Annotated in this window: 61 protein-coding genes and 1 tRNA gene (2 of these 62 cut by a window edge); 25 read left to right on the top strand and 37 right to left on the bottom strand. The window is 57.6% G+C overall.

Features of this window, described 5'->3' with window-relative positions:
• The 5 genes from MLD04_RS10710 to MLD04_RS10690 form a co-directional block, all read left to right on the top strand.
• Positions 1-777: the 3' portion of a class I SAM-dependent methyltransferase gene (locus tag MLD04_RS10710; RefSeq protein WP_248158031.1), read on the top strand. 27 nt of this gene lie to the left of the window's left edge; only the last 777 of its 804 coding nucleotides appear in the window; the start codon falls outside the window, past its left edge; its stop codon occupies positions 775-777.
• A gap of 2 nt (positions 778-779) precedes the next feature.
• Complete coding sequence (gene rnhA / locus MLD04_RS10705; protein ID WP_248158029.1) at positions 780-1,223, top strand: ribonuclease HI; 444 nt, start codon at positions 780-782, stop codon at positions 1,221-1,223.
• Between the two features lie 25 nt (positions 1,224-1,248).
• Positions 1,249-1,959 (top strand): DNA polymerase III subunit epsilon, encoded by a 711-nt coding sequence (gene dnaQ, locus MLD04_RS10700; RefSeq protein WP_248158025.1) that lies wholly within the window; start codon positions 1,249-1,251, stop codon positions 1,957-1,959.
• A gap of 213 nt (positions 1,960-2,172) precedes the next feature.
• Entirely contained in the window at positions 2,173-3,879 is a 1,707-nt protein-coding gene (locus MLD04_RS10695) for a FimL-related protein (protein ID WP_248158024.1), read from the top strand.
• Positions 3,880-3,883: 4 nt separating this feature from the next.
• Complete coding sequence (locus MLD04_RS10690; RefSeq protein ID WP_248158019.1) at positions 3,884-4,534, top strand: multidrug transporter; 651 nt, start codon at positions 3,884-3,886, stop codon at positions 4,532-4,534.
• Positions 4,535-4,600: 66 nt separating this feature from the next.
• Here MLD04_RS10690 and MLD04_RS10685 read toward each other — a convergent pair whose 3' ends face one another.
• Positions 4,601-4,915: an SCP2 sterol-binding domain-containing protein gene (locus MLD04_RS10685; protein WP_248158017.1), complete on the bottom strand. Its 315-nt coding sequence runs from the start codon at positions 4,913-4,915 to the stop codon at positions 4,601-4,603.
• Between the two features lie 233 nt (positions 4,916-5,148).
• On the opposite strand from MLD04_RS10685, the gene sohB reads away from it, so the two are divergent.
• Together sohB and MLD04_RS10675 are read left to right on the top strand one after the other, a co-directional pair.
• Positions 5,149-6,213, top strand: a complete 1,065-nt coding sequence (gene sohB, locus MLD04_RS10680; RefSeq protein ID WP_248158015.1) for a protease SohB — start codon at positions 5,149-5,151, stop codon at positions 6,211-6,213.
• 22 nt (positions 6,214-6,235) lie between these two features.
• Entirely contained in the window at positions 6,236-7,234 is a 999-nt protein-coding gene (locus MLD04_RS10675; RefSeq protein ID WP_248158277.1) for a YhdH/YhfP family quinone oxidoreductase, read from the top strand.
• Between the two features lie 67 nt (positions 7,235-7,301).
• On the opposite strand, the gene MLD04_RS10670 is transcribed toward MLD04_RS10675, so the two are convergent.
• The 4 genes from MLD04_RS10670 to metH form a co-directional block, all read right to left on the bottom strand.
• Positions 7,302-7,805: a DUF934 domain-containing protein gene (locus MLD04_RS10670; protein ID WP_248158013.1), complete on the bottom strand. Its 504-nt coding sequence runs from the start codon at positions 7,803-7,805 to the stop codon at positions 7,302-7,304.
• Positions 7,798-9,450, bottom strand: coding sequence for a nitrite/sulfite reductase (locus tag MLD04_RS10665; RefSeq protein WP_248158011.1), 1,653 nt, complete (start codon positions 9,448-9,450; stop codon positions 7,798-7,800). The genes MLD04_RS10670 and MLD04_RS10665 overlap by 8 nt, the downstream gene beginning before the upstream one ends.
• A 379-nt stretch (positions 9,451-9,829) precedes the next feature.
• Entirely contained in the window at positions 9,830-10,069 is a 240-nt protein-coding gene (locus MLD04_RS10660; RefSeq protein ID WP_248158009.1) for a DUF2970 domain-containing protein, read from the bottom strand.
• A gap of 17 nt (positions 10,070-10,086) precedes the next feature.
• On the bottom strand, positions 10,087-13,785 hold the full coding sequence (gene metH, locus MLD04_RS10655; RefSeq protein ID WP_248158007.1) for a methionine synthase: 3,699 nt from the start codon (positions 13,783-13,785) through the stop codon (positions 10,087-10,089).
• 243 nt (positions 13,786-14,028) lie between these two features.
• Here metH and nfuA point away from each other — a divergent pair, with 243 nt between their 5' ends.
• Both nfuA and MLD04_RS10645 read left to right on the top strand, forming a co-directional pair.
• Positions 14,029-14,616 (top strand): Fe-S biogenesis protein NfuA, encoded by a 588-nt coding sequence (gene nfuA / locus MLD04_RS10650; RefSeq protein ID WP_248158005.1) that lies wholly within the window; start codon positions 14,029-14,031, stop codon positions 14,614-14,616.
• A 252-nt stretch (positions 14,617-14,868) separates the two neighbouring features.
• Positions 14,869-16,068, top strand: coding sequence for a DUF445 domain-containing protein (locus MLD04_RS10645; RefSeq protein WP_248158003.1), 1,200 nt, complete (start codon positions 14,869-14,871; stop codon positions 16,066-16,068).
• 7 nt (positions 16,069-16,075) lie between these two features.
• On the opposite strand, the gene MLD04_RS10640 is transcribed toward MLD04_RS10645, so the two are convergent.
• The 5 genes from MLD04_RS10640 to MLD04_RS10620 all read right to left on the bottom strand — a co-directional run bounded on the left by MLD04_RS10640 (position 16,076) and on the right by MLD04_RS10620 (position 18,270).
• Positions 16,076-16,402 carry a TusE/DsrC/DsvC family sulfur relay protein gene (locus MLD04_RS10640; RefSeq protein ID WP_248158001.1) on the bottom strand — a complete coding sequence of 109 codons (327 nt, stop codon included), beginning with the start codon at positions 16,400-16,402 and terminating at the stop codon, positions 16,076-16,078.
• A 3-nt stretch (positions 16,403-16,405) separates the two neighbouring features.
• On the bottom strand, positions 16,406-16,690 hold the full coding sequence (gene tusB / locus MLD04_RS10635; protein WP_248157999.1) for a sulfurtransferase complex subunit TusB: 285 nt from the start codon (positions 16,688-16,690) through the stop codon (positions 16,406-16,408).
• 11 nt (positions 16,691-16,701) lie between these two features.
• A complete protein-coding gene (locus tag MLD04_RS10630; protein ID WP_248157990.1) occupies positions 16,702-17,052 on the bottom strand; it encodes a DsrE family protein in 351 nt (116 codons plus the stop codon).
• Positions 17,049-17,471, bottom strand: a complete 423-nt coding sequence (tusD, locus tag MLD04_RS10625) for a sulfurtransferase complex subunit TusD (RefSeq protein WP_248157988.1) — start codon at positions 17,469-17,471, stop codon at positions 17,049-17,051. Before tusD ends, MLD04_RS10630 begins: the two co-directional genes overlap by 4 nt.
• Before the next feature lie 100 nt (positions 17,472-17,571).
• On the bottom strand, positions 17,572-18,270 hold the full coding sequence (locus MLD04_RS10620; RefSeq protein WP_248157983.1) for a Bax inhibitor-1/YccA family protein: 699 nt from the start codon (positions 18,268-18,270) through the stop codon (positions 17,572-17,574).
• A 210-nt stretch (positions 18,271-18,480) separates the two neighbouring features.
• On the opposite strand from MLD04_RS10620, the gene MLD04_RS10615 reads away from it, so the two are divergent.
• Positions 18,481-18,571: transfer RNA gene (locus MLD04_RS10615), tRNA-Ser, on the top strand.
• Positions 18,572-18,837: 266 nt separating this feature from the next.
• Positions 18,838-19,878 (top strand): hypothetical protein, encoded by a 1,041-nt coding sequence (locus tag MLD04_RS10610; RefSeq protein ID WP_248157982.1) that lies wholly within the window; start codon positions 18,838-18,840, stop codon positions 19,876-19,878.
• A gap of 85 nt (positions 19,879-19,963) precedes the next feature.
• On the opposite strand, the gene MLD04_RS10605 is transcribed toward MLD04_RS10610, so the two are convergent.
• The 9 genes from MLD04_RS10605 to MLD04_RS10565 form a co-directional block, all read right to left on the bottom strand.
• On the bottom strand, positions 19,964-20,179 hold the full coding sequence (locus MLD04_RS10605) for a hypothetical protein (protein WP_248157979.1): 216 nt from the start codon (positions 20,177-20,179) through the stop codon (positions 19,964-19,966).
• Positions 20,176-20,925, bottom strand: a complete 750-nt coding sequence (locus MLD04_RS10600) for a hypothetical protein (protein ID WP_248157977.1) — start codon at positions 20,923-20,925, stop codon at positions 20,176-20,178. The genes MLD04_RS10605 and MLD04_RS10600 overlap by 4 nt, the downstream gene beginning before the upstream one ends.
• Before the next feature lie 32 nt (positions 20,926-20,957).
• Positions 20,958-22,349: a hypothetical protein gene (locus tag MLD04_RS10595; RefSeq protein ID WP_248157976.1), complete on the bottom strand. Its 1,392-nt coding sequence runs from the start codon at positions 22,347-22,349 to the stop codon at positions 20,958-20,960.
• Positions 22,346-22,705, bottom strand: a complete 360-nt coding sequence (locus MLD04_RS10590) for a hypothetical protein (RefSeq protein ID WP_248157975.1) — start codon at positions 22,703-22,705, stop codon at positions 22,346-22,348. The genes MLD04_RS10595 and MLD04_RS10590 overlap by 4 nt, the downstream gene beginning before the upstream one ends.
• A gap of 515 nt (positions 22,706-23,220) precedes the next feature.
• Positions 23,221-25,527, bottom strand: a complete 2,307-nt coding sequence (locus MLD04_RS10585) for a YfjI family protein (protein WP_248157974.1) — start codon at positions 25,525-25,527, stop codon at positions 23,221-23,223.
• A gap of 367 nt (positions 25,528-25,894) precedes the next feature.
• On the bottom strand, positions 25,895-26,104 hold the full coding sequence (locus MLD04_RS10580; protein WP_248157973.1) for a hypothetical protein: 210 nt from the start codon (positions 26,102-26,104) through the stop codon (positions 25,895-25,897).
• Complete coding sequence (locus MLD04_RS10575) at positions 26,101-26,304, bottom strand: helix-turn-helix transcriptional regulator (RefSeq protein WP_248157971.1); 204 nt, start codon at positions 26,302-26,304, stop codon at positions 26,101-26,103. The genes MLD04_RS10580 and MLD04_RS10575 overlap by 4 nt, the downstream gene beginning before the upstream one ends.
• A 77-nt stretch (positions 26,305-26,381) precedes the next feature.
• Complete coding sequence (locus MLD04_RS10570; protein ID WP_248157969.1) at positions 26,382-26,879, bottom strand: hypothetical protein; 498 nt, start codon at positions 26,877-26,879, stop codon at positions 26,382-26,384.
• Positions 26,876-28,177, bottom strand: a complete 1,302-nt coding sequence (locus tag MLD04_RS10565) for a tyrosine-type recombinase/integrase (RefSeq protein WP_248157967.1) — start codon at positions 28,175-28,177, stop codon at positions 26,876-26,878. Before MLD04_RS10565 ends, MLD04_RS10570 begins: the two co-directional genes overlap by 4 nt.
• A 273-nt stretch (positions 28,178-28,450) precedes the next feature.
• On the opposite strand from MLD04_RS10565, the gene MLD04_RS10560 reads away from it, so the two are divergent.
• A complete protein-coding gene (locus tag MLD04_RS10560; RefSeq protein ID WP_248157965.1) occupies positions 28,451-28,690 on the top strand; it encodes a hypothetical protein in 240 nt (79 codons plus the stop codon).
• Between the two features lie 14 nt (positions 28,691-28,704).
• On the opposite strand, the gene hemH is transcribed toward MLD04_RS10560, so the two are convergent.
• Genes hemH through MLD04_RS10540 form a run of 4 tightly spaced genes read right to left on the bottom strand, consistent with a single transcriptional unit; the run spans position 28,705 to position 31,194 of the window.
• The gene (gene hemH / locus MLD04_RS10555) at positions 28,705-29,814 is read right to left on the bottom strand and encodes a ferrochelatase (protein WP_248157961.1); all 1,110 of its coding nucleotides are present in this window, start codon (positions 29,812-29,814) and stop codon (positions 28,705-28,707) included.
• Positions 29,815-29,849: 35 nt separating this feature from the next.
• Entirely contained in the window at positions 29,850-30,281 is a 432-nt protein-coding gene (locus MLD04_RS10550; protein ID WP_248157952.1) for a protein tyrosine phosphatase family protein, read from the bottom strand.
• 44 nt (positions 30,282-30,325) lie between these two features.
• Positions 30,326-30,751, bottom strand: a complete 426-nt coding sequence (locus tag MLD04_RS10545; protein WP_248157945.1) for a DUF6691 family protein — start codon at positions 30,749-30,751, stop codon at positions 30,326-30,328.
• 5 nt (positions 30,752-30,756) lie between these two features.
• Positions 30,757-31,194, bottom strand: a complete 438-nt coding sequence (locus tag MLD04_RS10540; RefSeq protein WP_248157943.1) for a YeeE/YedE family protein — start codon at positions 31,192-31,194, stop codon at positions 30,757-30,759.
• A gap of 345 nt (positions 31,195-31,539) precedes the next feature.
• Between MLD04_RS10540 and MLD04_RS10535 the strand changes: the two genes are divergently transcribed.
• A complete protein-coding gene (locus MLD04_RS10535) occupies positions 31,540-31,956 on the top strand; it encodes a phasin family protein (RefSeq protein ID WP_248157941.1) in 417 nt (138 codons plus the stop codon).
• Between the two features lies 1 nt (position 31,957).
• Here MLD04_RS10535 and MLD04_RS10530 read toward each other — a convergent pair whose 3' ends face one another.
• The 10 genes from MLD04_RS10530 to MLD04_RS10485 all read right to left on the bottom strand — a co-directional run bounded on the left by MLD04_RS10530 (position 31,958) and on the right by MLD04_RS10485 (position 40,381).
• Complete coding sequence (locus MLD04_RS10530; protein ID WP_248157939.1) at positions 31,958-32,587, bottom strand: TetR/AcrR family transcriptional regulator; 630 nt, start codon at positions 32,585-32,587, stop codon at positions 31,958-31,960.
• 18 nt (positions 32,588-32,605) lie between these two features.
• A complete protein-coding gene (gene xthA / locus MLD04_RS10525) occupies positions 32,606-33,418 on the bottom strand; it encodes an exodeoxyribonuclease III (RefSeq protein WP_248157937.1) in 813 nt (270 codons plus the stop codon).
• An 80-nt stretch (positions 33,419-33,498) separates the two neighbouring features.
• On the bottom strand, positions 33,499-34,236 hold the full coding sequence (locus MLD04_RS10520; RefSeq protein WP_248157932.1) for a hypothetical protein: 738 nt from the start codon (positions 34,234-34,236) through the stop codon (positions 33,499-33,501).
• Positions 34,229-34,753 (bottom strand): DUF2878 domain-containing protein, encoded by a 525-nt coding sequence (locus tag MLD04_RS10515; protein ID WP_248157931.1) that lies wholly within the window; start codon positions 34,751-34,753, stop codon positions 34,229-34,231. Before MLD04_RS10515 ends, MLD04_RS10520 begins: the two co-directional genes overlap by 8 nt.
• Positions 34,750-36,027 carry an SAM-dependent methyltransferase gene (locus tag MLD04_RS10510; protein WP_248157930.1) on the bottom strand — a complete coding sequence of 426 codons (1,278 nt, stop codon included), beginning with the start codon at positions 36,025-36,027 and terminating at the stop codon, positions 34,750-34,752. The genes MLD04_RS10515 and MLD04_RS10510 overlap by 4 nt, the downstream gene beginning before the upstream one ends.
• The gene (locus tag MLD04_RS10505) at positions 36,015-36,899 is read right to left on the bottom strand and encodes a DUF1365 domain-containing protein (RefSeq protein ID WP_248157929.1); all 885 of its coding nucleotides are present in this window, start codon (positions 36,897-36,899) and stop codon (positions 36,015-36,017) included. Before MLD04_RS10505 ends, MLD04_RS10510 begins: the two co-directional genes overlap by 13 nt.
• A gap of 2 nt (positions 36,900-36,901) precedes the next feature.
• Positions 36,902-38,167 (bottom strand): NAD(P)/FAD-dependent oxidoreductase, encoded by a 1,266-nt coding sequence (locus tag MLD04_RS10500; protein ID WP_248157928.1) that lies wholly within the window; start codon positions 38,165-38,167, stop codon positions 36,902-36,904.
• Positions 38,164-38,964: an SDR family NAD(P)-dependent oxidoreductase gene (locus MLD04_RS10495; protein WP_248157927.1), complete on the bottom strand. Its 801-nt coding sequence runs from the start codon at positions 38,962-38,964 to the stop codon at positions 38,164-38,166. Before MLD04_RS10495 ends, MLD04_RS10500 begins: the two co-directional genes overlap by 4 nt.
• Positions 38,961-39,428, bottom strand: coding sequence for a nuclear transport factor 2 family protein (locus MLD04_RS10490; RefSeq protein WP_248157920.1), 468 nt, complete (start codon positions 39,426-39,428; stop codon positions 38,961-38,963). The genes MLD04_RS10495 and MLD04_RS10490 overlap by 4 nt, the downstream gene beginning before the upstream one ends.
• Complete coding sequence (locus tag MLD04_RS10485; RefSeq protein ID WP_248157918.1) at positions 39,425-40,381, bottom strand: acyl-CoA desaturase; 957 nt, start codon at positions 40,379-40,381, stop codon at positions 39,425-39,427. Before MLD04_RS10485 ends, MLD04_RS10490 begins: the two co-directional genes overlap by 4 nt.
• 104 nt (positions 40,382-40,485) lie before the next feature.
• Here MLD04_RS10485 and MLD04_RS10480 point away from each other — a divergent pair, with 104 nt between their 5' ends.
• Positions 40,486-41,514, top strand: coding sequence for an NAD(P)/FAD-dependent oxidoreductase (locus MLD04_RS10480; RefSeq protein ID WP_345799616.1), 1,029 nt, complete (start codon positions 40,486-40,488; stop codon positions 41,512-41,514).
• Between the two features lie 11 nt (positions 41,515-41,525).
• Here MLD04_RS10480 and MLD04_RS10475 read toward each other — a convergent pair whose 3' ends face one another.
• On the bottom strand, positions 41,526-43,010 hold the full coding sequence (locus MLD04_RS10475) for an HD domain-containing protein (protein ID WP_248157906.1): 1,485 nt from the start codon (positions 43,008-43,010) through the stop codon (positions 41,526-41,528).
• A gap of 114 nt (positions 43,011-43,124) precedes the next feature.
• On the opposite strand from MLD04_RS10475, the gene MLD04_RS10470 reads away from it, so the two are divergent.
• From MLD04_RS10470 to MLD04_RS10440, 7 genes are all read left to right on the top strand, one after another.
• Entirely contained in the window at positions 43,125-44,333 is a 1,209-nt protein-coding gene (locus MLD04_RS10470) for a PP2C family protein-serine/threonine phosphatase (RefSeq protein WP_248157904.1), read from the top strand.
• A 14-nt stretch (positions 44,334-44,347) separates the two neighbouring features.
• On the top strand, positions 44,348-44,839 hold the full coding sequence (locus MLD04_RS10465; protein WP_248157900.1) for an STAS domain-containing protein: 492 nt from the start codon (positions 44,348-44,350) through the stop codon (positions 44,837-44,839).
• 23 nt (positions 44,840-44,862) lie between these two features.
• Positions 44,863-45,930 carry an NAD(P)H-dependent glycerol-3-phosphate dehydrogenase gene (locus MLD04_RS10460; protein ID WP_248157897.1) on the top strand — a complete coding sequence of 356 codons (1,068 nt, stop codon included), beginning with the start codon at positions 44,863-44,865 and terminating at the stop codon, positions 45,928-45,930.
• A 20-nt stretch (positions 45,931-45,950) separates the two neighbouring features.
• Entirely contained in the window at positions 45,951-46,400 is a 450-nt protein-coding gene (locus MLD04_RS10455) for a SixA phosphatase family protein (RefSeq protein WP_248157890.1), read from the top strand.
• A gap of 41 nt (positions 46,401-46,441) precedes the next feature.
• Positions 46,442-47,338, top strand: coding sequence for a radical SAM protein (locus MLD04_RS10450; RefSeq protein WP_248157888.1), 897 nt, complete (start codon positions 46,442-46,444; stop codon positions 47,336-47,338).
• Between the two features lie 18 nt (positions 47,339-47,356).
• Positions 47,357-47,926: a DUF1285 domain-containing protein gene (locus MLD04_RS10445; RefSeq protein WP_248157886.1), complete on the top strand. Its 570-nt coding sequence runs from the start codon at positions 47,357-47,359 to the stop codon at positions 47,924-47,926.
• A 201-nt stretch (positions 47,927-48,127) separates the two neighbouring features.
• On the top strand, positions 48,128-48,589 hold the full coding sequence (locus MLD04_RS10440; protein WP_008938382.1) for an FKBP-type peptidyl-prolyl cis-trans isomerase: 462 nt from the start codon (positions 48,128-48,130) through the stop codon (positions 48,587-48,589).
• 126 nt (positions 48,590-48,715) lie between these two features.
• Here the strand turns inward: MLD04_RS10440 and MLD04_RS10435 are convergent, their stop codons facing one another.
• Positions 48,716-50,368, bottom strand: coding sequence for an electron transfer flavoprotein-ubiquinone oxidoreductase (locus MLD04_RS10435; RefSeq protein WP_248157879.1), 1,653 nt, complete (start codon positions 50,366-50,368; stop codon positions 48,716-48,718).
• A 416-nt stretch (positions 50,369-50,784) separates the two neighbouring features.
• On the opposite strand from MLD04_RS10435, the gene MLD04_RS10430 reads away from it, so the two are divergent.
• Entirely contained in the window at positions 50,785-51,534 is a 750-nt protein-coding gene (locus MLD04_RS10430; protein WP_008938380.1) for an electron transfer flavoprotein subunit beta/FixA family protein, read from the top strand.
• Positions 51,535-52,476 (top strand): electron transfer flavoprotein subunit alpha/FixB family protein, encoded by a 942-nt coding sequence (locus MLD04_RS10425; protein ID WP_248157877.1) that lies wholly within the window; start codon positions 51,535-51,537, stop codon positions 52,474-52,476.
• A gap of 44 nt (positions 52,477-52,520) precedes the next feature.
• On the opposite strand, the gene MLD04_RS10420 is transcribed toward MLD04_RS10425, so the two are convergent.
• Together MLD04_RS10420 and MLD04_RS10415 are read right to left on the bottom strand one after the other, a co-directional pair.
• Entirely contained in the window at positions 52,521-52,985 is a 465-nt protein-coding gene (locus MLD04_RS10420) for a hypothetical protein (protein ID WP_248157875.1), read from the bottom strand.
• Positions 52,986-53,002: 17 nt separating this feature from the next.
• Positions 53,003-53,332 carry a hypothetical protein gene (locus MLD04_RS10415; protein WP_248157873.1) on the bottom strand — a complete coding sequence of 110 codons (330 nt, stop codon included), beginning with the start codon at positions 53,330-53,332 and terminating at the stop codon, positions 53,003-53,005.
• A 192-nt stretch (positions 53,333-53,524) separates the two neighbouring features.
• Between MLD04_RS10415 and MLD04_RS10410 the strand changes: the two genes are divergently transcribed.
• Both MLD04_RS10410 and MLD04_RS10405 read left to right on the top strand, forming a co-directional pair.
• Positions 53,525-53,935, top strand: coding sequence for a hypothetical protein (locus MLD04_RS10410; protein WP_248157871.1), 411 nt, complete (start codon positions 53,525-53,527; stop codon positions 53,933-53,935).
• A 40-nt stretch (positions 53,936-53,975) separates the two neighbouring features.
• Positions 53,976-54,469 carry the 5' portion of a saccharopine dehydrogenase family protein gene (locus MLD04_RS10405; protein ID WP_248157869.1) on the top strand. The gene runs 748 nt beyond the window's last position, so the window shows 494 of its 1,242 coding nt (coding positions 1-494); it begins with the start codon at positions 53,976-53,978; its stop codon lies beyond the right edge, outside the window.

The raw sequence follows: 54,469 nt of genomic DNA, 5'->3' as shown, positions 1-54,469 counted from the left end.
CGGGAACGTCACGAGAACTTCGAGCGGTGGTTCCAGACCCCGCTGGGGAGAGCATTGCTGGCGGATCAGCGGCGCTTCTGTGACTATGAACTCGGCGGTTCTTCCGGTGCCCGCCAACTGCACCTTGCCGTAAGTCACCGTTTGCCGCTGGCGACTGGTACCGATTTCGTGCAGAAGATCGTGACTACTCCGCGCTGGTCGCCCCAGACCCCCGATGGGGTGGTCGTGTGTGATGCTGACGAGTTGCCGTTTCCATCGGATTCCATGGATCTGGTCATCCTTCACCACGCGGCGGATTTTTCCCCGTACCCGCACCAGGTCCTGCGCGAGGCAGCCCGGGTCCTCCGGGGCGAGGGAACCATGCTGCTGATTGGCTTCAACCCCGTCAGCCTGTGGGGCGTTCGCAAGCTGGTATCCCGACAGCATCTGGGCCCCTGGGGCGGTCGGTTTCTGTTGCGGGGACGCATGGAGGACTGGCTGCACCTTCTCGGTTTTGCCGTTCAGGGTTCTGTTACCCGTTTCCTGCGCCTGCCGATCCAGCGAAGCGGGCGCCGGCCCTTCCGGAAGATGGACGCCCGGCTTTCGGGAAATCGGTTCCTGCCAGTCGGAGCCTATTACTGTATCCTTGCGAAAAAGCGGGTCTACGGGCGGCTTCCCCGCAAGCCGGTATGGCGGAAGAGTTCGGTCATTTCGCTGCCAGGCACGGGAACCGTGGGTGCCTCCCGCGGCTATCAACAGGAGGGGATGCCGCTCGGTATCCCCAAAGATCAGGAGTAGGAATGTCTGGAAAGGTAATTCTGTATACCGACGGTGCCTGCAAGGGCAACCCGGGGCCGGGGGGCTGGGGCGTCGTTTTGCGTTACGGTGATGCGGTCAAGACCCTGTACGGTGGGGAATTGCAGACCACCAATAACCGTATGGAGTTGATGGCGGCGATACGTGGGCTGAAAGCGCTCAAACGGTCCTGTACGGTCGACCTCTATACAGATTCCCAGTATGTTCGCAAGGGTATCACGGAGTGGTTGTCGGGCTGGAAACGCAACGGCTGGAAAACGGCCGCCAAAAAGCCGGTCAAGAACGACGACCTCTGGCGCGAGCTGGATTCGGAAACCGCCCGGCATACCGTAAAATGGCACTGGGTGAAGGGGCACGCGGGCATTCCCGATAACGAACTGGCGGATGAGCTTGCCAATCGTGGCGTTGACGAGCTTTCCGAAGCCTGACTGATTACCCTCCGGAAGGAAGAGCATGAGACAGATTGTACTGGATACGGAAACCACGGGCATTGATCCCAACGATGGTCACCGGATTATTGAAATCGGCTGTGTCGAGGTGGTTGAGCGGGAGCTGACAGGGCGTAACTACCACGTTTACATCAATCCCGAGCGGGAAGTTGAAGCAGAAGCCATCACGGTTCACGGCATCACCAACGAGTTTCTGGCCGACAAACCCGTGTTTGCCGACATCGCCGATGAGTTTTTCGAGTTCATCAAGGGCGCCGAGCTGGTGATTCACAACGCCGCGTTCGATATCGGCTTCATGGACGCGGAGTTCGCCCGCCTCAAGCCGGTTCGCAAGACCGCGGATCATTGCGGAGTGGTCGATTCCCTCGCCATCGCCCGGGCCAAGCATCCCGGACAGAAGAACAGCCTGGATGCGCTTTGCAAACGCTACGGTGTTGATAACAGCAATCGTGAGCTTCACGGCGCACTGCTGGATGCCGAGATCCTGGCGGATGTGTATCTGCTGATGACCGGCGGTCAGACCGCGCTTTCGCTCGACTCCGGCTCGTCCGACGGTGGCACCGCCGGCGGCATTCGCCGGCTGCCAGCGGAGCGGCCCCGACTCTCCGTGGTGGCGGCTTCCGAAGACGAGGCCGCGGCCCATGACGAGTTCCTGTCGATGCTCGATAAGCAGTCCGGGCAAAGCCTGTGGCGCAAACTGCAGAGCCCGGAATGAGAACTGGGTCAGCCTGTACCAAATGTTACATTCTGCCTTTCTTGAGCAACTTGAGTTTTGTGTTATAAGTAATGATAAGTTCGCGCTTTTTTTGTGAACTTGATACAGGCAGGCGAGGACGCCAGCCGATAACAAAAAGTCCGGTGCCGACGCGCCCGGTCAAGTCTCAGGCTAGGAATGCGGTAGTCTCCGCGAATTAAACAGGAAGCGTTTATGGTGCAATCGTCTCTGGCGACGAAATCGCAGTCGTTTGATCTGGTCAAGGGTGAAATTGAACAGACCATCAAACAGGCAGAATCCAGCCTTGAGCGCTTTCAGGAAAATCGCGAGAGTGGCGAAGACCTTCAGAACTGTGTTGATTATCTGAACCAGTTGCGGGGCATCTTCATTCTGGTCGAGCTTCGTGGCGGCATCCTGCTTTGCCAGGAAGCCGTCGCCATGGCCAACGACGTTCCGGTCGGTGCCAACGACGACAAGAATGTTCTGCTGACGACCCTTAACAGCGCTCTGTTTATCCTGCGCCGTTACGTCGAGTACTACCATCGGGAACGGGAAGATCACCCGGAACTCCTGCTGCCGGTGATCAATGATCTCCGCGAGGCCCGACGAGAAAAACCCTATCCCGAATCCTGCTTCTTCGAAATTGATGTCAAGGAACGGCCGGATTTCTGTTCCGGCATTCGCCTGCCCGAGTTCGAAGGCACTGACGAAGATTACGAGATCCTGGCCCGGAGGATGCGGCTGACCTTCCAGGTTGCTTTGTTGGGGGTTCTCAAGGACCGTAACGATGTCGTGAACAAGCGATTGCTCGGGCGTTCGGCCCGCGGGCTCGCGCGGCTCTGCCAGGGCGCACCGATGGGGCAGATGTGGTGCCTGCTGGCGACAGTGGCGGATACCATGCTGGATCGCGCCATGGTGTTCAACAAGGCCCGCAAGCGGATGCTGATGCGTATTGAACGGTACGCCCGCGAAGTGGTGTATGTCGGCAAGGTCGCCACCGCCAAAGACGCCCCGGATTCTCTGATACGGGATCTCGTTTACCTGCTGTATCGCAGCGGTTCGGGTAACCCGGAGGTGACCAACGTACTATCCGCATTCAAGTTAACGCCGGCCGAGTTTCCGGACTCGATGCTTGAAGCGCACGCCCGCCGACTCTATGGTCCCGGAAGTGACGTTCTCAAATCCCTCTCGGACGCCTTGCAGGATGAACTCAACCAGCTGAAGGACAAGCTCGACATCATTGAGCGCGGCATTGAGCCGGACCTGGCGGAATTGTCGTCGATTGCCGATGCACTTGAACGCCTGGCCAGTATCCTGGTCATGCTGGATCTCCAGAAGCTGGCGTCCATCTCCCGCGAGGAGGCCGGCAGACTGCGTGACTGGGAAAAGGACAACCGCCTCCCTGAGGATGAAGAGCTGTATCGCCTGGCCGATTCCGTGCTCGGTGTCGAAGACGCGGTCATGCAGATCGTGACCCGGGGTATCACCTCCGAGACCGACGCGCTGGCAGGAAGCCAGCGTCGCCGAGAAGAATCAGTGTATCTCCGCGAAGCATTGTTCGTGGTGGCGGATGAAGCCCGCAGTGCCCTGACGCTCGCGAAGCGGGCAATTACCGCGTTTATCGAATCCGATTACGACAAGCTGCACCTGGCCAACCTCCCGGTCACGCTCCACAGCATCTGGGGTGGGTTGCAGATGGTGGACGATCCGGGTGCGGCAGACGTGTTGGCGCGTGTGGCAGCCTCCATCCAGGAACGGCTGCTGGATGCCCGGGAGGCACCCTCGAATCAGGTGCTTGAGGCCCTGGCGGATGCGCTGACGTCACTTGAGTATTACATCGAGAGCATCGGCAACCGCGAAGACCGGAATCCGGATCTGCTGAAGCTGGCCGAGTCCTCGCTGGACGACGTCGGGTTGTAACGTCATGTCTTATGATCTCGCCGCCATCGTACTGATCGTCATTGGTGCGGTCCTGGTGATTGCGAGCCTGATCTTCTTTCTGCGTCCGCGCTGGCTGCTTGGCTGGCTCAAGGGAATGGCCGTCTTTGGCGCCCTGGTTCTGGGCATCTACACACTGTCTATTGCGGTGAGTCTCACCGGTTACCAGTCGCTTGAGGGGATGCAGACGGTGGCGTCCATCTCCACCACCCGGCAGGGCGAACAACTCTGGCGGGTGACCGTCGAGCGGAAAAACGAGGCGCCGATCACCGAGGCGGTCCATGGTGACCAGTGGCAGATGGATGCTCGTATCCTTCGATTCTCCGGCCCCATTCGATGGCTAGGTATTGCGCCCGGATATCGCCTGGAAAGACTGAGCGGCCGTTACACGTCTCTGGAGCAGGAGCGAACCGAGCCCCGAACCGTCATCGGGTTGAGTGGGGGGCGATGGCCGGACCTCTGGGCACTGGATCGCCAGTTCAACCTGCCTTTTATCGAGGGGGTTTACGGTAATGCGACGTTCATGCCGATGCGCGACGGCGCGATCTTTGACGTCAGGCTGTCTTCATCGGGACTTGTTGCCGTGCCGGTGAATGAGCAAGCCAGGGAAGCCGTCGAACAGTGGGGTGGGCAATAGGCCGGGTCACAGACACAAAAAAACCTGCGCGAACGCAGGTTTTTTTCGGAACGCCGTTTACCGGGCTCAGCCCATGTTGAACAGCTCGCCCAGCTTGGTTGCGAGCATCATGTCGCCTTCCGCGCGGAGCTGACCGGCCATAAAGGCCTGCATGCCATCGGTCTCACCGGAAACGATGCCCTGAAGGGTATCGGAGTTCATGATCAGAGTGACGGACGGATCGTCGTTGGCACCTTCGTGCAGCTTGCAGGAACCGTCGTTGATCACCAGGTGATAGGTGTTATCGTCTTCGATGTCGAACTGGAACACCAGGTCAAGGCCTTGAGCCGCGTCTGCGTTGAAATTCTGTTCGAGTTTTTCAAATACCTGAGCTACAGACATTGGTTTACCCTTTTCGATGGTTGTCTTGTCATGGCGACGGCTTGAGTTCCCTGGCTTGGTAGTGAGCCTGTACGAACGCCTGGGCAGAGCCGACCTCGCTATCCGACTTTATGGTTAGTACCTGTAGCTGTCAAGCTCGATCGAACGCTTGTTTAAATTTTTTTGCTCTGCTTATCAGTGCGAATTCGGTAAGTTACACTCTCGACTTCGCATCAACACCTGGAGAAACAATTTTGGAATTCCTGACTGAGTATGGGCTTTTCCTGGCCAAGGTGGTCACCTTTGTCGTAGCCGCCATCGTGATTATCAGTATCATTGTCTCGTCAGCCCAGAAGGATAAGGACGATCACGAGGGAGAGGGCGAACTCAGGATCCGGAAGCTGAACGAGAAATACCGCAGGCTCAAGGAATCCATTCAGGCCCGGTTGATGAGCGAGCAGGAACGTAAGGCATTCCTCAAATCGCAAAAGAAACAGAAAAAGTCCGAGAAAAAGGCGGAAAAGGCCAGGCAAAAAGATCAGTCAGAGGCAGAGCCAACCACAGCAAGAGTGTACGTGCTCGATTTTGACGGCGATATCAAGGCGAGCGATACCGACCAGCTCCGGCGGTCGATTACGGCAGTGCTGAGTGTGGCCGACCCGGAGCGGGATGAAGTGGTCATCCGACTGGAAAGTGGCGGTGGACTGGTTCATTCCTATGGTCTGGCCGCTGCCCAACTGGACCGAATCCGGAGCAAGGGAATTCGCTTGACCGCCTGTGTTGACAAGGTGGCCGCCAGTGGCGGGTATATGATGGCGTGTGTCGCTGACCGGATTGTGGCCTCACCGTTCGCCATTCTTGGTTCGATCGGTGTCGTGGCCCAGCTTCCGAACTTCCACCGGTTCCTGAAAAAGAACGATGTGGATTTTGAGGTGCTCACAGCCGGAGAACACAAGCGTACCCTGACCGTGTTCGGCGAAAACACAGAGAAGGGCCGGCAGAAATTCCTCGAAGATCTGGAGGACACCCACGGCCTGTTCAAGGAATACGTCAGTGAGCGTCGTCCGAGCGTCGATATGGGCGAAGTAGCGAACGGCGATATCTGGTTCGGCCGCCGTGCGCTCGACGTAAATCTGATCGACGAAATCAAGACCTCCGACGAATATCTGATTGATGCCTGTGACCGGGCCGACGTAGTGTCGGTGAAATTCCAGCGCAAACGCAGTCTCCCGGAAAAACTGGGGCTGGCGACCAGCGTCGCTCTGGAAAACACCGTTTGGCGCGTCTTGAGCGCCTTTCGTAATCAGAAAATCCAGTAGCTGATTGATACGGGGCACAATGATGACAACCAATACCGAGTTCCAGGCCTGGCGCGTGGAAGAGAAGGACGGAGAGTACGTAGGACAGGAGCAGACACTGAACGTGTCGGACCTTCCCGAAGGTGAAGTGCTGATCCGGGTGAATCATTCATCCCTGAACTACAAGGATGCGTTGTCGGCGTCCGGAAACAAGGGGGTGACTCGTTCCTATCCTCACACGCCGGGAATTGATGCAGCCGGTGAGGTTGTGGAGTCGGCAACCGGGGATCCCGCAGTGGGCAGTCAGGTGATTGTGACCGGTTATGACCTCGGCATGAATACCGATGGCGGCTTTGGAGAGTATATTCGCGTACCAGCCGCATGGTGCGTCCCCATGCCGGATGGTTGGGATACCCGAACCGCAATGATCTACGGCACTGCGGGTCTCACCGCCGGATTGTGTGTTCAGAAGCTGCTGCAAATGGGGGCGCGTCCGGAGCAGGGAGACGTGGCGGTCAGCGGTGCCAGCGGTGCCGTAGGCAGTGTGGCGGTGGAGCTGCTTTCCAAACTCGGGTTCAACGTGGTGGCGATCAGCGGGAAGGCGGATCATGCCGAAGCTCTCAAGGACCTGGGCGCGAAGGATGTGCGGGGCCGGGAGGTTCTGGAGGAGCAGAAAAAGCCGCTGCTCAAACCGATATTCGCCAATGCCGTCGATACCGTCGGAGGTGCTCCGCTGGCAGAACTGCTGAAGCAGGTGCAGCCAGGTGGGTCAGTGTCCATTTGCGGACTGGTTGCCGGGCCTCAACTGCCGACGACGGTGCTGCCGTTCATTCTGCGGGGCGTCAACCTGCTGGGTGTGGATTCGGTGGAAATCCCGCTCTCCGAGAAACAGTCAGTGTGGCAGAAGTTCTCCGGCGACTGGGCCTGCCCGAAAGCTGAAGCGTCGGCCAGGGACATCGGGCGTGCGGAGCTTGATGACGCGCTGAAGGCGTTTCTCAAGGGCGCGTCTGCAGGGAAAATCGTTCTGGACCACGGCAAATAATCCGGGGTCTGGTTCGAGGATAGAAAAAAAGAGAGGCCATAGGGCCTCTCTTTTTTTACGTCTGTTGTCAGGAGGCGCGTCTGCGGAAGAGCGGAAGATCCGTGTCGGTAGCCGCCTGGTAGGACTGGCTGAAGAAGTTCAGGCAGTCCTGGCCTTTGGTCGCGTCTTTGTCCGGTCGCAGGGCATAGGCATCGAACCCGCAGCGCTTCATGAACTGCAGCTGATCCAGCAGAACGTCTCCGATGGCCCGCAACTCGTTGCGGTAGCCATAGCGTTCCCGAAGCAGTCGAGCAATGCTGTAGCCACGACCGTCACTGAATTTCGGAAAGTTGACGGCAACCACGGGCAGTTCATTCGCCCGCTCCCCGAGGTCTTCCGGCTCCTGGTGGCTGTCGAACCAGACGCCGATATCGTTTCGGCCGGCAAAGTGTTCGTGGCCCGCGAGCCACAGATCCACCGGTATCAGGCAGGGCTCGTTCGGGAGGTCCAGGGATTCGCCATCTTCCGGTCGGGCGACGACGGTCCAGTTGTCCTGCCGGATGGTGCCGTCGGCTGAAATTACGTTAGGCATAAACCCGCTCCTTGAATGGATCCATTCCAATTCGCTGATAGGTGTCCAGGAAGGTTTCTTCCTCCGTGCGCTTTTCGACGTAGACGTCGATAAGCCGCGCGATTACATCCGGCATAGCCTCCCGGGCGAAAGAAGGGCCCAGGATTTTTCCGATTGTCGCGTTGTGATGGGAGTCGCCGCCCAGACTGATCTGATAGAACTCTTCACCTTTCTTGTCGACGCCCAGTACGCCGATGTTGCCCACATGGTGGTGGCCACAGGCATTCATGCACCCGGATATATTGAGGTCGATCTTGCCTAGGTCGTACAGGTAATCGAGATCGTCGAAGCGACGCTGGATGGCCTCGGCAACAGGAATCGATTTGGCGTTCGCCAGGGCGCAGTAATCGCCACCGGGGCAGCAGATAACATCGGTCAGGGTATTCAGGTTTGCCGTGGCAAAGCCCAGCGGGCGGAGTTTTTCCCACAACTCGAACAAACGGTCCTGACGGACATCGGCCAGTACCACGTTTTGCTCGTGGGTCGCACGGGCTTCGCCGAAACTGTACTCGTCTGCCAGATCGGCGATCTGTTCGAGCTGGCGATCGCTGACGTCGCCCGGAGGTACACCGGTTTTCTTGAGCGACAGCGTGACGATGGCGTAGCCCGGCTTCTTGTGCTGATCAACGTTGTGGGAGACCCACTGGTCGAAGTCACGGTTGGCGAACCGTTGTTCTGCGAGCTGATCCGAGGCATTTTCCAGCGCCTCATAGGCCGGCTCGGTAAAATACTGCTGAAAATGGGCGACCGCCTCCGGTGTCAGCCGGGTCGGCGAGTCCTTGATATGGGCCCATTCGGCTTCAACTTTTTCGGCAAACCCTTCAGGCGTCAGGGCCTTGACCAGAATCTTGATCCTCGCCTTGAACTTGTTGTCCCGGCGGCCATAGCGGTTATACACACGCAGGATGGCCTCCAGGTAGGTCAGAAGATCCAGCTCGGGAAGGAATTCCCGGATGACCGGCCCGACCATCGGGGTGCGGCCCAGTCCGCCGCCAACGTGAACCCTGAAACCCAGGTCTCCGGCCTCATTCCGGACCATCTGAAGGCCGATATCATGTACCTGGATGGCCGCACGATCGGTCTGTTCAGAGGCATTAACCGCAACCTTGAATTTCCGGGGCAGGAATGCGAACTCGGGATGGAAGGTCGACCACTGCCGGATGATCTCGCAGTAAGGACGGGGATCTGCGACTTCGTCATCCTGAACGCCGGAAAACGGATCCGTAGTGGTGTTGCGAATGCAGTTACCGCTGGTCTGGTTAGCGTGCATTTCCACGTCGGCCAGTTCCGCCAGAATATCCGGCACATCCTCGAGACGGGGCCAGTTCAACTGAATGTTGGTCCGGGTCGTGAAATGGGCGTAGCCCTTGTCGTAGTCCCGTGTGATCCGGGCCAGACGACGCAGCTGCTCGGAGCGCATCATCCCGTACGGGACACAGATTCGAAGCATGGGGGCCAGACGCTGGACGTACAGGCCGTTCTGCAAGCGCAGCGGGAGGAACTCGTCTTCCTCGAGCTCCCCGTTAAGGGCCCGGCGAGTCTGGTCGCGAAATTGCGCCACTCGCTCGTGAGCCAGCTGACGGTCGTGTTCGTCGTATACGTACATAGGTGGAACGTCCTGCCTTTTGCTTTCCTGCCCGCGCGTACCCGCCTGGACGGTGATACATAATCGGGTTGCTTATATCAGGAACGCAGGATATCACCGGCTTTTTATTTCCAAAATGATTATTTCAAAATATGTTTATCGATTGAGGTGATAAGCAGGGCGCCCCTCGTGCTGGACGGATGTCAATTTCATGCTTTACTGAAAGTGAGGCCGTCATTCCGGCCTCCGGCGTTTTGAAAACCCGAGCAGGGGAGAAGGAACGATGAAAAAAAGTGCGCACAATGACAGCCAGGCCGACGCGGTCGCGGCCGTGTTGCTGATCGTGTTGGCTGTAGCGTTTGCGGTCGTCTGGGTGTCCGGCCAGTAATCGGGATTCGGGCTAGTGTCCGGCCAGTACGGCCCGGACAATCAGGATCAGGACCAGAACAAATCCCGCTGTGAAGAACACCCCGCCGATGATGTAGGGCCAGGGGCTGTGACTCGAGAAATCTTCCTCACGGCGCCTGGAGGATTGCACACCCAGGGCGGCCGCAAGGACACTTTGTACGACCTTCAGAACACCCGGCGATCGGTTATCGCGCGCCTTTTCGCCGCGGTTACGGTTCGCCGGATCGCTCATGGTCGTCTACTCCATTCCTATTCCGCCGGATCGTATGCGAGGCTCGGCATCAGCCAGCGTTCTGCTTCGGCCCGGGACATGCCTTTACGCTCAGCATAGTCCTCAACCTGATCGGCGCCAATTTTGCCCACGGCAAAATATTTCGATTCCGGATGCGCGAAATACCAGCCGGATACCGCGGCGGTCGGGAACATGGCGAAGTGTTCCGTCAGTTCGATGCCGGTTTCCTCCGTCGCTTTGAGCAGCTCGAAGAGTGTGGCCTTCTCCGTGTGGTCGGGGCAGGCAGGATACCCGGGCGCGGGGCGAATGCCTCGGTAGCGCTCCTTGATCAGGTCATCATTGCCAAGATGTTCGTCGCTGGCATAACCCCAGAATTCCTTGCGAACCCGTTCGTGCATCCGTTCGGCAAAAGCCTCGGCCAACCGGTCGGCCAGGGCCTTGACCATGATCGCGTTGTAGTCGTCGTGCTTGTCCTTGAATTCGAGCGAAAATTCCTCGGCGCCAATACCGGTGGTAACGGCAAAGCCGCCAACGTAATCCGCCTTGCCGGCGTCTTCCGGCGCAACAAAGTCAGACAGTGCCATCATCGGCTTGCCGGGCGCTTTTTCGTCCTGTTGACGCAGGTGGTGCAGGGTGGTCAGTTCGGTCTTCCTGGACTCATCGGTGTAAACGACGATGTCGTCGCCTCGGCGACTGGCCGGCCAGAAGCCGATTACGCCGCGGGCCGTGACGCGCTTCTCGTCAATCATGCGACGAAGGATTTTCTGGGCATCGTCAAACAGGTTGCGCGCCGCTTCGCCGCGTTTGGGGTCGTCAAAGATCGCCGGGTATTTGCCCGAGATGTCCCAGGAGATGAAGAACGGCGTCCAGTCGATGTAATCCACCAGTTCGTTCAGATCATAGTCCTCGAACACCCGGATCCCGGTAAACTCGGGCTTGGGGGGCTGGTAGGTGTCAAAATCCACCTTCGGCGCCCGGTCCCTTGCTTCCTTGAGCGACACCAGTTTGGTCCGGTCGCCACGGTTCTTGCGGCGTTCGCGGATTTCGTCGTATTCGGTGCGGGCGGCATCCACAAAGGACGGCTTGGCCGTCTTGCTGAGCAGCTGGGACGCAACGTTCACGCAGCGGGACGCATCGGAGACGTACAGCGCGATATCGTTCTTGTACTGCGGTTCAATCTTTACCGCCGTGTGGGCCTTGGAGGTGGTTGCGCCACCGATCATCAGGGGGATCTGGAAGTCCAGCCGCTGCATTTCCCGGGCAACGTGGACCATCTCATCCAGCGACGGTGTGATCAGCCCGCTAAGACCGATGATGTCGACGTTCTCTTTCCGGGCGGTCTCCAGAATCTTGTCGCAGGGCACCATGACCCCGAGATCAATGACTTCGTAATTGTTGCACTGGAGTACGACGCCGACGATGTTCTTGCCGATGTCGTGAACATCGCCTTTCACCGTCGCCATCAGAATCTTGCCCTTGGCCTGCTGGTCCTCGGTCTTCTCGGCCTCGATGTAGGGGATCAGGTAGGCAACAGCCTGTTTCATGACACGGGCGCTTTTAACCACCTGGGGCAGGAACATCTTGCCGTCACCGAAGAGGTCGCCAACCACATTCATGCCGGCCATCAGGGGGCCTTCGATCACCTCGATCGGATGTTCTGCCCGCTGGCGACAGGCTTCAGTGTCTTCAATAATGAACGAGGTGATGCCTTTTACCAGGGCATGCTCCAGACGCTTTTCCACGGGCCATTCCCGCCAGGCAAGGTCTTCCTCCTGGGTTTTCCCGCCCTTGCCCTTGAACTTCTCGGCGGCCTCGAGGAGGCGGTCGGTGGCGTCGTCGCGACGGTTGAGTACCACGTCCTCGACCAGCTCTTTCAGGTCCGGTTCGATTTCATCGTAGATCACCAGCTGGCCGGGATTGACGATGCCCATATTCATGCCGGCCTTGATGGCGTGGTACAGGAATACCGAATGAATGGCCTCACGGACCGCATCGTTGCCGCGGAAGGAGAAAGACACGTTGCTGACGCCGCCCGAGATAGAGGCGTGGGGCAGGTTCTTCCTGATCCAGCGGGTAGCTTCGATGAAGTCCACCGCGTAGTTGTTATGCTCTTCAATGCCGGTTGCGATGGCGAAGATGTTGGGGTCGAAGATGATATCGGCCGGATTGAAACCAATGCCGGTCAGCACGTCGTAGGAGCGCTTGCAGATCTGGGTCTTACGCTCGAACGTGTCGGCCTGGCCGTCTTCGTCGAAGGCCATGACCACCACCGCGGCGCCATACCGCATGCAATCCTTCGCCCGCTTGATGAACTCTTCTTCGCCTTCCTTGAGGCTGATGGAGTTCACCACGGCCTTGCCCTGGATGCAGCGAAGTCCGGCTTCAATCACCTCCCACTTGGAGGAGTCGATCATGATGGGAACGCGGGAAATATCCGGTTCTGACGCCACCAGATTCAGGAAGGTCACCATGACCTCCTTGGAATCCAGCATGCCTTCGTCCATGTTGATATCGATGATCTGGGCACCGTTTTCCACCTGGTCCCGGGCTACGCTCAACGCTTCTTCGTACTGTTCTTCCTTGATCAGCCGCAGGAAGCGCTTTGAGCCGGTCACGTTGGTCCGCTCGCCAACGTTGATGAACAGGGTGTTCTCGTCGCCGGTGAAGGGCTCCAGGCCTGCCAGGCGCAGCGCTTCAGGCCGCTGTGGAATCTGCCGGGGGGGATACTTGGCGACCGCCTGGGCGATGGCTTCGATATGATCCGGGCGGGATCCGCAACAGCCGCCGATTATGTTCAGGAAGCCGTCACGGGCAAACCCCTCGATGATCTCGGCCATTTCCTCGGGCGTCTGGTCGTATTCCCCGAACTCATTGGGCAAACCGGCGTTGGGATGGGCTGACACGTAGGTCTCGGCCTTGGTGGCCAGTTCTTCGACATAAGGTCGCAGGGCATCGGCACCGAGGGCACAGTTGAGACCCACGGAAATTGGCTTGGCGTGCGCCACCGAGTTCCAGAACGCCTCTGTGGTCTGGCCGGAGAGCGTGCGGCCGGAGGCGTCGGTAATCGTGCCGGAGATCATGATTGGCAGTTCGACACCGGTGTCCTCGAAATACTGCTGGGTGGCGTAGATGGCCGCCTTGGCGTTCAGTGTGTCGAAGATGGTTTCAATGAGAATCAGATCGGCGCCGCCCTCGACGAGGCCGGAGACCGCTTCGTAATAGTTGTCGACCAGCGTCTGGAAGTCGACGTTCCGGTATCCCGGGTTGTTGACGTCCGGTGAAATGGAGGCGGTGCGGGACGTGGGCCCGACCGCGCCGGCGACGAAGCGGGGTTTGTCGGGATTGCGGGCGGTGAATTCGTCGGCAATATCCCGGGCAAGACGGGCCGAGGCAACGTTCAGTTCGTGGGCCAGTGCTTCGAGACCGTAGTCGGCCTGGGACAACCGGGTGGAGTTGAAGGTGTTGGTCTCGATGATGTCCGCGCCGGCATCCAGATACTCCGCATGAATGTTGCGGAGAAGGGCGGGCTGCGTCAGGTTGAGCAGGTCGTTGTTACCCTGCACCTCCCGTTCGTAATCCTTGAAGCGATCGCCCCGGAACGCTGATTCATCCAGCTTCTGGTTCTGGATCATGGTGCCCATGCCGCCATCAAGAATCACAATGCGTTCTTTGAGGGCCTTGTGCAGTTGCGCCAGTCGGGTAGTGCGATCGCTCATAGGGGAATCATCCGGAAAACGTGAATATCGTCTAAATTCAGTAAGTGGCGCGGGATCATAGCAAAAATGCAACAGTCCGTCTTAGTCCCAGTGGTCATATTGGTGTGTCGGGAATCACGCTACGCCTGTTCGTGATGTACGTGGAAGTCATTACCACTCAAATGCCCGACTATTTTACTTGGTCTTTCATGTTTCCGTGAACTCTCTTAAAATAGAGATCAAATTTCCAGACGGGTAGGAAACATGGCTTTGGTGACTGTGACCGATTCTGCGAGGGACTATCTCGCACAACTCATTGAAAAGCAGGATGTGGAAGGCATGGGCGTCCGGATTTTCGTGACCCAGCCCGGCACACGGAATGCGGAAACCTGCCTGGCGTACTGCCCGCCAAATGAGGTGGTTCCAACGGATGAGCAGCTCGACCTCGAGAAGTTCACCCTTTACCTGGACCACACCTCCGTTCCCTTCCTTGAAGAAGCCTATGTGGACTACTCCAAGGATCAGATGGGCGGGCAGCTGACCATAAAGGCGCCGAATGCCAAGGTGCCGAAGATCGACGATGACGCGCCGCTGCCGGATCGCGTTAACTATATCCTGGCATCTGAGATCAATCCCAATCTTGCCGCCCACGGCGGTGAGGTATCACTTGTCGAGATTGTGGATGAGTCAGTGGCTGTATTGAGGTTCGGTGGTGGATGTCAGGGCTGTTCCGCTGTCAGTCTCACACTCAAACAGGGTGTGGAAACCACGCTGAAGGAACGGGTCCCCGAAATCTCGGCGGTCCGGGATGTCACGGATCACTCCTATACAGAGAACGCCTACTACCAGTGACTCTTTCCTGTCATCGGTACTGATCGCCGCCAAACCGGCACTGAACTCACCTCGTGGAAGGCGGTGCCGGTTTTTCTTCAGCCTGCTGCCGCAATTCCTCCTTTCCGTTGGCTTCACGGCCAATGTCGTTAAAACGCTGCTCCTTCATCATGGGTCACATAAAGTGACACGACAGGCGATTACACTTTCGTCTGACCAATAAAGGCTGAAGGATCCGCGGCACTGACCGCACCGTTTTGACCGGGGTAACTCTTGATTGATCTAGCGCTTCTGTCCGTGCCCGTCATGGCAGCGGTTACCGGCTGGGTGACCAACTGGCTTGCCATCCAGATGTCGTTCTATCCGGTTCATTTCGTCGGGATTGGCGCGATTGGCTGGCAGGGAGTTATTCCCCGCAAAGCGGAAAAAATGGCCCACATCTGCATAGACCGGACCTTGCAGAAGTTTGGTGACCTCAATGCCGTGTATGAAAAGCTCGAACCCCACCAGATTGTCGAGCAGGTCGTTTCCCAGCTGATTCCGCGGGTGGATGAGTACATAGACGAGATCATGTATGAGAACCACCCGGTTCTTTGGGACAACCTGCCGATCTTCCTGAAAAACCGCATTTACCAGTGGGCGAGGGCGGAGCTGCCTTCCCGCATTGAGGAGCTGGTTGAGGATTTCGGCGATGACCTGAGCGATCTGGTGGATCTGAAAGCGCTCCTGAGTCGCGAACTTCAGCAGCATCCAGACCTCATGAACCGGATATTCCAGCAGGCGGGGAGCGTTGAACTTCGGTCAGTGATCAATCTCGGCGCGGTCATCGGCGCTGTGCTGGGGGCACTTATCGTGCCCTTCTGGACACGCTACCCGGAGCCCTGGCTATTGCCCGTTGCGGGTTTTGCCGTGGGATTCATTACCAACTGGCTGGCGATCAATCTGATCTTTGCCCCGGTGGAGCCCCGTCGTTTTCTGTTCTGGAAGGTGCAGGGACTATTCCTGCGACGACAGCCTGAAATCAGTGATGTCTGGGCCCGGCTGGTCGCGGAAGAACTGATTACGGTCGAGAAGGTCGCGGACGCGATGGTCAACGGCGCCCAGGGCGACCGGACCCGCGCAATCATCCAGAAACATCTGCGACCCTTGCTCGATAATTCGCCGGTTCTTAAGACGGTGACCCAGGTGTCGGTCGGGGTGACCGGCTATACCGAGCTGAAAAAGGCGCTCTATCAGAAAGCCGTGGTCGCCACCGGCGAAGTGTTCTCTGACCCGGCGTTTAACCGGGGGCGGGCGCCTGTCGTTGCGCAGGTGCTGGCGGGGCAGATGAAAGCCCTCGGGCCGGATGAGTTCCAGGGCATACTCCGGCCTGCCTTTCACGAAGAAGAACTGCAGCTGATGCTCGTGGGAGGGATCTTTGGTGCCGTCGGCGGGCTGATCCAGTTCGTTTGCCTGAACTACCTGGTTTTCTGATTTCCGGTCACAGACAGTTGGTCGGTCGGGGCAGGCCGGCAATTCGGCAGGCGGTCTTCGCCGGCGTGCCCGGAAAAAGCTGCATCAGATAGATGCTGTTACCTTTCTCTTCTCCCATCGATTCCCGCACGGCTTTCACAAACAACCGGTTGGACGGTGGCGACACTTCGTGTTTGTTATAAAAATCACGAAGGAACTCTATGATTTCCCAGTGCCTTTCTGAGAGATCGAGGTTGTCCTCCGCAGCAATTACAATGGCAATATCCGGCGTCCAGGTATGAGCGTCTTCAAGAAAGCCTTCGTTGTTGCGTTCAGGGAGCGTTTGATCGGTCATAGGTCACCAGCTGATTATCTGTTCGGCCTCGGTGGTCAGTTTCACCATACCCTCGAAATCGACGGGAGAGAGCGTTCCTCCGGCCACCTCGACGGCCCGTGCTTCCAGATCGGCCCGGAGTGCGTAGACGGGCCCGGCGAAGCCCGTGAACCGGTCTGAAGCGGCAGCGAGCACGCCGTCTTCCGTGAGCAGTAGTGCGTCTTCCGATCCCAGAGAAGCAAGGCAACGGTTGAACCGAGGGTGGTCCGGAGTCTTGTTCAGAATGTGGAGCGTACGAATGGATGCCATCGTCGTTGGTCTCATCCGGCAAATACGGTGTGTTTGTATTGGTTGAGCAGTTCGGGTCCGAGTTCTACCTGGCTAACGCTGGCAATCAGTTCATCTTCGGTGAGGCCGTAGGTCTGACAATCGCGACCATCAGCGAGTAACGCCTCCACCCCGAAAATCGGCGCTGCCGACAGGTTCTTCTCAACGGATTTTTGCGAAATACCCTCCGGTGACTGTCCCTTGCGCAACCAGTTCACTCCGGCGCCAATGAAAAGCAGGGTGACCGACTGATCGAAAGCCGCCAGCGAAAAGGCCATGTCCAGCCCCTCACGGCCGCTCCAGTCTCCATAGGGTGCAGAGTCAATAATGATCAGTGTGCTCATGCCCTGGATCCCCCATGAAAGTAAATCACCCGGGAGGAGCGCAGGCCGCTCTCTACCCATTCGCCGAGACCGGCAATGATAAAGGGTGGGCGTATGTTATGGGCAGACAGTTCATAACGCTTCTGCTCGCCCTCATCCACGATGCCCCGGCGTAATGCAGATGCGATGCAGACAATCCCCGGAATATTGTGGGCCTGAAGGAGCTGTGACCACTCCCGGGGCCAATGGGACTCATCCGACGGTGGCGAAGAGAGCGAGGAGGCCACATGGACCCCATCTCCGTAAAGGAAGATTCGATCGATTCGGTGGCCGCTTGCCAGCGCCGCTTTGGCAAAGCCCAGTGCGGTTTGTGGTGCCTGGGAGCTGTAAGGGGCTCCGGTAATCACGATTGTGAATGAAAAGGGCTCAGAGTGCTGCATGGTCGGTCGATACCCGGTCTGGAACGGTCTTCAGTTTACAGAATGAAAAAGCCCCGGCAAGGCCGGGGCTTTTGAACTGTCTGTATCAGCGTCTGTTGAATCAGTCTTCGCCGCTGAAGGCAGCCAGAAGCTGCAGCAGACTGATGAACAGGTTGTAGATGGCAACGTACAGACCAATGGTTGCGATCACGTAGTTCCGCTCGCCGCCTTTGATGATCTGGCTGGTCTCGAACAGGATCATCACCGATGCGAAGATCGTGAAGCCTGCAGACACCGCCAGCTGCAGGGCAGAGCTTTGCATGAAAAACGCGAGCAGCATCGCGCCGATCAGGACGAAGGCACCCGCAGTCAGGAAACTGGACAGGAAGCTGAAGTCCTTTTTGGTAATCAGCGCTGTCGCCGAAAGGCCGACGAACGCGACGGCGGTCAGGGTCAGTGCCTGAGCCACGATCTGGGAGGCACCGGCCGCCACGAAGGCACCGATGATCGGGCCCAGCGTGTAACCCATGAAACCGGTCAGGGCGAAGGTGGTAACGATACCCCAGGGGCTGTTCTTCAGCTTGTAAGTTGCAAACAGGAGACCGAAGTACCCGACGAGGGTAATCAGGAAGCCCGGATGGGTTCCGTTCATGTTGAGGAATGCGGTGAGGGCTGAGAAAGCCAGGGTCATGCCGAGTAGCATGTAGGTGTTCCGCAGAACCTTCATCGCGTCCGTGCTGATACCTGTACTCGCACGCTCCGCCTCGGGCGCTGAATACGCACCCTGCTGGTTCTGAACGCCGAATCGTCTGTTTTCCATTGTCATCTCCGTTTAATAACGACTGGATCTTGAGGTCATCATAGTGTCAGTTTCACAACTTTCAATCATTTACGACAGGAAAGTCCCGTCTGGATTCCATTAAAAACCGTTAATGTTTTAAATTCGGGTCAGAATTATGCAAGGCGTTGACAGCACATGGAATTCGGGTATCATGCACACCGCTGTCGCAACGACGGCAATGGTTTAAACGGTGGGCTGGCAGAGTGGCTGAATGCAGCGGTCTTGAAAACCGCCGAAGGTTAGTAGCCTTCCCGGGGTTCGAATCCCTGGCCCACCGCCATTTTTCTCATCAAAACAATCGCTTACAGGTCAGAAAATAATTTACGTTCCATAAAACGTGCCATCCCAAAAATGGTTAATTTCTGCTCAACGTAAGCACCGCTCGCAAGGACTGCCACGCGGTTGCGACACCTGCCTAGTGGTGTGACTGTCAGGGAGAGACTGACGCTTTCTCCTCTCTGGTTTAACTGGTCACCAAGCCGTTCTGAATTGACTCCTTGCCATATCATATCCACGCTTTAGTGAACTCTGTAACAGGCGGTTGATATGAAGTACTTAAGCCTATGTTTAGTTCTGATCTTCAGCGGTTGCGCGGCCATCGAGCCAATTTTGAACCCCAAAAGCAAACAAGAAATTTTGGATGATAAGGTTGATGCTTGGGCGGCTACACAGTCGGTGCAGTTGTCTAAGGCATTTGAGCAGGGATTTCCTCTTCACAGGCAAGTCACTCCCGAGAGTGCACCTAAAACCGAATGGCTAAGCGCGGTGCAGTTGGCAGAGCTTCAACAAGAACTTCAGAAAATCTCTGATAGTTCGATGAAAGAGAGGCTGAAAAATTACGATAAGTCGATGCAGGAGTTGCGGGCAACTTATGATGGCATGGCCAACGTTTTATTTACGATAAAAAGCTCAGCAAATTTTATTGATTCCAAAATCAGTCGAGCAGGATTTGCATTACCTGACGATTTAAACTTGCATGCTGCCCAGCTATTTACCCACTGCAAAACGCTCGGCATTGCGATCGAAAATTGTTCGGCTGAGGTGGTCGGAGAGAGAGTAGTAAGAGAGCAATTTTATTCAGATCATCCTGAAATTTCTGAATACCGAAATTGGTTATCAGATTCGGCGCAGTCTATCGAGTCCGCTAGACATACCATTGCACAGTATGGCCTTGATGAAGAAGCAGAGTCTTATCTGTCCCGCGCCAGAGCCGCAGGCTGTAATGAAGTGACACAGTTTAATTTTTGGGGTGATAATTTCGCCTTGTCTCGCTCCGTTCCATATAGCGGCGAGATGCCAGAAGAAGAAAGCGTGTATGACCTGGCAGGCTTCAAGGTATTGCAGTCAACTAACGATGGAATTTTGCTGCAACCTAATTACTCTGACGCCTACAACGCGCAACCTATATTTGTCCGAATAGATCGTGAATACGTCGATGGGTTCACCTTTCAGCGTTGGGATCAGCTAGTCTGCTTTACCGGCAACACTAAACAGTATTCGTCGATTCTTGGCACAAACCGAAAGGTCTATTCGTTCGAGGCGATAGAAGACAGCAATAAATACTATTTTTTGCCGTGGGGCAGTTGATGGGGTTGTGAATAGGTGAGGGTTTTTTGATCGTTGCGGAGACCACCCACAAACCGCATTCCACCAACGCGCACCGCTGCGCTCTTTAAGCCTTTCGGCTGTTCAGATCCTGCCTGATCCTGTCAGACAGGGAATTACCGTGCGGGACTGCCCCTAAGTGGTCAGCCAACCGCTTGCCAATCGAGTCAGAAAACGTACCGGACAGTTTCGCGTTGAAGAACTCCGCGCGCGTCATGGTGCCGCCGGTCGCCTTGTATTCGTCAAAATCCATATCATCGACTGCGTATCTGCGCTGTTTCATGCCACCACCTCCAGTTGCCCGGATTCATTCAGGCGCTGATAACCGGTTGCGGCGACCAGGCGCGCATAGTCATTGGCCGCAACCTCTACAATTTCTCCGGCCTTCCACCGAATACCGGCTACGCCTTGGCCGTGTTCGCCGTTGTTGCGAATGCGCACGACGTTACTTTCTCGGAACTCCGGCACCAGGTCGGCTAATGCCTCACGGGCTTGCTCGAGCTGGGCCAGATCCGTGTCAGCTCTGATGCGTTCTTCTGCGGTGGCGTCCAGTGCGGCGGTGAACTTTTCGTATTTCTTCGGCGCAATCCAGGCCGCCCATTGGGTCAGGTCGGCATGATGCAGATGGTTGTGCCAGTCATCAGCAGCGGGCCATTCGATCAATGACAATGGCGCTTTGCCCTGAATCGCTCCGACAATCGCCCCGGCAATCTGTCCAGCCTGGGCAGGCTTCAGGCCATGATGCTTAGCCGTGCTGTGTAGGGATTCAATCAGCCATTTACCATCCCGCGTGCCGGGGTTGTTCAGCAGGGCGGCATAGGTGGCGATGATTCCTCCAATGGCGTCAGGTGCCGGCGTGTCAGCCCCGTCGATCATGGCCACCAATTGAGGCCGGACAGTATCGGCGTTGGCCTTCTGGCTGGCCTGTTCCTGTCGTTCGCTGGCGTCCTGAATGGCAGCCTCCAGCATCGGCAAAAGGCTATCGTGGGCTCTCTGGGCTTCGGTCGCGTAGTCGTTCATCTTGCTCATGGTTTCGGCTCTCTCTTGGCTGCGGTGCATGGTTAAAGTAGTTTCGAGTAATCCCAAATTTGCGAGCCGTGCGCGTTCAGGGCAATCACCCCGGCGGCGGCGTTGGCCCTGTCGTCATGGGCTCCCGGTGGGTGATTCACGCTGTCCCGGCCAGCTCTGGAAGTCTTGCGCTCAAGGCCTGAAAACTGAGTGATTAGCCGATCATCGGGTGGCAACTCGACACGGCCTGACGTGAGCGCGGGCAGGGCGTCCAGGTACAGCTCAGAGCGGGGCTTGGGGCTGTATTCGATGGTGATCCCGTGCTTTGCGAACTCATCAGCAGGCCAGGAACCGGCGTACTTGTCTGAATGCGCCTGCCGGATACCGTAAGCCTTCATCAGTGCGGCATACTCGGCGGTGATTTCTGAGGGGACACCCTTCTGAGCGCGTACCAGATCTACAATGACGCGCGAATCCTCCCGGTGCCCTATGCTCATGGTGTATTCATCCTGTCCACCGCCAGCAGGGTCAGCAAAAGCAAAGTATCTGTGCCGGGAGTTATAGGGCAGTTCCAGCGGGTCAGAGCGGGTGACACCTTCGACCACCTCGCGGTTAATGAATGCCTCAAGATCAGAGCGAAACTGTGCCCCATACTCAGCCTTCGCGGCTTCAGGGTCGCGTGTGAAGGCCTGATCTATCACGCGTTGGGGCAGGCTTGGATTCATAACCTTGCTGGGTGCCTGGGCAACTAACACGCTATTGTCATGCAGGCCAAAGTACCGCCGGTATGTGTCCCAAAGTGCGCCCCGTTTGCTGTAGGGACTGGAGAGGGCAATCAGTTTGCCTTCCAGGGTGGCCATTGCCGGGCGTATGGCGTTCAGGATCTCAAAGTCAGGGTTTGCGCTGTCCTCGGATCTCCAGAACGCTATTTCATCCGCGATACAGCAGGCCACGGTATAGCCGCGCGTTGCCCGGAAACTGGCGGTGTGCACTTCAATGGCGGTGCGGTTGGTAAGCTCGATTGATTCCTTGTCCTCACGGGCAACCATTGCAGCCAGCATCGGGTTAGATTCAATCAGGCCGCTGATATACCGGAACACTGAGCGGGCTTGCTTGCGATCAGCCGCCAGGATCATCACGGTTGCGACTTCGCCAGGGCTTAGCCGGTCGGTGTAGTCATTGAAGGCCGCCTCAAAGACTGCCAGCAATGCCGCACACTGACTTTTCCCGCCTCTGCGCCCAACCACCAGCCATAGTTCATCAAAGGCGCTTTGAGGGACGCTCTTGCGGCCTGTCAGGCTCAGGAAGTCCGGGCGCTCGTCATCGGTCAGGGGAAGGCCATAGAAACCCGCCAGCAATGCGCGCCATGCGCTCCAGGTATCACCGGAGAATTGACCACCGAACAACTCCGGGGCAGTCATTGCATCCCGAATGGTGACGCTCATGCGTTGGCCTGCTTGGCTTTGAGGTAGTCTTGAAGGTTGGGTATGTCGCGGGCCACTCGATCCAGGCCAATTGTCTTGAGCAAGCCAATCAGCGTGTTAGTTGCCTGGGTGAGCTTGCCTTGGTCGATTTCTTCGCCCCGGCTCAGGGCTGCGTGTTGCTGTTCTATGATTGCCTCCATCCAAACCACCTGTTTGCAAAGAGACCGGCGCTGATAGCTCAGGCTCTCGTTACCGCCTAAATCGGTGGTGAGATCCTGATAGCGTTGGTTCACTGCCTGGGCCAACCGTGTCCGCCCATCCAGCCGTTGCAGCCAGTCCGGTGAGTAGGTCGGTGGTATCTCGGAGTTTTTCGCCATATTTGTCACGCTTCATGCCTCTTTATGGCACCTATAATGGCACGTATGCAAAGGCAAGGCAACGCCAGATCATATAGATAGTGCGGGTGTGGCGGTTGGTGTGTCCGCCTTATCGGGTTTAGAGGGTAGTGGTGCGATTGGGCCGGGTTTTTCTGCCTGTAGTCCTGACCACTTTCCGCCCTCATCACTTCATTCTTTAGCCATGCTTGGGTGTACGGTAATTCGTTGTGCCCCAAGGGCTGAGGGCCAACTTACACCTAAATACACCCGCTCCAGGTGTACGGTAATCCCTTGGTACACAAGGGCTCCGGCCTCAAATACACCCATAAGACGAAATTTCTTTTTTTTATCTCTCTGTGTACCTGTCATTTTTTCTATATCAGGAATTTGGGTGTACGGGTGTAAATAAGCCTTCCCGCATACTCTCCCAAGGGTTTTACGTACACCTAAACTGGGTGTAAGTAGGTGTACGGTGGTGTACGGTAGACACAAAAAAGGGGCCTCCCGCCCCTCGATCACACTGCCGCCCGGCTGATGTATCGTTCCCGCTTGCCTTCGACTTGTTTTTCAAGCTCTCCGGCGGTCATCATCCGGTCAATCAATTCGCTGAAACGGTCGCGCGTCATATCTCTGGCCTGCATTTCCTCCCAGCCTTTGGGCTTGGTGACAAGGTGTTTCAAGCGGCTCAGCGGCAGCCCTGTAGTCTTGCAGTTGCGGTGGATGGTCTGGCGGGCATGTTGCATTACCTGCTTTTCCTGCGCCCCGTCTGAGTCGCTGTAGGCTTTCAGAAGAATATAGCTCACGTCCTCAATGGATCTCCGAACCAATGCATGAGCATAGCGCGCGTGCTCCAGGGTGATTGTCCCGGTTTCAAGTGCCAGTATTGTTGCCACCCGGTAAAGGTGTTCCGGCGCTCTGGCATAGATACCACCGGCAATGTGGTGGTTTAGTTGGTCGTCGTCTTCATACCAGTCTATGCACTCGTCCAGGTAATCGGCGGCCTCGTCAGTGGCTGCAACGGTGCAACCGCTCCGGCGGATTTCTGCCAATCCGGTAGTAATGTTCAGCTCACACTCTGCCAGTTCGTGTTCATCAACCGGGGTGCGGCGAAGTTTGGCCCGCGTGTCTGGGCAGCGGGTGATAAGGGTCCGGCCCAAAAACCCGCTTGAGATATTGTCCAGCTTTATGAAGGCGTCCAGCCGCTCGGGCACTGAATGCCCCATCATGCTGAAAAATGGGTCCGGCAGTCCGTTCTCCAGCCAATCAAGGCGGCGCTGGGCTTTGTCCAGAGCCCGTTCCATCTGTACTGCCTTTTCCTCATCCTCTCCGGCATCCTCTACCGCCTTCTCCAGTTGCTTTACGTGCTTCTGGTATATCTCGGTGAGGGCGCGTTTCTCCATGCCTCGGAACGTGTAAAGCTCGGTGGTGTTCATGGTCAGAATTTCAGCTTCCATCTTGCTCTCATAGTTCTGAGCCTTGCCGCTCTTAATGGAGTCAAAAAAGCTGTGCACTTCATCCACGATGTAAAGGCTTGCCCCGTCCCCGTCTAGCAGGTTGTAAATCAGATCCCGAAAGCTCCCCGCGTTGCCGTGAATAAGGTTTGAGCAGTATTGCTCATGGGCCATGCGCTTTACCCCGTCCTGGGCTTTCTCTTTACCGGCGGCAGTGGGTGCTATGGCAAGTGTCATCAGATTGAGCTTGTTGGTGTAGATGCTCCGGCGCTTGCGACCTACCAGGGCCATCAATTGCAGGGCAGCGAAGGGGTACAGCTCCGGGCGGGGCCTCCGGGCGGTCAACTTCATATACCGGCAGATCTCCCCGGCAATGCCTGGGGGTGTCAGCAGGTCCACTCCGGCAGGGCTTGGTGCCTTGGGTGAGTCCACTTGTTCGGGCTCATCTATTACGGCGCTAATATCCGCTCTCGGTGTGTCCTTGGCAGCCATGTATTCCCGCTGGCGCTGTTTCTGACCATCCGGGTCAACCAGGCTGGCCAGTGCTGGGATAGCCTGTTGAACGTCTCCGGCGTAGTCCAGGCAGCAGATCACATCGAACATATCCAAGGCATGGCCGCTATGATTGAGCTGTGACAGCGGGTCTGTTTCGCCGTGGTGAGAGTAGGCAATCTGGCGGCCCTCGCTTTCCAGAACGATAACCCCCGGCGTCTTGGTGCTGCTTTGGGGGCTCAGATACCGCCGGCCCATTTTGATGTAACCGCGCGCCTGTAGCTCTCCCTCCATTTCAAAGGCAGCGTTTACCTTGTCGATGATTCCGCCCTCAGCACCGGCTAAAGATGCAGGCCTGGGCTTGAGTTTCGCGGCCTTCGCCTGGGCTTCTTCTTCGGCTTGGCGCTCCATTTCCTCTGCCAGCTCATCACCCCAGCAGGTTGAAGGCTCCAAAAGGCCGGTTTTGTGGGTGTGGTGTTGGTAGAAATCACCGCGATTGGGCAGGTAGCAGGGCTGGCCAGTCCTTTCCGTTGCGCGGTCTGGCGTGATCCCGACTGATTGTAGTTTGTCATTCAGGATCTTCTGATAAACTGGCCATTCCGCGCCTGACACTGGACTTGCGAGCGGTATCAGGATTCGGGCCTTTTGGCGCTCCTCGGTGGCGCTTTTGCTTGTGTAGGCCATAAATGCACCCGGGATGCAGTCACGGGAGCGTTCTTTCATTTCTTCGAACGTGACCCCGTCCGGCTCGTCAATGTCTGCCCACAATGCCCAAAACTCACCATCATGGCGCTGCTCTGCGTGAACGCGACTCAGCAACGTAGACGGGATGAACCATTGGCCTTCTGATTTAGCCACGCTGAGGGGGGCTTTCAGCATGCGGCCAATTTCGCGAAGGGTTACAGTCTCCAGCGGCTTCGGATTCCGTTTGTGGTTCGGGCTGTGGTATGCGCCAAAGCCACTGCACAAATTCTGTTCAGCGGTGCTATACTGTTTTTGCCCGTTCTCGGTGACTGCCCCCGTATGCTGCCCGGCTGCGGGGGTTGTTCGTTCTGGCTCTGTCATTTCGCCCCCTTTGGAAATCCCATTTCTGTAGCAATTCGGTCAGCTTCCTGGCGGTTATAGCCCTGTTTCTCGATGTACTTCCTCAAGCTCCGGCGCGTGCCGAATTGAAGTGAGCAGGTAGGGCCCGCAAAGAACTTGTGTGCGGCGTCCGCTTTCCTCTTGTCCAGATCTGATAGGCGGGTCATTTGGCCACCTCGCTTTTCAGTTTGAGCAGATCCGCCAGGGTGACGCACTTGCAGCCAGAGACCTCATGTACCGGCAAAGAGCCGTTACTGACAGCGTTGGTGACTTCGTGAGCAGGCAGGCCAGCCGTATCAGCAGCGCGGGCGAGGGCGATGTATTGCAGGCTGTTGCCGTGGTTATAGAAAGTGCCGGGGCTATTGCGGCTCATGCGGGCACCTCCTGAGCAGCTTCCCATGCTTCAACGTCTGAGAGCTTCCAGCGGGTGCAGTGGTTGCCGAATTTTACCGGCTGGGGGAAAAAGCCATCCCGCGACCAACGCCAGATTGTGGCGCGGTGTACTTCGTAACGGTCGGATAGCTGTTTATCAGAAAGAAACTTGGTGTTTAAGTCTTTGCTTTGTTTGCTCATTGGAAGCGCCTCGATGCTTTTGCTTGCGACGCTTCCTAGTAAATGGCACATGTGGGGGGACAGTGGCGGGCACTGTCCTAACTGCGCGGGTTTTTCGTGTGTCTCCAGATTGATTTAACGCTGCATTGAAAATGTTTTGCTGCTTTCCGCTGAAGGTCGGAATACGTCAGATTAGGGAAGTCTGAGTGCAGACGGTCGATATAATCCTGATATAGCGGCCACTTTATCCGGTTGTGCTCATTTTTTGAGCGTCCACCCTCGCTGGCGCTCGATACTGTTTTCCTGCCTCGGTCTGCATGAGGGCGCATTTCAGCCGTGTTTTTTTCCTCCAATTGGTCCCCAAGGCTTTTGCCCAAGGCCATCAGGTTTTCCAGGCGATCGGGCTCTTTTTGAGCCAACTCCATAAAGCCATCCAGCGAGACAAATGACATTGCCGCAAGATGCAACAAAACGTCATGATCCAGGTCGGCCAACTCCTCTTTGGTGATCTCTAAGCGTGCAACGTGAGAAGCCCCACGGTTCTCTTGCAGCCAATTGGCCAGGCGGGCTTTTTTGTCAGCATCTAACCGGCTCATGCTCGTTTGCCTCCAATCGCTACTACCTTTTTGCCCTCATCATCTGCTTTGGCCTTGCCGTGGTAGCAATAATGTTCCCAATCAGCCATTAGTAACCGGCGCTTATCAATCAACTCTGAGCGGGCATAGGCGGCGCGTGTCGCGTCACTGTTGACGTGTGCCAGTGCCAGTTCTGAAACCTCGTCAGCATAGGCCGTGTGTTCTCTGGCCCAATCCTTGAAGGTTGAACGGAAGCCGTGAGCGGTGACTTTCTGATCCATCCGCTTGAGCAGGGCAGACAGGAAGTTATTGGACGGTATGTCACCCTTCGGGCCTGGGAATAGCAGGGAATCCGGCGCGCCTTGTTCCATGCCCTTCAACATTTTCACCGCGGCATCAGTGAGCGGGACTTTATGCACTTTGCCGGACTTCATGCGATCTGCCGGCACAGTCCAAACCTTCTTCTTGAGGTCGATTTCTTGCCACGTAATCCCTGCCTTGCCTATACGCTTATCTCCAATGACTTCATTGGTCCGGCTGGCGGTGAGTATGAGGAACTCCAGAGCGCGGGCAGCAGTGCCGGTGCGCTTCTTGAGACTGGCCATAAAGTCCGGCATGGCCTCCACTGGCAGGGCGGCATGGTGGCCTTTCTTCTTGATCTTCTCCGGTGACGGGTAAACTTCATCCAGGAAGCCGGACCACTTGGCGGGATTCTCATTGCTCCGGTAGCCATGAACGGCGCACCAGCCCAAAATATTTTCAATCCGTGCCCGGACGCGGTTGGCGGTTTCGGTCTTTTCCTCCCAAATCGGATCAAGTACAGCCTTAATGTGAGGCAGCTCAATTTCTCGCACCGGCACTTTGCCAATGTGTGGCACCGCGTAAGTATTGAGGCTGTTTTGCCATTGTTGAGCCTGGCGGGGGTTGCGGAACTCTTTGGACTTCATGCTGATATAGTCCCGCATGGCTTCGGCAAAGGTCATTGTGCTGAGCTGAGCGGCGATCAGGGCACGTCTGGCGGCCTTGCGCTCCTCTACCGGGTCAATGCCTTGCTCTATTGCTTGTTTGGCCTCGCGGGCTTTCTGGCGGGCTTCTGATAAAGGCACGTCCGGGAACCCGCCCAAACCGATTTTACGGCGCTTGCCGCCAATCAGGGTGCGGAGAATCCACGTTTTGGCCCCGCTGGGTGTCACCTGTAGTTGAAGGCCAGAGACGCCCCCAACTGCGTGAAAGGTGTTGTACGGTTCGCCGTCCTTTCCAACTGCGCAAGTCAGCCGCCGGACTTCAGTGGCGCTCAATTCTTTTGCTTTCTTCGGCATGCTATACGCTCCAACCTACGTGCCATAAACGGTATAATTGGAAGTTACAGTATGCGACAGCATGTTACAAGTATTTGAATGCAGACAGGGAGTTACAGAAAGAAAGTCCAGAAAAACCGTTGCATTTCAGGTGCTTGGGGTCACTTTGGGCGGTCTGGCCCACCGCCATTTTTCTCTTCTTCTCCTTCTCCTGTATCTTCCGTCCCATATTGAATTCCTGTGTACTCGGGCGCATAAAGTCCCTGTGTGCAAACGAATTGCCGGGAGGTCATCGTGAGTAACCAGTCTGAGTCCCCAGTCGACGAACGCGGAAATCGACGCTATGCGGTGTCGGCCAATCGGAGCCGTGCCAGTCATCGGGTTCGTTATGTCGAAACCGGGGGCGCTGCGGTTGATGTAGAGGAGTGCACCTTCTGCCAGGCCATGCCGTCTCTGGATGGCGCGGAAGATGAGTGTGACGATGAGTCCGGGGGTAAGTCGGCCGCTGAGGCCGTGCCCCCGGAAAAGGCTTGAGAAAACGCCGGAGGTCAGAGATCCCGGTCCGGGTAGGTGGAGTTCTTGCGCTCGTCCGCCCGATCCTGTCGTGCCGCCAGTGATTCTGGCGTATTGTCAGGCGCGTGCCATCCCTGGAGATTCTCCTCAATCAGCTTAACCAGAGCGTCAATGTGGCCCGGCGTTGCATTGAGAGCGGGGATATAGCTGAACCCCTGGCCTCCTGCGGCCATAAAGTATCCCCGGTTTTCTTCCCTGATCTCTTCCAGGGTTTCGAGGCAATCTGCAGAGAAACCGGGACAGAATACGTCCACCGACTGCACACCGGTGCCCGGAAGGGACTTCAGCGTTTCATCCGTATAGGGCTTCAGCCATTCTTCCCGCCCGAATCGCGACTGGAAGGTCGTCAGGTAATCCTCTTTTGACAGTCCGAGTCGTTCTGCAAGCAGTCGGGATGTCTTGTGGCATTCGCAATGATACGGGTCGCCCTTGAGCAGATAGCGGAGGGGAACGCCGTGATAGGACAAAATCAGCTTTTCCTTGCGTCCATGGTTGGCCCAGTGGGCTTCGATGTGACGAGCCATCGCCTCGATATACGGCGGATAATCAGGGTAGTGCGATACGAACCGCAGATCAGGCAGCCAGCGCCGGCGGGTAAGCACATTGGCAATCGCGTCGAACGTCGATGCCGACGTTGAGGCTGAATACTGCGGGTACAGCGGCAACACCAGCAGGCGACGGACTCCCTGTGCCTGCATTTCATCCATGACCTTTTCGATGGAAGGATTGCCATAACGCATGGCGAAGCCGACAACGATATCCTGCCCGTAGCGGGCTTTGAGAGCTTCCCGGATACCATCGGCCTGCTTCGCGGTATGTATCAGCAGCGGCGACCCTTCAGGTTGCCAGACCCCGGCATAGGCTTTGGCGCTGCGCCGTGGGCGGATCCGCAGAATAATGCCATGCAGGATCAGCCACCACAGCGGGCGGGGGACCTCAACGACCCTGGGGTCCCAGAGAAACTCAGCCAGATACCGTCTCAATGCCGAGGTTGTTGGTGCGTCCGGTGTGCCCAGATTGGTGACCAGGACGCCCAGTCGGTCGGGGTGGTTATGGCGGAAGTTCTCAGGGCCTTGGTACTTCATTCAACGAATCCTGGATCGTGGTTGCCGACGACATTTCAGCCGCTTTTCTGAGCCTGCTGCGCCATTCGTGGCGCCAGCCCGGCGATGTCGTAGCCGGCATTATGTGCTTTGTCGACAATGTCACGGGCCTGGCCGGAGCGGGCAGAGCTCAACGCCCAGAGGACCGTGCAGCGGGTTCCGGAGCGGCAGAAAGCCAATACGGGCTTTTCGGCATCCCGGATCATTGGTGCGAAGGCATCCACGTCAGCATCGGTGATGTTGCCGGATTCCACCGGCATGTAAACCCATTCCAGGCCATGCTCTTTTGCCGCAGCGGCAATGTCGGCCATGGCAGGCTGGCCCGGCTCTTCGTGGTCCGGGCGGTTGGCCACGAGCGTTTTGAAGCCCAGTCGGGCCGCCTCTGCAACGTCTTCCACAGAGATTTGCGGCGAAACGGAGATGGTGTCGTCGATCTTTCGGATATCCATGCTCTACCTCCGGTAGTTTGTGGCCATAAAGTAACAGAAATGCTTCAGGATTTTGCCCGGCTGCGCTCAATTAATTCGAACACGGCCATGCCGGCAACCATCGAGACCGCGAAGATCGCCGCTTTTGTCTCGCCCGCACCGAGTGCAACCAGGCCCGGCCCCGGGCAGAAGCCGGCGATACCCCAGCCGATACCGAACAAAAGCCCACCGAACACGAGGCGTTTATCGATATGGGAGTGTCCCGGAATCTTTATGTTGAACCCCAGGAAAGACAGTGTGCGACGGCGGGCAACGGCAAAGGCGCCGACGCCCACGACAATGGCACCGCCCATGACAAAGGCCAGTGACGGGTCCCACAGGCCGGCGATGTCCAGGAATCCGAGTACTTTCTCGGGGTTGGCCATGCCCGAAGCGATCAGGCCAAGGCCGAAAATGAGCCCTGAAAGGAGCGAGGCAATCGAATATTTCATGCTAATCAACCTCCAATGATGTGACGAATCACGAAGACGGTGACAAAGCCGCTGCTCATGAAGCACAGCGTGGCCACCAGGGAGCGCGCGGACAGACGTGAAAGGCCACAGACTCCGTGTCCGCTGGTGCAGCCAGAGCCATACCGGGTGCCCACACCCACCAGCAGCCCGGCGATGATCAGCGAGGGTACATTGGCCTCGATGTTGATGGCCGGCAGATCCGCGAACAGAAACCAGACCGCGGGGGCACCGATGAGTCCGAGAATGAACGCCGCCCGCCAGGCGATGTCGCCCCTGAGCGGTGTGAGGAGGCCCCCGAGGATGCCGCTGATGCCGGCAATCCGGCCATTAAGCAGAAGGAAGCTCGCTGCTGCGAGGCCAATCAGAATACCGCCAATGAGCGCCGACCAGGGCGTGAATTGGCTCCATGCAATATCAATCATCGATAGACTCCGGGAAATTCAATCCGTCAAATGGAATAAGCTTATAATAAAGGGAAATAATACCATAAAAAAGCCCGGCAGGAGGTGCCGGGCAGAGGCGTGCGAGTAGTATCCATGAAAGACTTCCAGACAAACCGGCATCATTGAAGACACCGGTATGTTGAAGTATTGACCATAATTTGAGCAGTTCAAGTGAGACTGGCTATCGTTTGAAAACATTTTTTCATATCGGGTTCGTCTTTATACTGCAGCCTTTGCCCGCGCGGGTTCCCGGCCCACTGCAATCGCCTGCGGGGTGTAATACAATAGGGCTCTTTTCAGAAAATTCCACCCCGAGGTTGTCCAATGTCAGACGAAAAACCTACAAAGCCTGAAACGGATCCGCAGTTGGCCGACAAGATCAAGGATTCCGCGCGGCAGATCTGGCTTGCGGGGTTGGGTGCTTACACCAAGGCCGAGGAAGACACGGGGCGCTTTTTCGACCGGTTGGTTCAGGAAGGGGAACAACTGGAGAACAAAACCCGGGGCGTGGTCGAGAAGCAGATCAAGTCGGTGGAAGACCGGGTAGAAGGCGTTCGCGAGCGGGCCACCGGCACCTGGGACCGGCTCGAGACCATGTTCGACCAGCGAGTCTCCGGTGCGCTCAGACGGCTCGGCATCCCCCGGCGGGATGAGATTGAAGCGCTCCAGCGGCGAATAGAACTCCTTGAAGGCGAGTTGAACCGGATTCGCCAGCGTCCGGGTGACGACGAAGAAGAATGAGTCAGAGGTAATCCTGGCTGATCAGCCTCAACTCGGCCTGCTGCTGACCGGCCAGGTAGGGCATTACCAGGTGAAGCATCTGGTACACGCCACGACCGGGATCGACCGACTCCCGGTCATTCAGATGAGACAGGCTATCAAAACTGATCCAGTAACAGGCAGTTAGCGTCAACTGCTCACACAAAGAGTGAAGTTCTTCCTCTTCAATCGTCATCATGTTCTGGCGTCGGAAACTCTGGCAGATAACCAGGAAGGCGTTCGTCTTCTTTTTCAGCAGGCGCCGGAACCGGGTCTGCAGCTGATCGTAACGGGACAGGACATTGACCAGATCCTGGTAAAGGAACCGGTACCGTGCCACCGTCTCGAACATCAGGTGGAGAAAGAAGGACTGCTGATCAAGGCTGATGTCGGCGTCCTCGGGAACGGCCAGAAGGTCCAGCATCTCTGCCTCGAACTGGTCGAACAGCTCCTCGACGATGTCACCCTTACTCTTGAAGTGGTAATAGAGGTTGCCCGGGCTGATGTCCAGCTCGTCGGAGATCAACAGGGTAGTGACGTTTGGTTCACCAACATAGTTGAACAGCGACAGGCTGGTGTTCAGGATGCGATCGCGGGTTTTGATTTTTTTCATGTCGCGCCCGTGCGCGGCTCAGAGATCGAAACGGGCCCAGACCGGACAGTGGTCCGAGGGCCGTTCCATGGCGCGGATGTCATAGGAAACGCCGGCTTCCTGTGCCTTGGGCAGAAGGCTGTCGCTGGCCATGAGCAGATCGATGCGAAGCCCCCGGCGGGGATCCCGCTCGAAACCACGACTGCGGTAGTCGAACCAGCTGAAGGTGTGGTTGTCGTCCGGGTGAAGATGCCGGAACACATCGGTAAAGCCCCGGCTCTCAACCTGGCTGAGCCACTCCCGTTCTTCCGGAAGGAAACTGCACTTGCCGGTCCGGAGCCAGCGTTTGGCATTGTCTGCACCGATTCCGATGTCCTTGTCAGTCGGAGAGATGTTCATGTCACCCATGACCAGCACGTGTCCGCCTTCGGCCTTCAGGTCGTCCAGGTAGCGCATGAGGTCGGCATAGAATTTTTCCTTGGCGGGAAACTTCACCGGGTGGTCGCGACTCTCGCCCTGGGGAAAATAACCGTTGATGACGGTCAGTATCTCACCGTTGACCTCAAACCGGCCGCTGATCAGGCGACGCTGAGAATCCTCACCATCCCAGGGATAGCCTTTCTGAATGGCTTTCGGTTCCTGTTTGGACAGCAGGGCAACGCCGTAGTGGGTTTTCTGGCCATGAAAATGCACCTGATAGCCCATCTGTTCGATGTCGTCTACCGGAAAATCCTTGTCCTGAACCTTGGTTTCCTGCAAACCGATGACATCCGGATCGAATTCACGGATCACTGCCTCGAGCTGATGCAGGCGGGTGCGGATGCTGTTGACGTTGAACGAGACAAACATCATAGGGGTGAGGTCTCCGGCGTAAATTCCCGCGGAGTTTAACATATTGATGCCCGGTTTCCGCCTTGGCAGAGGCGACGCGTTCAGCGAGTCAGTTCACATTCCGGCCAACGGGTCACGCTGTAACGGATGTGCGCGCGGAAATTCTCATCGCTGTTTTTTCGAATGTTGGTCAGGCCCACGTAATCGGTCAGTGCGCCTTTACGGTCATAGCCAAGGCCGATGGGGTCCACCAGGAATCCCAGCAGCATACCGGTAGGGCGTATGGTGACTTCCAGGTCGGCATTGATGTCGGGGTGGTCGTCCGGCTCCAGCACAAAACCATAGTGATCCCCGCGGGTGGGCGCCAGGAAACGGAATGTCACTTGATTGCCAGCCTTCAGCCGCGCCCAGTTCTCCCGCACCAGGTTGTCAAAGCCGGCATCGACCACCAAGTCTTCAGGCGTATCGATTGTCCATGTGCGTTCTTCCCCGGAGGGTGCATGCCACTGAATCCGGGTCCGATCAGCCCGGGGGTAGTTGATGACAAGGGATTCCTTGAAGCGGGGTTGCCGGAAATCAACCGATGGCAGACGGGGCGATCGGTCATAGGCCAGGGTTTTCCGGGCAAACTCGTCGCCATCCTGAAGATAACGGACCTGGTCGGTTTTCGGATGGAATACACCCTCCCGGCAATCGCCCGCCATCTGATGGTGTTCCGCATACAGCGAGCGACCGCTCTCGGAGGTGGCGTTCCCGGTAAATTCAAAGGTCTCAGCCAATCCCGGGAGCGGCAGTGTGATCATGAGGGCGACAGCCACAACCGCTGGCAACCTATGCATGGCAGAGCTCCGGGTACAGAAAGCCGCGGATCCTGAGCAGAAGGGGAAACAGCAGACCCCAGCCCAGAGCCAGCGCCGCCAGTGACAGCGGCAGGTTCGTGAACGTTACCGCGCCCAGTTGACCGGCGGACCAGTAGGCAAACGGCCCGGCAATTGGAGCGAGCACGAAGGGCAGCCACGGTTTCTGGCCAATCCATTTGAGCGAGTGGCAGAGGGTGGTCATGAACAAGGCCCAGAGAGCGACCAGCCAGGGAGGTGCCACAACAAGGTCGCCTGTGTCGGTGTGCAGCACTCCGGTCTGTAGCCAAAAGGTGTCGAGTGCTGCGCCTGCAACCGTCCCGAGCCCGATAAACTGCAACTCACTGAAACGTTCCCGGCTGACCAGGACCAGGTGAAGGCCAACCAGTGCGATGGCAACCCCAAAGGCCATCAGGGTCGGATAGAGCACACAAACCAGCCAGCCCGCCTGGAACAGCAGGAAATTGAGGGTATTTCGCACTCCATCCGAGGCAATCATACGCTGAGCAGGTTGGCCCGCTTGTTACCGGGCTTGGCAAAGAGCACCTGGGAGACGCCGATGGCGCGTTCACTGAAGCCCGCCTCGCAGTAGGCAAAGTAGAAAGCCCACAGGCGACGGAAGGCCCGGTCATAGCCCATCTGCTCCAGGTTCTCTTCCAGTGCCATGAACCGCTCGCTCCAGTCACGAAGGGTTCGTGCGTAGTGAAAGCCGATGTCTTCGGCATGGGTCAGCACGAGATTGCTCCGGTTTCGAACGGACTCCAGGATGGCAGCGAACGAGGGAATGAAACTTCCCGGGAAAATATAGCGCTGGATAAAGTCCACGTTTTTCAGCGCCCGCAAATAACGCTGTTCGGGCATGTTGATGGCCTGAACCAGCGCAAGACCGTCCGGCTTGAGCAGTGCATTGATCTGTTCGAAATAGCTGTCGAGGAACTGCGGACCGACTGCTTCGATCATTTCAATCGACACCAGCTTGTCGAACTGCCCCTCCAGGTCGCGGTAGTCGTCGAACAGCAGGGTTATCCGGTCTTCCAGCCCTTCCACCTTGACGCGATGCCGGGCCAGTTCCAGTTGCTCTTTCGAAATGGTGGTGGTGGTCACGTGGCAGCCATAGTGTTTCGCCGCGTGGATGGCGAAGCCGCCCCAGCCGGTGCCGATTTCGACCACCCGATCGTCCGGTTGCAGGTCCAGCTTGCGACAGATGGTGTCCAGCTTGTGCACGGCGGCTTCTTCCAGCGTCGCGTCTTCCCGAGGATAGATCGCCGATGAATACATCATGGTGGGATCAAGGAACGCCTCGAACAGATCGTTGCCAAGGTCGTAATGGGCACTGATGTTCTTCCGCGAGCCTTCACGGGTATTCCGGTTCAGCCAGTGCAGGCCTTTGAGCGCGGGTTTGGTGATCCAGCTGAAGCGATCTTCGAACTCGTTCATCCGGTCCACGTTGCGGGTGAAGAAGCGGAGCAGGGCAACGAGATCGGGCGTACTCCAGTCACCGGCAACAAACGCCTCGGCAGCGCCAATACCGCCACCGGTGAGCAGGTCCCGCCAGGTACTGTGGTTGTGGATGATCAGTTCGGCATCGGGGTAACGGGTGTCCCCGTCGCCCAGCGTCAATGTCTGGTTTCCCGGTTCGCGGATGGTCAGGGTGCCGTGCTCGAGTTGCCGGAGCTGCTGCAGAACGAGGTGGCGGGCGACCCGGCTGACCAGCGGTGACTGCCCTCGCTCTGTTGTCGATTGGCGTTGAACAGACGTATTCAGGTTCTCCATGACGTTACCTTTCCACCGGAAGTGAGTGTGTCATTGCCGCTGGTCACATCCAGGCCGGCGTCCTCGGACCCGCGACGATAATCGGGATCGTCCCCGGACAGTTTGTCCGGATGGGTATGGAACTCTGCGCCTTTCAGTTTCAGCCGCAGGGCGTTCCAGTAAATGCCTGCCGCAACCTTGATCGCTTCGATCGGAAAACGGCGCAGGCTCTGATGCAGTGTTTTACGAGTGAGGGGCACACGGCGGACCACAAGCGTGGCATCGAAATGTTTGGACTCGCCCTGCAGCACGTTCATGTGTATACGGAGCTCGGGGCCACGGAAGCTGAAGGTCCACCGGTAGTCCTGGGCCATGCCGTTGAACGGCGATACGTGGAACCGTTTCTGGAATCCGAAACGCTCGGTACGCCAGCCCGCCGAACCGGTCGAGTCACCGCCGGTTTCCAGGCAATAGACGTGACGTTCATGCCACGGCGTATTGGTGATCTGCGAGAGGATGACCCTTGGCACCGCCCCCTGTGACGGATCGTCTCCCGCCTCGTAGCAGAAATAGAAGCTCACCGGGTTGAACACGTAGCCAAAGTAGCGCGGGTGCGTAATCAACTCGACGGCACCGTCCGGGAACCAGCCCGTCGCGTCGCGCACATAGGTACGCACCGCATCGGACAGACAGTTAATTTCCGGGCGGAAATAGTCGGCGCGCCGGAGCGACAGCCAGTTGAGACGTTCCCGGGAAAACAGGGGGCTCAGACGGGTGATTCGGTCCCAGTCATCCACGTCCAGAGCGAGCATGCCGGTGTCGTATTCGAATTCGTGGGAAATCGGCCGCTTTCTGCGGTGGCGTATGCTGCCTTCAAGCCATTGGCTCGTCATGGCTACAACTCCATCCCGAAATCCTGGATGACACGAACCGCACTGCGTACCCCGTCTTCATGGAATCCGTTGAACCAGTAGGCACCGCAGTAGTGGGTGCGGTTGCGGTTGCCGATGTCCTGGTAGCGATTCTGAGCCGCGACCGCCTCCAGCGTGAAGACGGGGTGGGCGTACTCGAACCGCTTGATGATCTTCTCCGGTGCGATGTCAGCGCTCCGGTTCAGGGTGACGCAGAAGGTTTCCGGCGCATCATGGAAATTCTGCAGGATGTTCATGTTATAGGTCACGGAAACCGGTTCGCTGCGGTGTTCCGGAATGAAATAGTTCCAGGCGGCCCAGGCCCGGCGGTTGTCCGGGAGCACCCGGTCATCCGTATGCAGAACCACGTCGTTGTTCTGGTAGGCGATATCGCCGAGGACCTCTTTCTCCGCGTCCGTGGGATCCGCCAGCATCGACAGGGCCTGATCGCTGTGGCAGGCAAGGATCACCTGATCGAACTCCAGGGTTTCACCTTTCACCGTGACGGACACACCGGACTCATGGCGGCGAACCGAATCAACCGGACTGTTCAGGTGGGTTTGCTCGCCAAGCCGCTCCATCATCTTTTTGACGTATTCCGCCGAGCCGCCGGAGATCACGCGCCAGGTTGGTCGGTCATCAACGGAGAGCATGCCGTGATTGTTGAAGAACTGAAGGAAGAAACGGATCGGAAACTGCTCCAGCACGATCTCCGGGGCCGACCAGATCGCGGCGCCCATGGGCACGATGTAATAGTTCCGGAAGTACCGTGAATAGCCGTTGCGGTTCAGATATTCCCCCAGGGTCTCTGAATCCGTAATGTCACCGGCTTCCAGATCCCGGCGCGTTTCCTGGTTAAAGCGAAGGATTTCCCGGATCATCTTCAGGAAGGGCAGGTTGATGAGATTCCGGCGCTGGGCGAACAGGGTGTTCAGGCTGGTTCCGTTGTATTGCAGACCCGTGGTGGAACAGTCGACGCTGAAGCTCATGTCGCTGACCTCCGATGCCACCCCCAGCCGATCCATCAGTTTGATGAAGTTCGGGTAGGTCCAGTCGTTGAAGACAATAAAGCCGGTGTTGACCGGCCACTCACGCCCGCCGGCGGTGACCCGTTCTGTATTGGTATGCCCGCCTGCATAATCGCCGGCTTCAAAAATATGGACGTCGTGCTTTTCCGCAAGAATCCATGCCGCGGTCAGGCCGGAAACGCCTGCGCCAATGACAGCAATACGCTGACGTTTGTTGTTCATTCCTGTTTTTCCTGTGTGTCTGTGCTTTTGCGCGCCATGCTGGCGGCCATGCGGTCAATCAACGCCTGCGGCAGTGCGCCCAGGGCCCGCAAGAGCCACGTAAACCGCTTCGGGAAGGCGATGTCATTGTGTCCCTTGGCCAGGCCGCTGAGAATCCGCTCCGCGGCATCCTCGGCGGTCACGAGAAACGGCATGGGGAAGTCGTTGCGATCCGTCAGTGGCGTTTTTACAAAGCCGGGGGAGACGACAACCACGTCGATTCCCTCTGCGGCAAGGTCGGCCCTCAGGGAATGGGCGAAATAGCTGAGAGCCGCCTTGGACGCGCCATAGCCCTCTGCGCGCCCGAAGGGGAACCACCAGGCGGAGGAACTGACAATCACCACGGTCGCCGGCTGCCCCTGGGACCTGGCACGGCGAAGGGCCGGCAGCGCAATGTCCAGGCTGCGTGCCGTACCCAGAACATTGGTCACCAGGTTGGCCTCGATCACGTCGCTGTCGTACTGGCCAACGTCCAGGTACTCGCAGGTACCTGCGTTCAGCACGGCCATATTGAGCGGACCGTGGCTCTCAAGCCGGTCCGCAATGGCCTGGAGCGACTCTCGTGAGGTCGTGTCAGCCGGAGCGGGCGTGATCAGTTCGGGCGCATGCTGTTGCAGGGCCTCAAGCGCGTCCTGCCGACGACCGGTGACCACCAGGCGATGGCCTCCCCGGGCGAGGGCACGGGTGAGGGCTTCCCCGATACCGGAACTGGCGCCAGTAATCCAGATGTTGGTCTTGCTCGAGAGTCGCGGGCTCATCCGGCGTTCTTCCTGATCCAGCGAATGATCCGCCCCAGCGCGGGCAGGTTCTCATAGAGCAGCTGCCCGGCATCGAAATAATCCCTGTGAAACACAACCCGGGCGTCGGCGATCCGCAGATGGCTGATGCCGTCCACCCGGATCTCCCGGCCCCCGCGTATGCGTTTGTGACGCAACACCATCACCCAGGGCAGGGCGACACTGGCGCCCTGGACCACCGCCTGACCAAACTCGAACCGGCAGGCAATCACGTTGCTGTAGGCCCCGGCAAAGTAGCGGGTCAGGGCGTCCAGACCGCTGACTTGTCCGAAAGGATCCTGAAAGACAATGTCTTCGCCATACACTTCCTGCAGCTTATTCAGGTTGCCTTTCTCCAACTTGTTGAACAGGGACTTGAACTGCTCGATGGTTGCCGGAACCGCAGAATTTCGGGAACCGACTTCGATGGCCGAGGCGGTACTCATGATGTTTTCCTCCTCATGGCGTCGAGTTGACGGGTTTCCTCGCGAATGTGTTCGGGGATGGGGTTCAGATCCCAGATAATGCCCAGGCGGGACAGCAGCCACAGTCCGTACCAGGTCATGTCGATTTCGTACCAGCGAAAACCCTGGCGTACGGACTGGGGCCAACGGTGATGGTTGTTGTGCCATCCTTCACCCAGGGTAATCAACGCCAGCCAGAAGTTGTTCCGGCTGTCGTCCTGGGTGTCAAAGCGGCGACGTCCCCAGACATGGGAAAGCGAGTTGATCGAGACCGTGGCATGGAACAGCACCACGGTGGAGATGAAAAAGCCCCATACCAGGAGTTGGAGGCCGTTGGTTCCAAGTGACGGTGCGTAGGCGGCCAGTGCCTCACCCAGTCCGTAGATGGCTACTGCGCAGCCGGCCGGAACCAGGGAATCGAAGCGATTGATGAAACGCAGTTCGGGGAACTTCATCCAGTCCCGGATGCGGCGCTCATCGGTCACAAAGCCGGCATCACAGGTGAACCACCCCACATGGGACCACCAGAAACCACCGTGGTGCGGCGAGTGAAGATCTTCTTCGCGGTCTGAATGCTGATGATGGTGCCGGTGGTGGGCTGCCCACCAGAGAGGCCCGCGCTGGGCCGCACTGGCTCCGAGCAGACCAAACAGAAACTGGGCAGGGCGGCTGGTCTTGAAGGTCTTGTGGGCGAAATAGCGATGATAGAAGCCGGTAATGGCGAACATCCTCACCAGGAAAAACACCACGGCGAAAACCACTGCGAATGTACTGACTCCAGTATAGATCGCCAGCAGACACGCGAGGTGCAGTGCGACGAACGGGATGACTCGGATCAGATTGAAAGAACGGGAGGTTGTGTCAATATGATCCGAACCCGCGTCGGAGTCGAACCACCTCAGAATGTTGATAAACCAGTGTTGCACTCGGGTCATACCCTTTTTGCCTTTTTAACTTCGTCAGTGAAACCGTCAGGATGCAGGCCTTCAATCTGACCGGCATCGCACCTCTGGTTTTACGTTGTAACCACCCGGATTGGATGCACTCAAAAACCATGTTTTCTGTTAATCAATCTACGCCATCCGTACGCCGCATCGCCGTTATCGGTTCAGGCATGGCTGGCCTGACCGCAGCGATCAAACTGAGCAGCCAGGGACACGACGTCAGTGTCTTCGAAAAAAGCCGTGGACCCGGCGGCAGGTTGTCCTCCAAGCGGGTGACGGACGGTGCCGTCGATTTCGGTGCGCAGTATTTCACAGCCCGGCATGCAGGGTTCAGGCAGTTCCTGGACACGTACGCAGGGCCAGGCAGCTATGCCCACTGGCCGGCCCGATTTGTCTTCCAGCGCAACGACGGATCCCGGGAGGCTTTTCCGGACGACGAGCGTTTTGTCGGCGTACCCAGGATGACGGCGGTCAGCCGGGCGCTTTCCGGGCATGTGAATCTGCACGGGAGCACACGCATCCGGAATCTGGCCCGTAAAGACAGCACCTGGGAGCTGGTGACAGTCGATGGCGAGCGGCTGGGGCCTTTTGACCGGATCGTCCTGACGGTGCCCCCGGCGCAGGCCAGCGACATCCTGCTTGAGAGCGGGCTCACGGATCTGGCAGGGCGTATTGATGGGATGGCGGGTTCTCTGCTCCCGTGCTGGGCGGTGGCGCTGCATTTCCAGGAGCCGCTGGATCCGGGGTTTGACGGACTTCGCTGCGACCATCCGGTCTTTTTCTGGATTGGTAATAACACCAGCAAGCCCGGCCGGCCCCCTCATGGCCAGTGGTGGATGCTGCATGCCGATCCGGACTGGACCCGGGAGCATCTGGATACACCGGAAGAGGAGGTCGTCAGGGAGCTCAAGGAGGCTTTTTCGGAGCTGGCGGATATAGTGGCCGAACCTGATGACTGGTTGGCCCACCGATGGTTGTACGCCCGATCGGAACACAATGACCGGCCGGGGTCGCTCTGGTTTGCGGACCAGGGAATCGGGCTGGCCGGAGACTGGCTCAGTGGCGGTCGCGTGGAGGGCGCTTTCCTCAGCGCCTCCGATCTGGTCTCCGCCATGGCGGATTAATACGCCGCCCGCTACTCGGTAAGGCCCTCCACGGGGGCGCGGGTAATGTCCGGGCGGGTGTAGAAATGGGTAATGGTCCCGTCGCTGAATTTGCTGAAGAACGCGCTGACCTCGGAGATCATCCGGAGCGAACGTGCCCGGGTGATCGGGTCTTTCACCAGTACCTTGATGCCGTTGAAGTTGTCCTGAATGTTCGAGAAACGGGCCCGCATTGAACAGGTCACGACGTCCTCCGGATCGATTTCCAGCTCCCTGGCCAGCCATTCGCTGTGGCGATCAATGCCCTTGGCAGAGAGGTCTTCGCGGGTGTCCAGGTGATTGAGCTTCACCCGGTTCACGATGCAGAACGAAAAACTGGCCGGGTTTCTGCGGGCGACCTTCCTGAAGGCTTCCCAGAAGAAACTGTCGGTCAGCTCCGCGAAGAAGTGCATGTCGCTCAGGCAGGTGTCGACCCAGTCGAAATTGTCCTGATCGGCAAGAACTTCGTTGATGGCCTCCCGGAGCAACCAGTCAAACCCCAGTGCGGTCTTGTGCGCATAAACCTTCCGGTACATCTGGTGCCGGCTGTAGACAAAGTCTTCCAGTGCGCCCAGACCTTTCTGGGTGATGGCCAGGCCGAGCCAGGGCTCGGACGTGTCCCAGCCAAAACGGAAGTTGGTCAGCAGGTGGTCCAGGTTCAGGCCGCCGATGGTGACCGATGAGTGGAAACCGTCCCGCAGCATGTAGTCGGCGCGATCAGCATCGATTTCGCCGGACACGATGGACGAAAGCAGATTCATCACCAGCCGGGGAATGTTGTCCGCGACGAGCGTGCCCGATGAGGCTTCCTCGCCGGCAATGAAATGCCAGAAGGTTTCAGCATGGCGGCAGAAGGTTTCGCTCGGCCGGACGTCTGTGGTCTCCATGATCCCTATGACATCCCGGCGGTCCAGTCCGGCTGAATCGAGGTCCACGGCGGACAGGACTTCGTGCGCTACCCGGACCGAGTAGTGCTCGTGTTCCAGCTCCTCCGGTTCCCCGGAATGGTATTGGTGAAAATCCACGCCTTTCCAGAGGTTCCGGAACCGGTCAGGGCGGGACATCAACTCGCGAATACGGGCCGCCTGGGTGAACTGGTGGGAAAAACTGGAATGCCCGCTGTCATGCATCAGGCAGCCAAGACGGATGGTTTTTGCCAGGTAATCGATGGCGTCCAGCTGGCTGAGGCTCAGATCCGTCTGTTCGCTCAGCTGTCGCTCCCGGAGGTAGGCATCGATCATGGAACGGAACATCCGTGTGCCCACATGCATGACGCCGACGCTGTGAAGAAAACGCGAATGCGTCGCCCCCGGGAACACCAGGCTCAGGATGTCGTTCTGACAGATGTTGCGGAGGCGCTGGAACAGCGGATGATCGATGACCTGGATCTCGTGCCGGTAAAGCGGTATGCCGCCGTGAACCGGATCCATGATCAGCTTGTCATAGGCTCCAAGCAGGTCATTTACAGCGCGTCTCATGTTCAGGAATCTCCCAAATTCGCAATTCTGGCCTTGTTATATCACAGGGGCATGCCAGAATAGGCGTTATCCAGCCAATTTATCGTTTATCGATGGTAGTTTAGGGCAACAGCCATGGCATCGCGCACCGAGCGCATACTGATTATCGACGCTGACCAGAAAGCCCGAACCGATCTCGCGAGGTATCTCGAGACCAAAGGTTTTTATGTGACCGGGTATTCCGACATTGCCTCCGCAAGTAAGGCAATCGAGGCCAACAGGCCGGACGTGATCTTTGTCGACCTCGGTCATGAATCCATCCGGGATCTCGCAAACCGGCTCGAGGAAGCTGAAACCTACACGCCCATCGTGGCCTGCTCCGATACCGAATCCAGCGTTGATGTGGTCAACGCCATGCGGGCTGGCGCCTCGGATTTTGTCCTCAAACCCTGTAACGACGACCGCGGCATCCTCGACGATGTCATTGGCAAGCTGCTGGACAGGGTCCGGGTGAGCCGTCTGAACCAGTTGTACCGTCAGGAACTCGAGGAGGCCAACCGGGACCTCCGCAACGGCATTAACGAGCTGAGGGCGGACCAGAGCGCGGGACGCAAGGTGCAGTTGCGCATGTTGCCGGATCACAACCAGACCATGGGTGGCATTCAGGTCGACCACCTGATCAAACCGTCGTTGTACCTCAGTGGCGATTTTCTGGATTACTTCCGGATTGCCGAGGACAAACTGCTGGTCTACATCGCCGACGTGTCCGGGCATGGAGCCAGCTCGGCGTTTGTGACCGTTCTGCTGAAAAACCTGACCAACCGGTTGCAGCGAAACCTGCGGCGCGGCTCCAGCGACGACATCCTGTATCCGGACCGTTTCCTGGAACGTATAAACTCTGAATTGCTCGACACGGGGCTCGGGAAACACGTAACGGTGTTCGTGGGCATTGTGTGCGAAACCGAGCGGGTGCTGAAGTACGCCGTGGGTGCACATTTCCCCATGCCGATCCTGTCCTTTGAGGGCGGAACCACGGAATTCCTGGAGGGCAGCGGCCTTCCGGTCGGGCTTTTCGAGACGCCTTCCTGGGATGTGTACGAAGTGGCGCTGGACAAACCTTTCCACATTTTGCTGTTTTCGGACGGCATTCTGGAGGTAATTGATGCCAAATCCCTTGATGAAAAGGAGAAGACGCTACTTGAACTCGTCTCGGGAGGTCGTCACACTATCGCATCTCTTAATGAGGCGCTGAGCCTGGACGGAATGACCGAACTTCCGGACGATATAGCGATCGTATCGGTGACGGATTCCATCCGCAGCTCAGACAGCACGACCTCGCAATAGTGGCAGTGTGAAACATGGCTGGTTACAAGATCCTGCAAGCTGAGAAGCAGGGCATTTATGTCCTGAAGTTTATCGGGGAAATCCGGCTGAACCTCTGTTCGACGCTGGACAATCTGGTTGAGTCCATCACCCAGGATCCAGAGTTCAAGACGGTGGTGGTCGACCTGACCGAAACCGAGATCATCGACAGCACCACACTGGGGCTGTTGGCCAAAATTGCCATGGCCGCGCAGAAACAGAGTCACTTCCTGCCCACACTGATTTCCACCAATCCTGATATCACCCGCATTATCACCTCCATGGGTTTCGACAAGATTTTCATCATTGTTCGCGAACCCGCTTCCCGAATCGAAGAACTGGAAGAGATTCCCGTGCTCAAGGCCAGCGAACAGCAGGTTCGGGACAAGGTTCTGGATGCCCACAAAGTGTTGATGGGCCTGAACAGCAAGAACCGGGAAGAGTTCAAGAATCTGGTACGTGCCCTGGAATGTGAAGATCACGGCTGATCGGACAACAGAACGGAACGACTATGTCTGAAAACACGTCCTCCCAGAACACGGGAAACACTGGCTCGGTACACGATGTGGCGGTACTGGGCGGTGGCAGCTTCGGTACAGCAATGACCAAGGTCCTCGCCGAGAACGGACATCGCGTTCATTTCTGGATGAGGGATCCGGCACAGGTCGAGGAAATCCGGAAAACCGGTATCAACAGCCGGTACATGCCCGGCATAGAAATGAGCGGCGATATTCAACCGACCACGGACCTCGCCGCAGCCGTTGGCAAGGCCGAGATCGTGTTTGTCGCTATTCCGAGCAAAGCATTCCGGGCGGTCATCCGGGAACATACCTCCGACTTCCACGACGGCCAGATTGTGGTCAGCCTTACCAAAGGCATCGAAGAGCACGGCTTCAAGCTGATGAGCGAAATCCTGCAGGAAGAGATTCCCCGTTGCCGGATTGGCGTGCTCAGCGGTCCCAATCTGGCGGCCGAGATTGCCAACCGGGACCTGACCGCGACGGTGATTGCGGCAAAGGATCCGGATGTGCGGCGTACCGTCCAGGATCTCCTCGGCTGTGAGTATTTCCGCGTCTACGCCAATGTCGACGTCTATGGCGTCGAACTCGGGGGCGCCCTGAAGAACATCTACGCCATTGTCGCCGGACTGGCCTCCGCGCTTGATATGGGTGAGAACGCCAAGGCGATGCTGATTACCCGGGGGCTGGCGGAAATGAGCCGCTTTGCGGTGAGCCTCGGTGCCAACCCCATGACCTTCATGGGGCTTGCGGGCGTTGGCGACCTGGTGGTCACATGTACGTCCTCAAAAAGCCGTAATTACCGGGTCGGATACGCCGTTGGCAAAGGACAACAGCTGGACGATGCTGTCAGGGAATTGGGGCAGGTTGCCGAGGGTATCTATACGCTGAAACTGGTGAAGGAGAAATCCGAGGCCATTGGTATCTACATGCCCCTGGTCCGGGGTCTCTATGAGATTCTTTATGGAACGGCCTCCATCAAGGCCGTGATCAACAGCCTGATGATGGCGGTTCAGAACTCCGACGTAGAGTTCATCCTGCCGCGCACCATCACCCAATAACCGCGACTTCGGAGGCTGCCGTGCAACTGATCATCATGCGTCACGGTGAGGCAGGGTGGCACACCCTGGATCAGGAGCGGGAGCTGACCGAAGCGGGCCGCTCGGCCGTGGGACGGGTTGCACACCAGATCGGAGAGTCGCCGTGGCGGCCCGCGCTGATCTGGAGCAGCCCCTACGTGCGGGCCCGCCAAACGGCGGGCATCATGGCGGAAATCCTCAACGCCGAGATTGAAGAAAAGCCCTTCATCACGCCGGATGACGATCCCGGTCAATGCCTGGACGCGCTTCTCGATAACTCCGCGACTCCGCTGCTCATCGTCTCCCACATGCCGTTGGTAGGCAGCCTTTCAACTCTGCTCGTGGACGCCCACCGCCGGGGTATTCCGTTCATGACCGCTCAGGCCGTTGCATTGGAAATGCCCGTGATCGGCCCGGGGTGTGCAGACTTGAAAACCCAGTTTTTGCCTTGATGGTCTAATGTCGGGCAACCCATTCAGACACGGAACATCACATGTACAGCTTTCCCATTGATTACGTGGAGCCGGTTTTCCGGCCCCCCAGTGAAGCAAAATCACTGATCCTGCCGGTTACCAATGGCTGTTCCTGGAACCGGTGTACCTTCTGCGAAATGTACACTCAGCCCCAGAAAAAATTCCGCGCCCGCAAGCCCGAGGAGATTCGGGCGGATATCGAGCGGGCGGCGGAGAGCCTGGGTGGCGTCCGGAGGGTGTTTCTGGCCGATGGCGATGCCATGGTGCTTCCGACCCGTCGGTTGCTGGAAATCCTGGGCCAGCTTCGGGAGGTCTTTCCCGATCTCCACCGGGTGTCGAGCTACTGTCTGCCCCGGAATCTGGCGAAAAAGTCGGTGGAAGAGCTGGCGGAGCTTCGTGACGCCGGGCTGGCGTTCATGTACGTTGGCATGGAATCCGGTGACGACGAGGTGTTGCGGCGCGTGAACAAAGGGGAGACGGCGGAATCCACCCGATCGGCGTTGCTGAAGATCCGCGAAGCGGGCCTCACCAGTTCCGTCATGGTGCTGAATGGCCTGGGTGGCGAAACCCTGTCGCGGCAGCATGCCATCAACACCGCGAAACTCTGCAACGAGACCCAGCCAGACTACCTGTCTACGCTGGTAGTGAGTTTTCCCCAAGGGGAAGAGCGGTTCCGCGAGGGGTTTGGCGACGATTTCAGGCCGCTCTCCCAGCAGGGGCTGTTCGAGGAAATACGTCTGTTTCTTGAGCACCTGGAGCTGGAGAAAACGGTGTTCCGGAGCGACCATGCGTCCAATTATCTGGTCCTGAAGGGAATTCTGGGGCGGGACAAGGTGTCTATGCTTGAACAGGTCAATCTGGCGATATCCAGCCCCGGTGCGGTTCCGATCCGGGCCGAATGGATGCGCGGTCTCTGAAATTAGGAGGTGCAGATCATGGACAAGAATCCGGAAACCTTTGCCAAGGAGGTTGAGGACTCTGTCAGCAAGAACCCCGGCCAGCCACCGTTGGACAAGTGGCATCCTGAATTGTCGGGGGACATGGATCTGGTGATCCGCCGGAACGGGCAGTGGATCTTCAAGGGGGAACCGCTCACCCGGGAAGCCATTGTCCGTTTGTTTTCGACCATTCTCCGCAGGGAGGACGATGGCGAGTTCTACCTGGTCACCCCTGTCGAGAAGTGGCGCATCACGGTGGAAGACGCGCCTTTGCTGGCCCATACGCTGACTGTCAGGGGCTCCGGGGACGATCAGGTGGTATCCGTGACCACCAACGTGGGGGAAACCCTCGACATCGGCGAGGAGCACCCGCTGGATGTCAGCGACTATCCCGGCACCGGCGAACCAAGACCTGTGGTGCTGGTACGTCACGGCGTCGAGGCGCGGCTGCTGACATCGGCGTTCTACGATCTTGCCGCCCATCTGACCGAGCGGACTATCGACGGCGAGCCCGTTTACGGCGTGGTAAGTGGCGGAAAATTCTGGAAAGTCGGGCAGGGCGGTTGAAAAACCCCGGCCTGCCCCCATCAAATACGGTAGAAAACGCAACCACTCAGTTGTTAAACTGTGTTTTCTCACTTGTTATCGAGCCTGGCTCTCTAACGAGGCCCGGTGGTCGTTAGTCCCTCTGTGCAGTCTGGCTGTTCATGATCACTTTCGATTACCTACATTCATAAATACAGTCATTGCGACACGCAAGGAGATAAAATGGCCCAACCTCGTGTTGTCACCATTCACTACACCCTCACCAACGACCAGGGCGAGCAGCTTGATTCCTCGCGCGTAGAAGGTCGTGAGCCGCTGACGTATCTGGAAGGCGCTCAAAACATCATCGGCGGTCTGGAAACTGCACTGACCGAGAAGGCGTCTGGTGATCAGGTGAAGGTATCCGTTGAGCCTGCTGAAGGCTACGGCGAAGTTAACGAAGAGCTGATCCAGCCGGTTCCGCGCTCCGCTTTCGAAGGCGTCGACACCATTGAGCCGGGTATGCAGTTCCAGGCGCAGACTCCGGGCGGTCCCCAGATCGTTCGCGTCGTGGAAGTTGGTGACGAGACCGTGACCATCGATGCCAACCACCCGCTGGCTGGCCAGACCCTTCACTTCGACGTTGAAGTGGTCGAGACCCGCGAAGCCACTGACGAAGAGCAAGAGCACGGCCACGTGCACTAAGCTTTTCTGAAAGCTGGTTTTGAAAGGCGGCTCCTGTGGAGCCGTTTTTTTATGTCCGGCTTTTGATGGTATGGCATAAAAAAAGCGGCCCCGAAAGGCCGCTTTTTTTGTTGGAACTACCGAAACTTACATGTTCGGATAGTTCGGACCACCACCGCCTTCCGGCGTCACCCAGGTAATGTTCTGGGCAGGGTCCTTGATGTCGCAGGTCTTGCAGTGGACGCAGTTCTGCGCGTTGATCTGGAACTTCTTGCCACTGCCGTCTTCTGCCTCGACCACCTCGTAGACACCGGCCGGACAGTAACGCTGGGCCGGTTCGTCATACTTCGGCAGGTTTTCCTGGATCGGAATGTCCGGATTAGTCAGTTTCAGGTGAACTGGCTGATCTTCCTCATGGTTGGTGTTGGAAATGAACACCGAGGACAGGCGATCAAAGGTCAGGTTGTTATCCGGCTTCGGATAGCTGATCTTCTTCGCCTCGGAGGCCGGCTTCAGGGTCGCGTAATCCGGCGTGGTATCGTGGAACGTGATCGGCAGACTACCGCGCAGGATGTTCTGCTCGAAGTAGGCGATGGCGCCACCCACGATGTTGCCAAACTTGTGCATGGCCGGACCGAAGTTACGCTCGGCGTAAAGCTCCTTGTACAGCCAGCTTTCCTCGAACTTCTTCTGGAAGCCGGTGAGCTCCTCGCCGGTTTTGCCTTCCTTGAGCGCTTCGAAGACCGCTTCGGCCCCCAGCAGGCCGGATTTCATGGCAGTGTGCGAGCCCTTGATCTTGGAGCTGTTCAGGGTGCCGGCATCACAGCCCAGCAGCAGGCCGCCGGGGAAGCTCATCTTGGGCAGGGCATTGTAGCCACCCTTGGCGATGGCACGGGCCCCGTAAGAGACGCGTTTGCCGCCTTCCAGATATTTTTTGATCTCAGGATGCAGCTTCAGACGCTGGAATTCCTCGAACGGGCTCAGGTGCGGGTTGCTGTAGGACAGGTCAGTGATCAACCCGACATACACCTGGCCGTTTTCCAGGTGGTACAGGAAAGAACCGCCGGTGGAGCCGGACTCGTTCAACGGCCAGCCGGTGGTGTGAATGACCAGGCCCGGCTCGTGTTTCGCCGGATCGATGTCCCACAGCTCCTTGATACCGATACCGTAGTGCTGCGGATCCTTGCCTTCATCAAGCTTGAAGTCGTTGATCAGGCGCTTGCCCAGGTGACCGCGGCAGCCTTCGGTGAACAGGGTGTACTTGGCGCGCAGTTCCATGCCCGGCATGTAGCCGTCTTTTTCAGAACCGTCACGGGCAACGCCCATGTCACCGGTAATGATGCCCTTCACCTGTCCGTCCTCGACGATGGTCTCGGACGCGGCGAACCCCGGGTATACCTCAACGCCCAGCTGCTCGGCCTGTTCGGCGAGCCAGCGGCACAGGTTGCCCAGGCTGATAATGTAGTTGCCGTGGTTGTGCATGTTCTTCGGCACGAAGGCGTTCGGAACCTTGGTGGCCTTTTCCTGGTTCTTCAGCAGGAAAATGTCGTCCCGGGTAACCGGCGTGTTCAGCGGGGCCCCTTTCTCTTTCCAGTCCGGGAAGAGTTCGTTCAGGGCCGTCGGTTCGAATACGGTACCGGCGAGGATGTGCGCACCGATTTCAGAACCTTTTTCCACCACGCATACGGTCAGTTCTTCGCCGGCTTCCTGCGCCAGTTGCATGACGCGGCAGGCTGCCGACAGGCCCGCAGGGCCGCCGCCGACGATCAGAACATCAAATTCCATCGATTCGCGTTCCACGTTGGTCTCCTCAAACAGCTTCTATTGGATATTATTGCCCGCAGGCCAGTTCAGGGGCGTCATCATACCGGTAAAAATGCCTATAGACGACAGCCCGGAGCCGATTAAAGCGGCTTATATCGCCAAAAGCATACCGGAATTAGAGAATCAAACAAACGTTTGTTTGAAAATTCGGTCAAGCTTTGGCATTGTACGTGTACACCGAAATATCGTGTGTTTTGAGTCGATTTTTAGTATCGTCTCATTGCCGGTCCGGGTCAATACCGGTTAACTGGCTTTAAAAGCGGTCCCGGTGCGTCGATTGAGGCTATTGACCCTTTTGACCTTTGCCTGCAGTATTAGTCCGCACTTATTTTCGGCAGGCTCTCCGCGAGGATTGCGAGTCATTAAACCCATCGTAGAAGAACGAGGAATCTATGAAGGTTCTGGTCGCTGTAAAACGAGTTATCGACTACAACGTGAAGGTGCGCGTCAAGCCGGACAACACCGGTGTTGACCTCGCCAACGTGAAGATGGCAATGAACCCGTTCTGCGAAATCGCTGTTGAAGAAGCGGTTCGCCTGAAAGAAAAGGGTGTTGCCAGTGAAATCGTGGTGGTATCCATCGGCCCGAAGGCTGCACAAGAGCAGATTCGTACCGCTCTGGCCCTGGGTGCCGATCGCGGAATCCACGTCGAGACCGACGAAGAAGTCCAGTCTCTGGAAGCGGCCAAGCTGCTGAAGGCTGTGGTCGAGAAAGAAGAGCCCAAGCTGGTTATTCTCGGTAAGCAGTCCATCGATTCCGACAACAACCAGACTGGCCAGATGCTGGCTGCGCTGACCGGAATGGGTCAGGGCACGTTCGCATCCGAAGTGGTTGTTGAAGGCGACAAGGTTAACGTAACCCGTGAGGTAGACGGTGGTCTGATGACCGTTTCCCTGAACCTCCCGGCTGTTGTGACAACGGACCTGCGTCTGAACGAGCCTCGCTACGCGTCACTTCCGAACATCATGAAGGCCAAGAAGAAGCCTCTGGACTCCATGGCCCCGGCTGACCTGGGTGTTGAAGTAGCACCGCGTCTGTCCACCCTGAAAGTTGAAGCCCCGGCGGCACGCCAGGCGGGTATCAAGGTGGCTGACGTAGCTGAGCTGGTTGATAAACTGAAGAACGAAGCGAAGGTGATCTAAATGAGCATCCTGGTAATTGCTGAACACGACAACAGCAGCCTGAAGCAGGCTACCCTGAATGTTGTAGCGGCTGCCAAGGCCATTGGCGGTGACATCGACGTACTGGTTGCCGGCGAGAACTGTGGTGCCGTTGCAGAGGCTGCTGCGAAAGCAGAAGGCGTTAACAAGGTCCTGGTGGCCGATAACGCTGCCTACGGTCACTTCCTGGGCGAAAACCTGGGCGAGCTGGTTGCCGAACTGGGCAAAGGTTACAGCCACGTGCTGGCTGCTGCCGGCACCACCGGTAAAGACTTCATGCCGCGCGTCGCTGCGCTGCTGGACGTTGCTCAGGTGTCCGACATCATCCGTGTCGAGTCTGAAGACACCTTCGTTCGTCCGATCTACGCCGGTAACGCCATCGCGACTGTGAAGTCCAGCGACAGCATCAAGGTCGTCACTGTTCGTCCGACCGCCTTTGATCCCGTTGCTGCCGAAGGCGGTTCCGCCTCCGTTGAGCAGTGCGACGTGGTGAAAGACGCAGGCCTGTCTTCGTTCGTCAAGGAAGAGTTGGCGCAGTCCGATCGTCCGGACCTGGCCTCCGCCGGTATCGTTATCTCCGGTGGTCGTGGCATGCAGAATGGCGACAACTTCAAGATGCTGGAAAACGTTGCCGATCTGCTGGGCGCCGCCGTTGGTGCATCCCGTGCAGCGGTTGACGCTGGCTTCGTACCGAACGACATGCAGGTTGGCCAGACTGGTAAGATCGTTGCTCCGCAGCTGTACGTTGCGGTTGGCATCTCCGGCGCCATCCAGCACCTGGCCGGTATGTCCGACTCTAAGGTGATCGTTGCGATCAACAAGGACGAGGAAGCACCGATCTTCCAGGTTGCAGATTACGGCTTGGTAGCGGATCTGTTCGAAGCGGTACCGCAACTTGAAGAAGAGCTGAAGAAAGTTCTGTAACTTTCTGAGTCTCAAGAAAAAAGGCACCCAGTGGGTGCCTTTTTTTATGGCCGTTTGGGGGTTCGTCGGCGTCGGGAGGCGATGCGCTTTTCCGCCTTACTGATGATCAGCGTGTCCGCCAGTATGTGGAGGGCGCGGTTGGTAGTCCTGACTGCGCCGTAGATCTCTGTGGTCCTGCGGTCGTGGGTTTCCTGAACCCGGCGGGCGCTTTTCCGGAAGCCTTCATCCTTCGAGAACAGATCAATCAGGCCAAAGGTAGTGCCGGATATGGCCTTGTGGACTTTCTCGATGGTGCTGGCGCCTCCGGTAACCGTACCTTCAAGCACTTTGGCCCGATTGCGCACCTCCAGCAGATCCATACGGCGTTTCTGTATCCGGCTGAGTTCGCGAATCTGTTGGGAAAGCACGCGGCGAACCTGTCGCCGGGATTGCTGCAGCTCATTCATACCCAGCCCCAGCAACGTTGCCGGGACCAGTAGCAGGAGAAACAGGGCAAGTTCAGTGGCCATGGCTGTTTATTACCGTCTCAACGATATTCAATTTGCATATCGACATCGATTTGCCGCTCCGCCAGTTCCCGTTCCAGCTCCTTCATGACTTCCTGGTAGACCATCTTGCTGACCATAACAGGCAGGTGGTCGGCGAGGAAGCGGGCCGAGCGGGACTCTTTTTTGGCGACAGAAATCGGATCCCGGACCTTCACCGTAAGCACAAGCTCCGGGTCATCGCCGATCTCGTCCATGTCTTCCCTGGCGAGAATCTGGCGAATGATCTTCTTTTGCTCCAGTGTCTGCCAGTAAAGAAAGGCACTGAAAAGCGATAACAGAACGCTGATTGCGAGCAGAAACGTCAGCAATGGGCACCTCCACCGCGAATGGTTGTTGTAGTCGACGAGTGTGCAGCAAGCGGGCCGGCAAACGATTGGCCGAGTCGACGCAGTGACCAACCAGGCCCGGAAACTGGAAGCAGAGCACAAAGCTGCTACCTTGATTTGCAGCTTTGATAAAGGATTCGGAGAATCATCCCCACTGAATAGGTGAGACTGTCTATGGAATGGCTCAAGGCGTTTATAGCCGGATTTCTGGCCACACTGATCTTCCATCAGGGCCTGTTTACGCTCTTTTACCTGGCGGGACTGGCTCCCAATCCACCGTTCAACCTGACCCCGGTTCCCCCTTTCGGGATTCCGCAGGTCATCTCCCTGAGCTTTTTCGGCGGCCTGTGGGGGATCGGTCTGTGGCTGATCCTGCGGCGTTCCGTGGGCACGCGCTTCTGGCTCGGTCATGTGGTGGCCGGCGCGGTTGGGCCGACGGTGATTGCCATGCTGGTGGTGTTTCCGCTTAAAGGCCTCGAGGCCACGCCCCAGATCTGGGTGGGAGGGCTTATTCTGAACGGTTTCTGGGGACTGGGAGTGGCCATTCTGATGCGGCTGATGCGTCAGGGCCCTGCCTTATCCTGATTTGACACAACGTAAGATGACGCAAGACAAGGACCTGTGAATGACAAATAACCCGGACTCCCCGTTTGATCTGGTTGTTTTTGGCGCAACCAGCTTTGTGGGCAGCATTCTGACCCGGTACCTCCTGGAGACCTACGGTACCGACACGTCGGTCCGTTGGGCCATCGCCGGGCGCTCCAGCCAGAAGCTGGCCAGACTCAAGGGCGAACTCGGCAGCGCCGCTGATAACCTGCCGGTGATCCTGGCGGACTCCTCCGACGACGCCTCACTGGAGACCATGTGCCAGCAGACCCGGGTGGTGATCTCCACCGTGGGGCCTTACGCGCTGTATGGCGAACCGCTGATCCGGGCCTGCGTCCGTAACGGCACCGATTACTGCGACCTCACCGGCGAGGTTCAGTGGATTCGCAAAATGATCGAGCGCTATGAAGAAGAAGCCCGTTCCTCCGGTGCCCGTATCGTCCATTGCTGCGGTTTCGATTCCATCCCGTCAGATCTCGGTGTCTGGTTCCTGCAGCAACAGGCCGGGCAGAC

Origin of the sequence: Marinobacter koreensis (assembly GCF_023156285.1) — a bacterium.
Taxonomy (GTDB): domain Bacteria; phylum Pseudomonadota; class Gammaproteobacteria; order Pseudomonadales; family Oleiphilaceae; genus Marinobacter; species Marinobacter koreensis.
Note: the sequence above shows the minus strand (reverse complement) of the source record. Positions and strands in the feature narration are given on the sequence as shown.

Bases quoted from the DNA above. Each gene is read 5' to 3' on its own strand.
- MLD04_RS10425 (WP_248157877.1), top strand. From the start codon at position 51,535: ATGAGCATCCTGGTAATTGCTGAACACGACAACAGCAGCCTGAAGCAG.
- MLD04_RS10430 (WP_008938380.1), top strand. From the start codon at position 50,785: ATGAAGGTTCTGGTCGCTGTAAAACGAGTTATCGACTACAACGTGAAG.
- MLD04_RS10685 (WP_248158017.1), bottom strand. From the start codon at position 4,915: ATGTCTGTAGCTCAGGTATTTGAAAAACTCGAACAGAATTTCAACGCA.
- MLD04_RS10675 (WP_248158277.1), top strand. From the start codon at position 6,236: ATGACAACCAATACCGAGTTCCAGGCCTGGCGCGTGGAAGAGAAGGAC.
- tusB (WP_248157999.1), bottom strand. From the start codon at position 16,690: ATGGCATCCATTCGTACGCTCCACATTCTGAACAAGACTCCGGACCAC.
- xthA (WP_248157937.1), bottom strand. From the start codon at position 33,418: ATGATGTTTGTCTCGTTCAACGTCAACAGCATCCGCACCCGCCTGCAT.
- MLD04_RS10520 (WP_248157932.1), bottom strand. From the start codon at position 34,236: ATGCATAGGTTGCCAGCGGTTGTGGCTGTCGCCCTCATGATCACACTG.
- MLD04_RS10470 (WP_248157904.1), top strand. From the start codon at position 43,125: ATGGCATCGCGCACCGAGCGCATACTGATTATCGACGCTGACCAGAAA.
- MLD04_RS10495 (WP_248157927.1), bottom strand. From the start codon at position 38,964: ATGAGCCCGCGACTCTCGAGCAAGACCAACATCTGGATTACTGGCGCC.
- MLD04_RS10460 (WP_248157897.1), top strand. From the start codon at position 44,863: ATGTCTGAAAACACGTCCTCCCAGAACACGGGAAACACTGGCTCGGTA.
- MLD04_RS10610 (WP_248157982.1), top strand. From the start codon at position 18,838: ATGAAGTACTTAAGCCTATGTTTAGTTCTGATCTTCAGCGGTTGCGCG.
- MLD04_RS10665 (WP_248158011.1), bottom strand. From the start codon at position 9,450: ATGTACGTATACGACGAACACGACCGTCAGCTGGCTCACGAGCGAGTG.
- MLD04_RS10565 (WP_248157967.1), bottom strand. From the start codon at position 28,177: ATGCCGAAGAAAGCAAAAGAATTGAGCGCCACTGAAGTCCGGCGGCTG.
- MLD04_RS10410 (WP_248157871.1), top strand. From the start codon at position 53,525: ATGGAATGGCTCAAGGCGTTTATAGCCGGATTTCTGGCCACACTGATC.
- MLD04_RS10600 (WP_248157977.1), bottom strand. From the start codon at position 20,925: ATGAGCAAGATGAACGACTACGCGACCGAAGCCCAGAGAGCCCACGAT.
- MLD04_RS10695 (WP_248158024.1), top strand. From the start codon at position 2,173: ATGGTGCAATCGTCTCTGGCGACGAAATCGCAGTCGTTTGATCTGGTC.
- hemH (WP_248157961.1), bottom strand. From the start codon at position 29,814: ATGAAGTACCAAGGCCCTGAGAACTTCCGCCATAACCACCCCGACCGA.
- rnhA (WP_248158029.1), top strand. From the start codon at position 780: ATGTCTGGAAAGGTAATTCTGTATACCGACGGTGCCTGCAAGGGCAAC.
- MLD04_RS10660 (WP_248158009.1), bottom strand. From the start codon at position 10,069: ATGAGCGATCCGGCGAACCGTAACCGCGGCGAAAAGGCGCGCGATAAC.
- MLD04_RS10475 (WP_248157906.1), bottom strand. From the start codon at position 43,010: ATGAGACGCGCTGTAAATGACCTGCTTGGAGCCTATGACAAGCTGATC.
- MLD04_RS10505 (WP_248157929.1), bottom strand. From the start codon at position 36,899: ATGACGAGCCAATGGCTTGAAGGCAGCATACGCCACCGCAGAAAGCGG.
- MLD04_RS10540 (WP_248157943.1), bottom strand. From the start codon at position 31,194: ATGATTGATATTGCATGGAGCCAATTCACGCCCTGGTCGGCGCTCATT.
- MLD04_RS10465 (WP_248157900.1), top strand. From the start codon at position 44,348: ATGGCTGGTTACAAGATCCTGCAAGCTGAGAAGCAGGGCATTTATGTC.
- MLD04_RS10510 (WP_248157930.1), bottom strand. From the start codon at position 36,027: ATGGAGAACCTGAATACGTCTGTTCAACGCCAATCGACAACAGAGCGA.
- MLD04_RS10580 (WP_248157973.1), bottom strand. From the start codon at position 26,104: ATGAGCCGCAATAGCCCCGGCACTTTCTATAACCACGGCAACAGCCTG.
- MLD04_RS10485 (WP_248157918.1), bottom strand. From the start codon at position 40,381: ATGACCCGAGTGCAACACTGGTTTATCAACATTCTGAGGTGGTTCGAC.
- MLD04_RS10585 (WP_248157974.1), bottom strand. From the start codon at position 25,527: ATGCTGAAAGCCCCCCTCAGCGTGGCTAAATCAGAAGGCCAATGGTTC.
- MLD04_RS10550 (WP_248157952.1), bottom strand. From the start codon at position 30,281: ATGGATATCCGAAAGATCGACGACACCATCTCCGTTTCGCCGCAAATC.
- MLD04_RS10450 (WP_248157888.1), top strand. From the start codon at position 46,442: ATGTACAGCTTTCCCATTGATTACGTGGAGCCGGTTTTCCGGCCCCCC.
- MLD04_RS10440 (WP_008938382.1), top strand. From the start codon at position 48,128: ATGGCCCAACCTCGTGTTGTCACCATTCACTACACCCTCACCAACGAC.
- metH (WP_248158007.1), bottom strand. From the start codon at position 13,785: ATGAGCGATCGCACTACCCGACTGGCGCAACTGCACAAGGCCCTCAAA.
- dnaQ (WP_248158025.1), top strand. From the start codon at position 1,249: ATGAGACAGATTGTACTGGATACGGAAACCACGGGCATTGATCCCAAC.
- MLD04_RS10535 (WP_248157941.1), top strand. From the start codon at position 31,540: ATGTCAGACGAAAAACCTACAAAGCCTGAAACGGATCCGCAGTTGGCC.
- MLD04_RS10570 (WP_248157969.1), bottom strand. From the start codon at position 26,879: ATGAGCCGGTTAGATGCTGACAAAAAAGCCCGCCTGGCCAATTGGCTG.
- MLD04_RS10445 (WP_248157886.1), top strand. From the start codon at position 47,357: ATGGACAAGAATCCGGAAACCTTTGCCAAGGAGGTTGAGGACTCTGTC.
- MLD04_RS10630 (WP_248157990.1), bottom strand. From the start codon at position 17,052: ATGAGCACACTGATCATTATTGACTCTGCACCCTATGGAGACTGGAGC.
- MLD04_RS10420 (WP_248157875.1), bottom strand. From the start codon at position 52,985: ATGGCCACTGAACTTGCCCTGTTTCTCCTGCTACTGGTCCCGGCAACG.
- MLD04_RS10545 (WP_248157945.1), bottom strand. From the start codon at position 30,751: ATGAAATATTCGATTGCCTCGCTCCTTTCAGGGCTCATTTTCGGCCTT.
- MLD04_RS10620 (WP_248157983.1), bottom strand. From the start codon at position 18,270: ATGGAAAACAGACGATTCGGCGTTCAGAACCAGCAGGGTGCGTATTCA.
- MLD04_RS10595 (WP_248157976.1), bottom strand. From the start codon at position 22,349: ATGAGCGTCACCATTCGGGATGCAATGACTGCCCCGGAGTTGTTCGGT.
- MLD04_RS10670 (WP_248158013.1), bottom strand. From the start codon at position 7,805: ATGCCTAACGTAATTTCAGCCGACGGCACCATCCGGCAGGACAACTGG.
- MLD04_RS10690 (WP_248158019.1), top strand. From the start codon at position 3,884: ATGTCTTATGATCTCGCCGCCATCGTACTGATCGTCATTGGTGCGGTC.
- MLD04_RS10490 (WP_248157920.1), bottom strand. From the start codon at position 39,428: ATGAGTACCGCCTCGGCCATCGAAGTCGGTTCCCGAAATTCTGCGGTT.
- MLD04_RS10500 (WP_248157928.1), bottom strand. From the start codon at position 38,167: ATGAACAACAAACGTCAGCGTATTGCTGTCATTGGCGCAGGCGTTTCC.
- MLD04_RS10480 (WP_345799616.1), top strand. From the start codon at position 40,486: ATGCACTCAAAAACCATGTTTTCTGTTAATCAATCTACGCCATCCGTA.
- MLD04_RS10590 (WP_248157975.1), bottom strand. From the start codon at position 22,705: ATGGCGAAAAACTCCGAGATACCACCGACCTACTCACCGGACTGGCTG.
- MLD04_RS10575 (WP_248157971.1), bottom strand. From the start codon at position 26,304: ATGAGCAAACAAAGCAAAGACTTAAACACCAAGTTTCTTTCTGATAAA.
- tusD (WP_248157988.1), bottom strand. From the start codon at position 17,471: ATGCAGCACTCTGAGCCCTTTTCATTCACAATCGTGATTACCGGAGCC.
- MLD04_RS10530 (WP_248157939.1), bottom strand. From the start codon at position 32,587: ATGAAAAAAATCAAAACCCGCGATCGCATCCTGAACACCAGCCTGTCG.
- MLD04_RS10640 (WP_248158001.1), bottom strand. From the start codon at position 16,402: ATGACCGATCAAACGCTCCCTGAACGCAACAACGAAGGCTTTCTTGAA.
- MLD04_RS10515 (WP_248157931.1), bottom strand. From the start codon at position 34,753: ATGATTGCCTCGGATGGAGTGCGAAATACCCTCAATTTCCTGCTGTTC.
- nfuA (WP_248158005.1), top strand. From the start codon at position 14,029: ATGGCTTTGGTGACTGTGACCGATTCTGCGAGGGACTATCTCGCACAA.
- MLD04_RS10605 (WP_248157979.1), bottom strand. From the start codon at position 20,179: ATGAAACAGCGCAGATACGCAGTCGATGATATGGATTTTGACGAATAC.